We start from the raw sequence: 57671 nt of genomic DNA on the forward strand, positions 1-57671 counted from the left end.
GCTGATGCTCGTCCCGCTGGGCATCGCACTCGCGGTCAATGCCAAACTGCCCCGTGCTGCCGCGGCCGTCAAGCCCTGGTGGGACCGGCTGTCCAGTCTCGGTCTGGTGGCCGTGATCGTGCTGTTGGTGGTGGTCAACTTCCACAACGTGCTGTCGGTGTTCGGAACCCGCGCCATCTTGGCCGGACTGCTGTTCATCGCGATCGGCTATGGGTTGGGCTGGGTCCTGGGCGGCCCCGCCGCAGGCACTCGGCCGGTGCTCGGTTTAGGCACCGCCCAGCGCAACATCGCTGCAGCGCTGGTGGTCGGCGGCCAAAGCTTCACCGATCCCAGCGTGGTAGTCATGGTGGTCGTGGTGGCCATCGTCAGCCTGCTGATTCTGCTGCCGCTGTCGCGGCGGCTGGCCCGCACCGCCGCCGACGGCGGTGACGCGGGCTAGGAGGGCTATTCGGCAAGTGTCTCGGGTCGGTTGCCGGCGGTAAACACCAAGCGACTCACCCGGGGTAATGCGGCTTCAGTTGACCCAGGGCGGGTTGATGACGGTGCCGTCGGACAGCTCACCGCGGAATCCGACCGGGACCGTCACAACGAGCACGGCCGGCTCGGCGGCCGAATTCGTCAGGGCGATCATCGAATTCGCGGGCGCCACCGCGGCGTCACCGGCCACCAGCGCCTCCGCTTGGCCATCGATCGTGATCGTCACTGCCCCTTGGATGACCATGAACGCCTCCTCCCGTAGCACCTTGTGCGGCACACCTTCCGTTCCAGCCGCCACCTGGATCTGCCAGACGCACAGTTCGGCGCTGCCGGTGCCGGGGCGGATGTAGGAGGTGAATCGGGTGCCGTGCATTTCGTGGACTTCAGCATCGGCGGCGCGGGTTACCGGCATGTCTTACTCCTTCATTTGGTCAAGTTGCTTGACCACATAGTCAAGCAGCTTGCCTATCTGTGTCAAGATGTCAGTCATGTCGGATTCGAAACCCGCTTCGCCAGTGCGGCCCGGCCAGGATCTCGCGCTGATATTGCTGGCAGCGGGGGCGGCCGCCACGGATGCCATTCACGCCGGGGTGGTCGCCGCCGGGTTCACCGACGTAAGGCCGACGCACGGGTTCGCATTTGTACGGCTGGCGCCGAACGGAGCAACGGTCGGCGAATTGGCCGAGCACCTGGGCGTGACCAAACAAGCCGCCAGTCAACTGGTGGACGAAATCGTGCACAAGGGCTACGCCGAACGCAACACGCATCCCGACGATGCCCGCGCGCGACTGATCACCCTCACCGATAAGGGGTGGGCATGCACGCGCGCGGCGGATGCCGCGGCGGCGAACTTCGCCGCCCAGTGGGCGTCCATTTTGGGCGATTCTGCGGTGACCGAATTGCGTAACACTTTGACTCGCGTAGTGCCCCCTGGACGCGTCCGTCCCGCCTCATGGTGACCGAATTGAGACAAAGTGACCTGCATTACCGAGATATTTAAGTGACCTACGTCACATGAGGTTTGAGGGCAAACTCCCCGCATAGACAGCGTTTCAGGGAGTGCGACCAGGGCTTTCCAAGATCGGCAACCCCGCCCATTAACTATTCGTTTACCCCGCATTAACCCATCGTGACCAAGCTGAGATCAGGTCACAAACAGACCTGCAGTTTGGTTACACCGAGGAGCAATCCACACACAGTCGGAAAACGACCGCAAACGGCAGATGGGTTTCACCCGCCGCGGTCGCCGGAGATACCAGCGGCACCACAGTCCGCGACCGCATTCTCCCCCGCTCGACAGCGGCACCCGCCGGGAACCGACCCCGGGTGGCTCATACCGCGTCGTGCGCCAGGGCTCGCCTGGCCTTCACAACAAAACCGAAAACAGCATACGAACCGATTCAGGCGGGCTTCCCACCGGGTGCCCGTCGGAGATCCGCGCTGCTCGAACCGGGCCGGATCGCCTCTCTGGACACGATCAAGGAACTGATTTCGAAATGCTCGACAAACGCCTCTCCTCTTTCCGCCGCCCGTCGCTGCGTGACGGTGTCACCCTCGCAGTGGCCGCGGCCGGTGTCATCGCCGTCGGCACCTCCTCCATAATCGCGCTGGCCGACGACAGCGTTCCGTCGCGCATTGCCATGGTCTCCGAGCAGCAGCCCGCCCCTGCGGCCGAACTCGTGGCCGAACCCGTGGCTGCGGCCGCGCCGGTCGATGCCCCGATCATTCCCGCTCTGCCCGCGGTGCCGGAACTGCCGCCGATTCCGGGCCCGACCCCGCCGCCGGCCCCCGTCGCGGCCCCGATCGCGGCCGCGGTCTACTACGAGGACAACCTCGACGGCTGGATCCGCCAGGCCCTGGACATCATGTCCGCGCACGGCATCCCCGGTAGCTACAATGGCATCCACCGCAACATCATGCGCGAATCCAGCGGCAACCCCCATGCCATCAACCTCTGGGACTCCAACGCCGCCGCCGGCATCCCGTCCAAGGGCCTGCTCCAGGTGATCGATCCGACCTTCAACGCCTACCACGTCGAGGGCACCTCCTGGGACATCTGGGATCCGGTGGCCAACATCACCGCCGCCTGCAACTACGCGGCGCACCGCTACGGCTCGATGGACAACGTCAGCTCGGCGTACTGATCCGCGACGTCTCGACAACGCCTCCCCGCCCAACCGCGGGGAGGCGTTGTCGTAGGGTCATCGCAGACCAACCACCATCGATGTGGACTGCGCCATGACCGATTACGCCCACTCCGACCACGCTTCGAAGAGTCGCGCCGAGAAAGCACGCCGCCTCGCGGCCTATATCTGGGATCGCGGCATCACCGGGGCCGAACTGCTGGACATGCCCGCGGCGACGCTCCGGAAGCTGGCGCGCGCCGCAGCGACGAATCCGCCGAGCACCGGCGAAACCTGGACGAATGCGGCCCAGCTGCTCGACGAGAAGGACACCTGGGCCGCGAATCATCCGAATCATCCTGCGGCACAACGCAATCACACCGATGAGAAGCTGCTGTGGGTGAAGCCGCCGATCACACCGTGGTGATTCAGTAGCCGAGTTCCGTGCCGCTTTCCGCCTCGGCGACCACCTTGTCGGCCAGCGACCGCAATGCCCGCGCCTCCGCGGGTGTCATGGGATCGACGAAGATCCGGCGCACCAGTTCGACATGGTTCGGGGCCGCCGTCTCGAGCACCTTGCGCCCCTCCGCGGTGAGTTCGACCAGAATCCCCCTGGCGTCATCCTCGGCCGGGCGACGATCGACGAGTCCGCGAGACGCCATGCGCGCCAGGTGTTTCGAGAGCCTGCTCTTCTCCCAGCAGACCTCGGCGGCCAATTCCTTGGCGCGCAGGCAGCCACCGGGGGCCGTCGACAGCGGCACCAGCAGTTCATAGTCGGCGACGGAGAGGCCGTCTTGGGTCAGCCCCGCCGAGAGCGCCGCGTCCAGCCGCTGGCGCAGCCGGATAAAGGCCTGCCAGGTCTCCTGCTCGTCATCGTTCAGCCATCGAACCACGGGAATGATCCTAGCCAATGTTTGGTTGACATGGACACCAACCATTCAGGAGGCGCCCATGCCAGCCATCACTGTCGCCGACATCATGGTGCTGCCGCGACTGCCCCGCCCTACCGACGCCACGCGCGAGCGGAAGGTCGGCAGTATCACCACGGCGCATAAGCAGCGCGAAGGCGCGGGCTTCGAGGTGAGCCGCCCGTTCCCGAGCATGGATCTGCGCTCGGCCGATCCGTTCATCCTGCTGGACCAGATGGGCCCGGTCGCCTACGAGCCGTACGAGGCCAAGGGTGCGCCGTGGCATCCGCATCGCGGCTTCGAGACCGTCACCTACGTCATCGACGGCACCATGGTGCACCACGATTCCAACGGCGGCGGTGGCGTCATCAGCGAGGGCGACACCCAATGGATGACGGCCGGTTCCGGCATCCTGCACGATGAACTGCCCGCCGAGGAATTGGTCATCGCGGGCGGCTGGTTCCACGGCATCCAGCTATGGGTCAATCTGCCGCGCGCGCAGAAGATGGCCGCACCGCGCTATCAGGATCTGCGCGGCAGTGAATTGACGCTGGTCAGTTCGCACGATGGTGGCGCACTGGTGCGCATTATCGCGGGCGAGATGGGCGGCTTCGCGGGTCCGGGTTCGACCTACACCCCGATCGCCTACGCGCACGCCTCCATCACCCCGGGCGGTCAACTGGAAACCCCATGGCCGCAACGGTTTACCGCGATGGCGTACGTACTGTCCGGCAGCGGAACCGTGGGTGCCGAGCGCCGACCGATCAGTGCAGGCCAACTCGCGGTATTCGGCCCCGGCGACTCGATCACCCTCGCCGCGGATGCCTTGCAACACAACCGAACCGGCGATCTGGAGGTGTTGCTGCTCGGCGGCTTGCCGATCAAAGAGCCTATGGTGCAATATGGCCCGTTCGTCATGAACACCCGAGCCGAAATCATCCAGGCGATGGACGATTACCAGGCCGGACGCATGGGCAATATCCCGGCCGAACATCTGACGGGTAGGCGGTTGGGCGAATAACGGCGGGCGGGGCGTTGTCGCCTAATGCCCTCAATTGTTTTCCTGCGCGGTTGACAAGTACGCGGCCCGTCACAACAGTGGATGCGGCGTCTCCCCTGGACGCTATCCACCGCAGCACACAAACAGAGGAATATATGAACGTTCGCCGGCTCACCGTCAGTATTGCCGCCGCGGGACTGGCTTTCCTAGCCGCACCCGCAGCCCTAGCCATGCCCACCGGTTCTTCGGGAACGGGCTCATCCGCCGTCGATACCGGATCGGCCGCGACCGGTTCGGCGGGCCTGTCCCAGACCGGCTCGGCCGGCGGGGCATTCGCCAACTGCGATGAGGCCCGCGCGGCCGGTCGGGCGCCGCTGTTCCGCGGGGAACCGGGCTACGGCCCGCATTTGGATCCGGACGGCGACGGCTTCGCCTGCCCCACGGTCTGATATACCCCTGAAACGTAGAACACCCGGTGTGGCCGACCACACCGGGTGTTCTACGTTTCGGCTCAGCGGAAAATCTTGACCAGCACCAACCCGACGACCACCGTTGCCGCGCCGATCAGGCTGTACTTCACCTTCGGCTGGTTCAGCTTCGCCAGCACCATATGTTTGGTGTCATCGGCAATGCGCTGTGGATCGGCCCGTACGGCGATTTCGTCGAGCGTGCTCGCGAGCCGTGTCCGCGCGACCTCGATCTCCCGCTCGATTCGCTCGGTATCCCTAGCCACGTATATCCTCCTGTGTTCAATTTGCGGTACTCGCGGGTCTGTCCGTGGTTATGCAGCTGCCGCCTGGCGAGCCCGTCGCTCACACCACCAGTTCAATGTGCCGCGAAGCGCGCTCGCCGACGAGTCTAGCCAGCCGAGTTGTGTCGGTGCGGCCGCGTTGTCGGGGCGCTCGATTACCGTGCAAGACGTGACCGACAATCAACGACTCTCCCTCGGCGATCCCGCCCCCGATTTCACCCTGCCCGATGCGGACGGCGAGAACGTATCGCTGTCCGATTACCGCGACCGCAAGGTGATCGTCTACTTCTACCCCGCCGCGAGCACCCCCGGCTGCACCAAACAGGCCTGCGATTTCCGCGATAACCTCGCCGACCTCGCGGGCGCGGGCATCGAAGTCATCGGCATCTCGCCCGATAAACCCGCCAAATTGGCCAAATTCCGCGATAACGAAAAGCTCACCTTCCCGCTGCTCTCGGATCCGGACAAATCCGTCCTCACCGCATGGGGTGCTTTCGGCGAGAAGACCATGTACGGCAAGACCGTCACCGGCGTTATCCGCTCCACATTCCTGGTCGACGAAAAAGGCAAAATCGAAGTGGCACAGTACAACGTCCGCGCGACCGGCCACGTCGCAAAACTTCGTCGCGACCTGTCGGTGTAGGCCTGCTGCTCGAACCAGCGCACGACCGGTTCGCAGCCGATCCAGACCAAACCAGATCGGCTTGCGCCCAATGGGTTTCGTCCAAGTCGAACGCGCATAAAACGAAAGGTCCGGAGCCGCGGGGGCACCGGACCTCTCGAAGGTCTTCGCCTAAGTGGGCTGCAACTGCTGAGCCACCCACTGCATGAGCATGCGGAAGTGGTTGTCCCACCAGTGGTAGAACTCGGGACTGAAGGCCGGCGGGGGCGGAGCCTCACCCGGGAAAAGCATGGCGGCGTTGGGAGCACCGACCTTGGTGGTCGGCCCCGGGATTCCGGTGCCGGGGAACTGCTGAGGCAATCCGGCCGCCTCGTTTCCATGCTCGTATGCATCCGGAGCGATCAATACGGGTGGCAGCGCACCCCAGTGTTCGTTGTACTGGGGAAGGTTGTCCAGATCGAGGTCGGCCACCATCCAGTCGGAGGTGGATCCAGCAGACGTGGGCTGCCGTGCCTCTGGACGATCGAACGGGTTGATATCCGGATGTACCGAGGAGCCCGCGGTGGAGCCACTCGCCGATCTGGTGCCACCGCCGACCACGTGGGCATCCGCGGTGACCCGCGCGTCCGCGACGACCGCGCCCGTACCTCGCACCGTCACGTACGTGCCACCAGCGACCAGTCCGCCCGCCAATACGCTGGCCGCGGCGAACAGCGCCGTGTGGCCGCGCGTGCTCCGCACCCGCTCGACCGGCTCGCGTACACCCATCACATCGCTCATGGCGAACAGCGCGGCACCGACCGCCGAGGCGGAGGTGGCGATCTTGCACGGCAGCACTGGCGCGCCGAAGCCATCCATCGCCGTGGCCACCACCGGGCCGCCCGCGGCCGAGCCGATCAGTACCACCGCATCCGGCCGGACCATGGCCGCCTCGAATTGATCCCAGGCATTCGACACCGCCTCGTCGAGTGCCTCGGCGGTCGCGACGCCGGTCTGGCTCGTCGCGGCCAGCACCCGGCTGCGCTTGCCGTCGATCAGGGTGAACGCCTGATGCCCCGCGACGACCTCGCAGATGAGCAGGTCGTCGAATTCATCGAGCCAGGTCATGCCCCCCGCCACACTCAGATGTGCCGCCTTGGCCGACACCAGCGAGGCGGTATGCCACGGACCGGATGCCAATTTGGTGACGATGGCGCGCCGCTCGGCGGCATCGCGGTAGGTAACCGCCGCGCCCACGATCTCCCGCTCCGACTCCAACTCTGCGGCCAGTGTGTCCATCGCCGTCTGGACCGCGACCGCCAGGTCTGCCTTCGAGTCGCCACGAGCTTTCACCACCCGCTGCAGCAGCACCCGCTCGGGTAGCTTCTCGCCGTCGGCGAGGGCCACCGCGTGAACGGCGCCGCGTTCGGTGGAAACGCCAAGTGTTACCGCAGATCGAGCTCCCACTGATCACGCCTTCCCAGTGCAATTGCCGTGCTCACGAGCTTGCCGAAACCCCTGAGCCCCTTGGATTCCCCGGCTCGAAACGTGCGCCGAGATGCACGCACGCTCGGTTATGTGTTCGGCGCCGATTCCGCCTTGGATGGGTCATGAAATGTGACAGTTCTTAACACGCATATACCGTGCGCGTGTCGCACCTGTGTCGATACCGCTAGCCTTGATACGTGGATGTACGCACGGAGGCCAGGTCGAAGCGACGACCGGACCCTGCGTTGGACATGCAGGACGACCCGCAGGAGCTCATGCCGCGGCGCAGGCCGACTCAGGAACGCAGTAAACGCAAGTTCGATGCCCTCTTGCAGGCGTCCCGGGAATTGCTCGTCGAGGTCGGGTTCGAATCGTTCACCTGTGAAGAGGTGGCGACACGGGCCGAGGTGCCGATCGGCACGCTGTATCAGTTCTTCGCCAATAAATACGTCATCGTCTGCGAGCTGAATCGCCAAGACCTGGTTGCGGTTTCCCAGGAACTCGCCGATTTCCACGGTGAAATCCCGTCATTGGACTGGTTGCGGCATATGAACCAGTTCGTCGACCACCTGGCGAATCTGTGGATGACCGATCCGTCCCGGCGCGAAGTATGGCTGGCGATGCAGTCGACCCCATCCACCCGAGCCACCGGCGCGATCCATGAAAAGGAATTCGCCGAGCTCGTCTCGCAAATGCTGCGCCCGCTAACTCCCCGCACCCCTCGCGCGCGCCGCACCATGATGGCCGAAGTCCTGGTGCACGTCGTCTACTCGATGCTGAATTTCTCCGTCCAAGACGACCAGTCCAACACCGAAGCTGTCTCCGAACTCAAGCGCCTGATGGTCGCATACCTCATGGTCGCCGAAAAGGAATCCCGAACCGCCAGCCAGCGCTAACCCTCGGCAATCCGTATTCGAGCCGGGCACCCTGTGTCCGAGGTGCCCGCCTCGAACATAGGATGCCCGGTTCGGCTACTACGCTTCGCGACCTTCGATCAGGTCGGCGAGTTCACCCGGATCCTCGAGGACGACCATGGCGGCGGCGGTGTCGCCGTCATGGGTCAGAGATAGGTGAACCCTTACGCGGGGCAGGAATTCGGCCGCGAGGCCGTGCAATTTGATGCTCGGGCGGCCCCAGGCGTCGTTGACCACCTCGATGAGGGGGTACGGGTTGTCGCCGATCTGCGGGCGGCGCGCGAAACGCGAAGACGCCCAGGCCTTCAGCACCGCCTCTTTGGCCGCCCAGCGCGCCGCGTAACTGCGGGCCGGGTCGGTGCCCTTGCTCTGGCAGTACCGCCGCTCACCGGCGGTGAAACTCTCCCGGAGCATGGTGGTTCCGGACCGTTGCAACTGTTCGGCGAACTCGGAGATGGTCACCAAGTCCAAGCCGATACCCAGGATGGTCAATGCGTCGCCGCTCCTCAGCCTTCGAGCCCAATGGAACTCCCGAACAAAAAGTGAGAGTGCGGCCGCCGCAGCGACCGCACTCTGCACGGTAATGGCCGAAGCCGCTATGCCATAGAGCCACCGGCGTCGAGTCGCCCGAGAATCACTGCCCCGGTGCCGCAACCCGCGCCGTCGGCCCGGTAGGTGCCGGTACCGGACAAGCGAGCCTCCGGCGAGAGCAGCACGTCGGCCTCCAGCTGCCGCTTCTGCTCCGACGGCGTGCCATCGGCACCAAGGCGCCGATCCGCGGGCCGCTCGTACAGCGGGGCACCGCCGCACATGGCCTCGGTGAAGCGCTGCCGTCCGGCGAGCTGACGCTCCTGCGCCCGGCGCTGGTACTCCGCGCGCCGTCCCGGCTCGATCGCCTGGATGAACGCCTCCGGATGCACCACCGCGAGCAGACCCGAGACGTGGCCGAAGCCCAGTGAGGTCAGCAGACCAGCCTTGAGCGGGAACCGCTCACCGAAACGCAGCGGTTCGCGCGCCCAGACCAGATGCGGGTAGGCCTGCATCTTGTCATCGACGCAGTCCAGACTCCGATTCGGCGGTACGACACCGTTTTCCAGCACCTGGCACAGACCGATGAGCTGGAAGGCGGCCGCACCGCCCTTGGCATGTCCGGTCAGGCTCTTCTGCGAAACCACGAACAGCGGCGCGCCTTCGGAGCGTCCGATGGCCGTGGCCAATCGTTCGTGCAGTTCGGACTCGTTCGGGTCATTGGCCGCGGTCGAGGTGTCGTGCTTGGAGATGACCGCGATATCGTCCGGCGCCACACCGAGTTTGCTCAGTTCGGCGACGAACTTGGATTCGCGGCCTCCTCGGCCCGCACCGAGCGCGCCGAGGCCGGGCGCCGGAATGGAGGTGTGCACGCCGTCGGCGAAGGACTGCGCGAAGGCGACCACACCGAGCACCGGCAGGCCCATCTCCACCGCCACGTCGCCACGGGCGAGCAGTACGGTGCCGCCACCCTGCGATTCCACGAAGCCGCCGCGACGGCGGTCGTTGGCGCGGGAGAAGTAGCGGTCGCTGATGCCCTTGGCGCTCATGGCCGCCGAATCCGCGGTGGCCGACATGTCACCGAAGCCGACGATGCCCTCGATACCGAGATCGTCGAAGCCACCGGCGACCACCAATTCGGCCTTGCCCAAACGGATCTTGTCGACACCCTCCTCGACCGACACCGCGGCCGTCGCACAGGCCGCCACCGGATGCACCATCGCGCCGTAGCTGCCGACATAGGACTGCACCACGTGCGCGAGCGCGACGTTCGGCAGCGCCTCCTGCAGGATGTCGTTCGGGCGCGACTCGCCGAGCAGGTTGTCGATGTAGAGCGAGCGCATCGAGGACATGCCGCCCATACCGGTGCCCTGGGTGTTGGCGACCAGGCTCGGGTGCACCCAGCTCATCAGCTCGGCCGGGCTGAACCCGGAGCTGATGAACGCGTCGACGGTGCAGACGATATTCCACAGCGCGACCCGGTCCACCGAGGCCACCATATCGGCGGAGATGCCCCAGATGGTGGGATCCCAGCCGGTCGGGATCTGACCGCCGACAGTGCGCGACAGCTTGGCCTTGCGCGGCACCCGGATCTCGGTGCCCGCCTTGCGGATCACCTGCCAGTCACCCGAGTCGACGACCGGCGTGATCACCGTATGCCCCGGATCCGAGGCGTAGAAGGCGCGCGCCTCGGCCTCGCCGCCGACCGTGAAGGTCAGATCCTGGTCCAGGAAGACCGAGGTCATCAGCGGTGCGGCATTGTCGATCATGGCGCCGTCGTCCTCGTAGCGGCGCACACCGCAGCGCGCGACGACCGCATCATGGTACTTCTCGGCCAGTTCGTATTCGGGGACGTAGTCACCGGATTCGGTGTCATACCAGCCGGGCTTGGGATCGTTCTCCCAGGCCACCATGCCGGTGGCCCAGGCGAGTTCGAGCACGCCGGCGGCCGAGAGTTCGTCGGAGACCTCCATCTCGAACCGGGTGCGCGCCGAACCGTACGGGCCGAGCTCGCCGGCACCGACGATGACGACCATATCGGCGAGATCGGCGGTGACCGAACCCCATTCGGGCACCGGCAGTACCGAGCTCATGGTCGGCGGTGCGGGCAGGGCCGAAATCGTCGCCGCCGCAACGGCTTCCTCGGTCTCGGGCGTCGCCTCCTCCTGAGCCTGCTTGGCCAGTGCGGGCAGATCGAGCTTGACCCTGGCGAGTCCGCCGGTCAGGTCGATCTGCTGTGGTCCGGTCGCGGTCACCTGACGAGCCCGCGAGGTGCACCACTTGAGCAGCTCATCGGCCATCTCGGCGGTGGACCAGGTGTGCACACCGGCCTTCTCGACCGCACTCACCATCGGATCGTTGTGGCCCATGAGCCCGGTGCCGCGCACCCAGCCGATCATGGCATGTACCAGGGTGACCCGGCTGGACCACGACTTCTCGGCCCGCCACTTGGCGACCACCGCGTCGAGTGCGGCCTTGGACTCACCGTAGGCGCCGTCGCCGCCGAACATGCCGCGGTTGGGCGACCCCGGAAGCACCACATGCAGTTTCGCGTCGACATCGTGATCGGCGCCGACCCGGGACAGCCCACCGATGAGCCGCTCGACCGACCAGAGCAGCACCCGCATCTCCATTTCGGCGCGGGCGCCGGCATCGGCGAGATCACCGGCTACCCGCGGCGCCGCGAACGGCAGCAGCAGGGTCGGGGTCATCGCGTCCTTGATCTTGACCTTCGCACCGCCCGCATTGTCGACCTGCTCGCTGCCAACCCAGTCGATCAGCGCGTCGACATCCTGGTAGGACGCCATATTCGCGGACACGACCCAGAGCGCGGCGCCGTGGCGCGCATTCTCGCGGTAGAGCTTGCGGTAGAAGCCGAGCCGCTCGTCGTTGAGGCTCGACGTGGTGACCACGACCGTGGCACCGCCGCCGAGCAGACGACCGGCGGCCGCCGCCGCGATGGAACCCTTACTGGCACCGGTGATCACGGCGATATCCGAGGACCACAGGCCGATCTCTTCGGTGTCCAGCGCCGCATCGGCGATGCGCTCGTACCGTCCGGCGAGCACCGAGCGGGCCTCGTGCTTGGCCTTCTCGCGCCACCAGTTGGCCTGTGCCGCAACGGCCGCACCGGCACCGCGGAAGCCCTCCACCGATTCCTCGTCGGAGCCGATGTCATCGACCAGCCAGAGCTTGGCCAGATCCTCGCGTGCGGTCGCCCAGCGGTCGTCGATCAGCACCGCCTTGCGGGCATCGAAGGCGGGCGCGACCAAACGCGGCCAGTCCGAACCCAATTCGGTCGAGACCAGATCGACCAGGCTGTCGTCGGTGGCCTCCGGCGCGGAGGCCTGCTCGGTCAGGCCGAGCTGTTCGAGCACCACACGGGCGGCCGTGGCGAGCACGCCGTCGCGACCGGTGATCTGTTCGGTGAACTCACCCAGCGCCGCAGCGTCCACGGTGGCGCCACCACCGCCGCCCGCGCTGGGCAGCGATACTGCGAGACCGCGACGGGCCGCGACGGCCTGCACGGCTGCGTCGATGGCCGCATCGACCGACGCGGCGTCGCTCACACCGGCGACCAGCCCGCCGAGGTCGCCACCGCGCACGCTGACACCCTCGCGGGTGCCGAGCGAAACCTCGGCGGTGACGTGGTGGGCCCAGCCGTCGCCCAGCTCCCAGACCTTCTTGACCCGCTCAGCGATCGCGGCGGGCCGCTTGCCGGACGGGCCGAAGACCTTGCGCAGGTGATCGCCGATGGCATCGGAGAGCACCGAACCAAAAGGCTTGTAGGTGCGGGCAAGTCTCTCGACCGTGGCCGAGAGCGCGCCCATATCGGCGTCGGCAGCACCGTCGATCGCGCCGAGCGACAGCTCGGAACCGAGGTCGACGAGCAGCTGATTGCGCCGCGACGAGACGCCGTCGCAGAGGCCCTCGATGGTGTCGACCGGGCCGATCTGATCCAGCCGCAGCTTGGTCCACAGCGCGATGAGTATCCGGGTGGCGTCGGCGGCGGTGAACGCGATGTCATCCGGACGCGGACCACTCGAGCTCGCGACCTGGGCCGCTGCCGGCGTCGCCGCGACCGGCGTCGCCGCCGAAGCGGTTTCGACCGGCTCGTCGGCGGGTTCGTCGACCGGCGCGGGATCGGTATCGGTCGAGTAGACGATGGCGGCCTCGCGCTCGACATTCAGCACCTCGACGGTGACCGTGCCGAAAGCGGGCAGCTTCAGCGTCTGGCTGGCCAGATTCGCCACGGTCGGCGTCACGCCCAAACCGATTTCGACGAAACGCTCCACCCCGAGTCCGCCGTTGGCGGCAGCGGTGAACAGCAGGTCCTGGGTCTCGATCCAGCGCACCGGGCTGGCGAATTGCCAGGCCAGCAGTTCGATCAGCACCACTCGGCACAGCTCGGCCGGGCGTGCGGTCCAGTCGTCGAAGTCAGCGAGCACGGCGGCCAGCGGCTCCGAGGGCACCAGATCGGCGATCTCCTGAATGAAGGCGCGCTCCAGCGAGAACGGCTTGGGCACCAAGTTCGGGATGTAGCGTCCGAGCAGGATTTCCGGGTGCAGGTCCATTGGCAGCAGCTGTTCGAGCTTTTCCCGGAACTCCGGCACACCCTGGCGCAGCACGGTGGAGTGGAACGGCACATCGATGCCCGGGACCAGGATGAATGCCCGCTTGCCGCCGAATTCGGCACGGCGGCGGTCGATTTCGATCTCCAGCGCCTCGAGGCCCTTGACCGTGCCCGCGATCGCGTACTGCGAACCGCGCAGGTTCAGGTTGACGACCTCGAGGAATTCCCCGACGCTCGCGCCGACACCGGAGACGAAGTCGATGACCTCGTCATCGGGCAGCCCGATCTGCGACGGCCGGATGGCGGCCATCCGATAATCGCTGCGGCCCTGCGCATCCCGGGGGACCAGCTCGTGCATCGCGGAGCCGCGCTGGAAGACGACCTCCAGCACCGCCTCCAGCGGCAGCACACCGGCGACGGCCGCGAGCGCGTTGTATTCACCGACCGAATGTCCGGCCAGCATGGCGCCCTCGACGTAGGCACCGGCCTCACGCAGCTCGGCGACCTGGGCTACACCGAGCACCGCCATGGCGACCTGGGTGAACTGGGTCAGGTGCAGCACACCGTCCGGATGCCGGTGTTCGACACCACGCGCCTTGAGGTAGGTCGGGTTGTCCCGGACCACGGCCAGGATCGAAAAGCCCAGGGCCGCACGGGTGTGCTTATCGGCGCGATCCCAGATCTCCTTGGCCGCCTTGGAGCGGGCGCGGGCGTCCAGACCCATACCCTTGCGCTGAATGCCCTGGCCCGGGAACGCGTAGACAGTTTTCGGGGCGGCGGTACGACCGGTCGCGGTCATCACCAGATCCCCATCGGTGCGGCAGGAGACCTCCACGATCTCGCTGCCCGCGTCGACCGCGATCCGCTCGACGCGCACGTCGATCTGCGCACCCGGACGAACCATGCCCAGGAAGCGAGTCGTCCAGGCGGTCAAAGTCCGTGCCGGAGCGGAGCTTTCGGGATCCACCGCGGACACCGCGTGCTGCGCGGCGGCCGACAGCCACATGCCGTGCACGATCGGGCTGCCGAGTCCGGCCAACTTAGCGGCCGGATCGCTGGTGTGGATGGGGTTGTAGTCACCGGATACCGCGGCGAAGGCACGCATGGTGCGCGGCGCCAGGATGGTGACATCACGGCGGCGCCGACGCGGGGTGTCGGTGGCCGCATCGGAGACCACACCGGCCGCGCGCGGCGGATCGGTCAGCTCACCCGCGCCGTTGCGGCCGCGGATGGCGAAGCGTTCGGTCAGCGTCGCCAACGGGACAACATCGAGACCCTGATCGCGCATCTCACCGACGGTCACCCGCACCTCGACCACGCGTCCGAGGTCGGTGTCGACAACCTCACCCGATTCGGCGCGAACAACAAGAATGCTGGTGTCCTGCGGCAGATCGCGCTCGAGCGCGATCTGGTGATCGAGATGGACCAAATCCAGCATGCCCTCGATGACACTGTCACCATCGGCGCTGCGCGCGGCGCCGAGCACCGCAAAGACGGCGGGCCAGCATGCGCCGACCAGCACATCGGGCACGGTGCGCCCGAGCGTGCTCAGGGAACCGGGCAGGCCCGAACCGGTGACGCCCGCGTGGTCGGCGATGAGGTCCGGGGTCCAGGCAAGGTTGAGGTGTGCGACGTTGCCCTTCACCTCCGGCAGCGCCTGGCCCGCGGCGACCGCGAGCAGTGCGGACATGGCGGTGTCGGCATCGGTTTCGGTGATGACCGGCGCGCCGCCGTTGTACAGAGAGGTCGGCACGGTGATGCGCAGGCGGATGCGCACTGCGTCACCGCCGAACAGCGGCACCGTGAGCTCGACGTAGGCGTGGTCGGTGTCCGGGCCGGCGGTTTCGGTGATCGTCGCACCGGTCGGCGGATGTACGGCGCCCTTGTCGTCGACGGTCCATTCGGCGACGTCGCCGAGGCGGTGGATCGGGTTGACCGTGGTGCGGCCGGACCATTCGACATCCGGCGCGGCCAGCACCGTATCGATCGGTCCCTCGGTGACACCGGCGCCGCGGCGCGCGTCGACCGCGACCGGTGCCACGCCGGCTCGGACGAGCGAGTGAGCCGTGTCCTGTTCGAAGCGATCGAGCAATTCGCCGACCGGCTCGTCGACGCGGGTGATACCGGCGACCGCGACCGTGCCAGGAATGATGCAGACCTGATCGGCCGAGTAGCGCGGATCATGGGCCTGCCACAGCGAATCCGAACGCCACCAGCGGCGCACATCGCCGTCCACCACGGGCACGAAGTTCACCGGCTTGCCCGGGGTCTTGCACAGGCTGACGAAGAACGGCACATCCGCCGGGTGCAGCAGGGTCTGCTCGGCCGCGGGGTACTGCCGCTTCAGCGTGCACAGCGCGTCGACCGGGTTCTCGAAGGCCTCGTCGGATTCGAACAGCGTCGGGATCTCGCCGCGGTCGGCCGGATGCAGCCGGGATTCGGTACGGCGCATCATCTCCGCGAACCGGTCGCGCCACGTGATATCGAGCCAGACCGAACGGGTGGCATCCAGGATGGCGTCGCCGAGGTCGCTGCCACAGTCGAAGTCCTTGCGGCGGTCCAAGCCGACGGCCAGCTCGACATAGCGTTCCAGCCACTCGAGGTAGGTCATCGTGGCGACATCGCCGAAATACGGCTTGGCCGTGACATTCAGCGCGGCGATGATCTCATCGCGCCGCTCGGCGACCGCGCCGGCGTCACCGGCGACCTCGTCGAGCAGGCGGCCGGTGCGCGAGGCGGCATTGTCGATCTCGTGGATATCGGCGCCCAATTGGCTACGGCCGGAAGCCATTCCGCCGGTCGCGGTGCCGGCGCCGACCCAGTCCGGGGTGCCGGGGGTGTCGACGAGCAGCTGTTTGACCTCGGGTGCGGTGGTGGCCTCGAGTGTCGCCATGGCGGCGGTGCCGACCAGCACGCCATCCAACGGCATCACCGGATAGCCGTGCGGGACAGCCCATTCACCGGTCAGGTATTCGGTGGCGCGCTCCGGGGTGCCGATGCCGCCACCGACGCAGACCACCACATTGGTGCGGTTGCGCAGCTCGGCGTAGGTCTCCAGCAGCAGGTCGTCCAGGTCCTCCCAGGAGTGGTGTCCACCGGCCCGGCCGCCCTCGATGTGCATGATCACCGGGTAGTTCGGCACCTCGTCGGCGATACGCAGCACCGCGCGGATCTGGGCGACGGTACCCGGCTTGAACGCCACATGTGTAATGCCGACCTCGGTCAGCTCCGCGATCAGCGCGACGGCCTCTTCCAGCTCCGGAATGCCCGCGGTGACGACGACACCGTCGAACGGCGCGCCCGCCGCACGGGCCTTCTGCACCAGGCGCTTACCGCCGAGCTGCAGCTTCCACAGGTACGGATCGAGGAACAGCGAGTTGAACTGCACCGCGCGGCCCGGATGCAGCAGCGTCTTCAGCTCGGCCACCCGGTCGGCGAAGATCTGCTCGGTAACCTGACCACCACCGGCCAGCTCCGCCCAGTGGCCCGCATTTGCCGCCGCGGCGACGATCTTCGCATCGACGGTGGTCGGGGTCATCCCCGCAAGCAGGATCGGCGAGCGCCCCGTGAGCTTGGTGAACGCGGTCTCGACCACGACGCGTCCGCTCGGCAGGCGCACCGGTCGGGGCGCGAAGGCCGACCACGGCTTGGCCACCTCAGGCGTGGCACCTGGGGTCAGCAGGCTGCGCTGGCCCGCACGGGTCGCGGCCGCCACGATGCCGACGCCGGTGCCCTTGAGCGAGCCGCTGGTGAGCCGGCTGAGCAGATCGCCCGGGCCCAGATCGAGAATCCACTGCGCGCCGGCGGCGACGACGCCGTCGACCTCCTCCACCCAGTCGATCGGGTCGACGAGGATCTCCTTCGCCAGCGAACCCGCAAGCTCCGCATCCAGACCGCACTGGGACGCCCAACCGCTGACGATGTCGACCGTGTCGGCGAGCGCGGGGTGATGGAAGGCGACATCGACGGCCAGATCCTCGAAGACCGGCGCGAACACCGCACCACCGCGCGACTTCGCATCGCGCTCGCGGGTCTGCGCGTCATGGATCTGGGCGCAACGCCGACGCACCCGCTCCAGCTGGGTCGGCGTGCCGGAAAGCACCACGCGCCGGCGACCGTTGCGAATCGAAACCACCGCGGCCGCGGCCGGGTCGACGCCCGCGGACACCTCGGCCACCACCGTGCGCAGCTGCTCGGGGTCGACATTGGACACCGCAACCATCGACGAATGCTCGCCCACCGGCATCAGACCGCGTCGGCGGGCGACCAAACCGGCTGCGGCGCCGATCATTTGGGCGATGGCGAGCAATTCGGCGTCGCGCTGTCCACCGGCCTGCACCGAGGTCGCGGCGAGACGACCCTGCGAATGCCCGACCACCGCGACCGGCGCATGCTCGTTCGCATCCAGACCCTGTAGCCGCAGTGCGCGCACGGCGGCCACCTGCGTCAGGAATACGCCGGGCATCGAGACCACGGCCGACCGGAGCACCTGCTCCGACGGCGCTGCGGAAACCTCTGCCTCGTCGCCGTCGGCGAGCTCGTTCTCGAGCATCCAGCCGATCGGGTCGAAGCCGACCGGTCGCACGACAAGCAGTTGTGCCGCAACAGGTTCCAGCAGTGTCGCCGCTTCGTTGACCAATGCGGTCAGCTCGGGCTCCAGTGCGGCATCGCGCCCGATCTCCTCCAGCTCACCGAGCCAACGCGCACCCTGCCCACCGAAGGCCAGCGCGTAGGGCGTTTCGCCCAGCAGTCGATCCAGCAGCGGCGCCCTCGAACCCCCCTGCTGTGGCGCCCCAACCACTTTCGGGCTCTGTCCGGTTCCGGCCGCAGTGCTCTCATTGATCGTCAAGACGCTTCGACTTCCTTCTCCTGGCGACATGCCGTCGAGACACGCCGCTCCCTCGGTGCGCAGGTGTTCCTCACCAATGAGCCCTGATGACCGCAAGGATTCCAGAAAATCATGAGGAAATCCTCACGTTTGCGCCCCCGCCTTCGGCTTACCGCCGAGTATTTCCGTACATCTGTACCAGAATGTCCAGAAACATGACCCTCCCTCATATTTAAACCCGCTGGTCTATCCGGTTACCAACGCGTACTAAACATGAGCACTCCTCATGTTGACTGTTACATAATTGTTATAATCCCAGGTGGGGTTACCGGCGAGTACGACATGCCCGGGGTGCGCTTCGCGATCTCGGTCAGGCCCGGTAGAGTTTGGACGGTCGTACCATCAAGCGCGAGTGGCGAAATTGGCAGACGCGCCAGATTTAGGTTCTGGTGTCCACGGACGTAGGGGTTCAAGTCCCCTCTCGCGCACAGATTCCCGGCAGATTTGCCGGATTTGCATGCCGTGTGTTCGAGCGCACTCGAACACACAGAGGTGACCAGGGAAAAATGCGCACCCACCTGCGACAACTTCTGACAGATCCGCCAGGATCGACCATCGATGACCCTGCCCGGCCGGACACGGGAAACGATCGGGGCCGCCGATGATTCCCCCGCTCGTTCTCCCGCAGGCACCACTGGAACAGCTGATCCGCGGTCCGCTGCCGGGCCCGCCGGAACCGGCGTCCATCCCCGACGACGACATCCTGTGCGGCATATCAACGCTCGGCGAGGCCGGCAGAGTCCTCGACCAGTGACAGCTGCATTCCAGTGACAGCTGTAGGTGCCGGGCGGGGTGTGAACAAGCGGTAAGTGTCGGCAGCGGTGCGCACGATCCCGGCCGCAGGGATCTGCACGCCTTGCGGGCCTACCCCCGTTCCTGGCGCGTCGCGCGGCGCACCACGACGACGTGCACCCGAACTGTGGCACCCGACTGCTCCCGCACTCGCGATGGTTGCGGCTCATGCGCGACGTGCGACGGCTGCTACTACGGCGAAGCCGAGGACGAACCACGTCAGCTGATCGCTAGGTCGCCGTTGCGGCGGTGTACCGGCATGTCGAGGCGCTGGCCGCGGGCGGAGCCGCCGCGTCGACATCGCCGATGGCCGACTGCAGCACCTCCGCAATGTTACTGCAGACCGTCCGCTCTGGAACTTCCTGCACCACTGGAATTTTCACTTACTCGTCGGTCAGTCGCGAGCCAACGAAGTTGATAGGTGGGTTATCCACGACACGGCCATGCCGCATCTTCTAGATCGCCTATGGCGGCATTCGAGAGTTCACCGTTTGGCGTGGATCTCGAGCTCACCGCGGGCGAGAACCGGGTAGCCAGATTATGTTCACAGCAACGCATCTTCAGCGTGTTCGCCAAGAAACGCGGGTTGAACCGCAACCCTGGCCCACCGGTCCACGACGACCTCGTCGGACGCAGATTCACCGCACAAGCCCCGGACACCGTATGGCTGACCGACATCACCGAACACCACACCAGCGAGGGCAAGCTCTATCTGTGCGCGATCAAAGACGTGTTCTCCAACCGCATCGTCGGATACTCGATCGACTCCCGGATGAAAGCGTCGCTAGCGGTGTCAGCCTTGCACAACGCGGTCGCGGTCGGCTCACCAACCGCGACGGTCGTCCACTCGGACAGGGGCAGCCAATTTCGATCCCGAAAGTTCGTGAACGCGGCGTCCAACGGTTTACGTGGCTCCATAGGCCGGGTAGGGGCATGCGGTGACAACGCTGCAATGGAATCGTTCTTCGCGCTACTACAACGCAACGTCCTCGACCGCCAACGATGGAACACCCGCATCGAACTCCGATTAGCGATCGTGATCTGGATCGAGAAAACCTACCACCGCACCCGACGGAAACGCCGACTCGGCCGACTCACCCCGATCGAGTTTGAGACAATAAACCAGCCCGCGCTCGCGGCCTGAAACACCACACCCGCGAGTCAACCAAACTCAGGGCAGTCCCATTGGAGGTCGTTATGACGCTGACCATCGGAGACACCGCCCCGGAGTTCGACCGCCGCAACGTCAAGATCATCGGATTGTCGGTCGACCCGCTCGACAACCACACCCGGTGGGCACACGACATTGCTGACACTCGGGGTGCGGCACCCAACTACCCGTTGATCGCCGACACCGATTTTGCCGTGTCGAAGGCGTACAGAATGTTACCGGCCGAAACTGCCGGGGACCCGTGTGCACGCACCGCGGCCGACAACGCCACGCTGCGCAATGTGTTCGTGATCGGGCCGGACAAGAAGATCCAACTGGTGCTCGTATACCCGATGACCACGGGCCGCAACTTCGACGAGTTGCTCCGGGTGATCGACTCGCTGCAACTGACCGCTGCCCACCGCCTTGCGGCCCAATGGCAGCCAGGCGAGGAGGTGATCATCGCTGGTTCGGTCACCGACGAGGAGGCTCGCCGGATATACCCCGACGGCTGGCGAGCGCCGCGCCCGTATCTGCGTATCGTCGCGGGCCCACCGCCGACCCCCAGCCCGGCGGATCCGCACGACGGATCGGAGTGACGATGACTCGGATACTGATCTTGGGTGCCGGGTTCGGCGGCCTCGAGGTTGCCGCCCGGCTGTCCGAATTGCTCTCCGGTGGTGTCGAGGCGACCTTGATCGACGCCAATGACGCATTCGTCTTCGGCTTCTCCAAAATTGATGTGCTGCGGGGAGTTCGCACCGTCGAGGATGTGCGGCTGTCCTATGCCGGGCTGGGGATACCCGGTGTCGAGTTCCGTCAGGAGGTGATCACCGAGATCGACCCGCAGCATCGCCGAGTCCGCACCGACAACGGATACTATGAGGCCGATTTCCTCGTCGTCGCGCTCGGCGCGCAGTACGACCCGGCGGCCACCCCGGGATTCACCGAGCAGGGCTACGAGTACTACACCCTCGACGGCGCCAAACGGCTCCACGATGCCCTGCCAAGGCTCGACGGCGGCAACATCGTCATCAGTGTGCTCGGCGAACCGTACAAGTGTCCACCGGCGCCCTTCGAAGGCGCCTTCCTGCTCGAGGACTACTTTGCGGGTCGCGGCCTGCGCGACCGGGTAACGATCACCGTGACCGGCTACATGGGTGCCCCGGTGCCTGTCGCGAAGGAGGTGTCCGAGCCCCTGCTCGCACACTTGACCGAGCGCGGGATCACCTTCGTCCCGAAGCGGACAGTGTGCCGATTGGACACCGAGGGGGCAGGCGCCGAGTTCGCCGAAGGCGGCAGCATCCCGTACGACCTGTTCATCGGGATCCCGGTGCATCGGGTACCGGCGGTGGTCGCCGTGTCCGGACTCGCGCCGGACGGCTGGATTCCGGTGCAGAAGACCAATCTGGCGACCCGGTTCGACGGCGTGTACGCCATCGGAGACGTCGCTGCGGCCTACACCGCGAAGGCCGGGGTGTTCGCCGAGCGCGCCGCGCGGGTGGTCGCCGACGACATCACCGCTCACCTGCGCGGCACCCCGCCGCCGCCGCCATACGACGGGGCCGGCGACTGCTTCATCGAATTCGGTCGCGGCGAAGTCGGCAAAGTGCACGCCAACTTCCTCAGTGGACCGAAACCGACCGGCGAACTGATCGGCCCGACCACAGCGTTGGCCGCCGAGAAGGCCGAATTCGCGCGCAGCCGTCGTAGGCGCTGGTTCTGCAGCCTCGATTGACTGCGCTGCGCCCACCGTTGCCCCTCATGTGGATGCGGGCATTCCCCGCATCCACCTCTGACCGATGGACATCGGTCCCGACCGGTGCATACGCCGTTCGAGTTCGCCGCGTCAGGCCGTCCGTAGGCAACGAGGCGGCAGGTGGAACCAGCGCAGCGCCTCGAAATCGGCGCCCAGACCGGTAAGGCCATCGGCGATGGGTGTGGCTCCTCTCCAGTGACTGTTGATCATGTCTTGTGGGTGAAGGAGTCTGCGGTCGCGGCTGCTGTACCGATCGGTGATTCGGGTCTACCGGTGTTCGTTGCGGGTCGACCAGTCCGGTCGATTCATTCGGATATGTGGATGCGGGAATAGCGTTGCGATCGACCACGAGGACGGCGATGATGGCCAGATGAGTAAGGTTACCCTAACTACCGAGCTTCCGATCGCGGCGGAGGTGGCGTGCGCTCTGGCGCGCACTCCGAAGTTGTTCGCTTACGTTGTCGCGCCGATCTTTACGGTGCGGAACATCGAGATGCCGGACCGGGTGGAGCCCGGTGTCGAAGGCTCGGCTCGGATCTGGTGGTTCGGCATTGTGCCCGCGTGGAGACATCATCTACGGCTAGTGGAGCTCGAGCCGCGCCACATCTTCACCAATGAATGGGGCGGGCCGGTGCGCACGTGGAACCACAGTTTGACGTTCGAGCCGATCGGCGAGTCCCGCTGTCGTTACACCGACGAGATCGAAATCGACGGCGGCCTGCACGGTCTCGGCACCCGCGTGTTCGCGCGGCTGATGTTTCGCCACCGCCACCGCCGGTGGCGACAACTTGCGGGGATACTGGCCGCCGGTGAGTTGGACATCCGATTGTCGCAGCCGACCTGAGCGGGGTGTAGCTCGATCGTATAGCTGATCATACGTTGAGCTGGTGAAACACGGTGGGGGCTGTTGTTGGGGGTGGCGGGCTTTTGTCGTCGAGTGTGGGGGTGCGGTGGTTGGAGGCGGCGATGGCATCGTGGCTCGAGGAGCTCGAACGCAGGGAGGCGTCGGCCCGGGAACGGGCCGAGGAATTGCGCCGGCGGATCGGCGAGTTGAGCGAGGAGCTGGCGGCCGAGGAGCAGCAGCTGTCGCGGTTGCAGGTCACGCGGGAGACGATGCTCGAGATCCTGTCCGGGGCACCAGATCTCGCCGGGGATGTGCGGGGTGTGGTGGGTGTCGCGGGAGACGGTGATCGAGACGCCGGTGGTGGGCAGGAGCTGCCCGGTGACGGTGGTGGATCGCGGATCGGTGTGATGCTGGTGCCGTCGCGTGAGTCGGGGACCGATGGCGTGGCGTTGCCGCAGTCCTATCGCGACATTCTGGAGATCGTCGGTGATGCGGGGCGTCCGTTGCGGGCCGGGCATGTCGCTGCCGCGCTGGGGATTTCGCAGGATCGGTCGGCGGTGGAGGCGTTACGGGCGAAGCTGAAGCGGCTGACCGCGCGGGGCTGGCTGGACGAGGCGACTCCGGGCTTGTTCACCATCGCCGGTGACAACTGAGAGAGGAGGGTCGGCGGGCTCTTCCTTCTGGGTTCAACGGTTGGGGAAGCCGTTGGACAAGCAAGTAAGTGAAGGAAGAGCCCGGTGGAACTGTATGACGCGGACTGCGATGTTGGCCCCTTTGCGGCATCGCGGGATTCGTTCGAGGCGCTGGTCGCCGAGATGGAATCGCCACAGGCGATGGGGTTCACGCATGATCGGCTCGAAGAGCTGATCGAGGTGTCGGGCCGGGAGGTGTTGCGGTGCATGCCTGCTGCAGGACCACCTCGATCTGCGGGCCGCCCGCGAGGAAGCCGACCTGGCCGCCCGGTTGCAGGCCGGACAGCGTCCCGCGGGACGAAACCGCCTCGAGCGCGGGCATACCCGAGACCTGGCGACAGTGGTGGGCACGGTGACCGTGCGTCGCTGCGCATTACGCGCACCGGGCGAGGCGAACATTTACCCGGCCGACGCCGCGCTTTCGCTGCCGACCGGCCGCCACAGCCACGGCCTGCGCCGTCGAGCTGCGCTCGAGGCGGTGCGGTCTTCCTACGACACGACGAAATCCGCGATCGAGGCCCGTTGCGGCCCGGTGGCCGGGAAACGGCAGCTCGAAGGGCTCGTGGCTGCCGCGGCGGTCGATATCGACGACTTCTACGCCGCGAAGATCCCGGTCCCGGCGTCCGCGGACACGTTGCTGGTGCTGTCGGCGGACGCCAAGGGCATCGTCATGCGCCCCGAGGGGCTGCGCGAGGCCACCCGCGCCGCGGCCGCGAGCGCCACCGCGGTATTCCGGACCCGGCTCGCTTCGGGTGAGAAACCCAACCGCAAGCGGATGGCCACCCTCGCGGCGGTCTACGACGCCGAACCCGCACCGCGGCGCCCGCACGACGTGATCGCCGTCCCGGGCGGGCCCCGCCGCGGTGACCGTCCACCCCGCCGGGGCCCACGCGCTACCGGCAAATGGCTGACCGGATCGGTCACCCAGACCCCGGCCCAGGTCATCGCCGCTGCGTTCGACCACGCCGAAGCCCGTGACCCCGTCCACGCACGGACCTGGATCGTGCTCGTCGACGGCGCCTGGCACCAGATCGACACCATCCAAGCCGAAGCCGCCCGCCGCCACATCGGCATTCACATCGTGTGCGACCTGATCCACACGATCGAATACACATGGCGCGCCGCGTGGTGCTTCTACACCGCCGGCGACTCGGCCGCCGAGGACTGGGTCGCCACACAAGTGCTCGGGCTGCTCGCCGGCCGTGTCCATGCCGTCGCCGACGTGATCGAAACCCAAGCCGACGCAACAGGACTCGCCGACGATCAGCGGCGAGGCGCCGACGACGCGGTCCGCTACCTCCGCGGTCACGCCGACTACCTGCGCTACGACTACGCCCTCGAGCACGGCTGGCCGATCGCCACAGGAGTCATCGAAGGAGCAATCCGGCACACCATCGGCGACCGCCTCGAAATCAGCGGTGCCAGATGGGGATTGGACGGAGCCGAGGCCGTTCTCACCCTCAGAGCACTGATCCAGAACGGCGACTTCCCCAGCTACTGGGCATTTCACCTCGCCCGCGAACACCAACGCGTCCACCCCGACGACCACCAGCTCGCAGCGTGATCAACAAGTCACTGGAGAAGAGCTGCACCCATCGGCGATCCCATCGTCGCGGCCGGCGAGAATTGCACGCGCATCGGCGAGATGCTCGGCCAGCGCCGCCTCGCCCCCGCCGCGAGCCACCCACAGCACGCCGAGATCCTTCGCAAGGTCAGGTCTGCACTGCTCGAAGTAGAACTCGCCGGCCAACCACACGTTATCGAGCGCGCTGTGGGCGAAGCCTCGACCGCCGCCTACGTCCGGCCAGGGCGTCTTGGCGAAATCGAAACCCCCCCAACGGAAAAGCGAGTGATCAGACAGTAGGGGACCTAGTGTGTTGTACCTCGGTCGCATCGCCCCACACACCGGGACCGGGCAGCTGCATGGTGAACCAGCCGACGGTCCTGGACAGATCCGCGCCGGGGACGAGGCGGCTCGACGAGCTCGCCCGCGACCAGAACGGTGCCTGGCAACGCAGTGCCCGTCGGCGACGATCAACAGCCAGAAGTCATTTATCACCGCGGCCGGTATGAAAGACGCTCAGCCGCAGCCGATTACGGCTGACGGCTTCGTTAGTGGCCGCGTCGACTACTCGCGCGAGTTCATACTGGCTGGGTGTCTTGTCGCGACCAATGACTACCGCACCGGCTCCGATCGACCGTCGGCGATCGACGCGGCACGAACCCTACTGACGCACATGGGCATCACGACTCCGACCTCCTCGACGTGCCCAGCACCAGCCGCCTGCTTCAGGCACCACGCACCAGATGTCGGTGTCCGATTACGGCAACGACAAGTGTCAGCGCGGACGCCAGCCCCAGGGGCACCGCGATATCGAGCCTTAGAAGGAACGAGCCGACCACTGCACCAAGGAATATGAGTGCTATCGCTCCGGCTCGCCGATTCCACACCGCCTGCCAACCTCCCTGCACGAACGATTCACCTGCCAGCGAAGTAAGGGTGGATGTCACGACGACCGTCGTCATGTCCCTGATCGCGAGGCGCCGAGCGACGGCTGCTTGCTCTCCCATCACGGCAGCTATGCACGCCGCGACAATGACCTGCACATGCTCTGATACATGCTCACCGACGGTAACGAGCACAGCGACCAACACCGCCAGAACTACTCCGCCGACGCCGAGCAGTGCGGTAGTGCGTGGTTGCCACACCGGCGGCGATTTTCGGAGTAGTAGGCCGGACGCGAATGCTCCGGCGGCGAAGGCTACGAGCGCAATTCCTGGTCCGAGCACTGGCAACTCATCGGCCCCGGCGACCCCCATGCCCAGAATCACTATGTTGCCCGTCATGTTTCCGGTGAACACCCGATCGAGTCCGAGGTAGCCGACAGCGTCGACGACACCCGTGACGAACGTGAGAGTCATCATCAACCACAGGCCGACCGAGTCGGTTCGGGCCGCCCTGAGTGACCGCGTCATCTGATGCGTCTGCTGTCCTACCATGTCGATCTGCTTTCTTTGGAGAGATTCGTCGTTCGCCAGACCGACCCACAGAAATCCATCTCGCTAGGACAGTCCGGCCACTGCAGCAGTCAGCTCGATCTCGACGGGAGAACCGGATGGCAGCGATGTCACACCGACGGCGCTACGTGCCGGTAGGTATTCGTCTCCGAACAGGTCGGCCAGAGCTGCCGATGCACCGTCGGCGACGTCGGTGTGCTGGGTGAAATCGGTTGTACTGGCGACGAATACAGTCATCTTCAAGCACCGGATGATTGGACCCCCTGGGCTGGCGTTGATGGCAAGCACGGCGTTGCGAGCTGCAAGCGCGGCAGCGGATTGCGCTTGCTCAACTGTCACATCCAGCCCGACGGTGCCGGTGATGGTCAACTCGCCGTCGATACGCGGAGTCATCCCGGCACTGTAGGCAATACCCTCGTGCACGGTTGCGGCCACGTATCTTCCCTGCGGCTTGGGGGTGGGAAATTTCGGCGACTCAGGCACTGAGAGCGATCCCTTCCTGGCGAGGGTCGGCAGCCCCGATCATCAGGCCGCGATCGTTGTCCATCGAGATCACTTGAGCACTACCGCCGCCGCCCCATGAACTTTGCCTTCGGACTCGGTGGCCCAAACGCTCGAGTTCGTCTATCGTGCGGGGATCGATCCGATCTTCGCATCGCAATTCCGATTCGAGTCCGACGACATCCGAGTCGCTTCCAGGGAACACCGTGAAACGAGGCGCTGCAACGGCTTCCGCCGGGTCCAGGCCGTGATCGATGAGGTGGGACAACAATTGCATGTTCCATTGCACCTGCCCGTCCCCACCTGGGGTGTTCCCGACGTGCAGCAGGTTGTTCTCCGAGTCGGTGACAATCCACGCGTTCAGGGTGTGCAGAGGTCGTCGTCTAGGCTGCACGGAATTGGGATGTCCTGGAATCAGATACGCGCCGCGGCCTAATCGGTTGTTGAGCACTACGCCGGTGCCGGGAACCGAGATCTTGGCACCGAACGTGAACGCCAGCGAGTGGATGAAGCTGACCGCTCGTCCGTCGGAGTCGACGACAACCGTGGAGGTGGTGTCACCGTCATGTACGTCGAATGCACTGGGCGCCAACATCCCTGAGTCCAGTTTTTTCCGTGCGGACGCTATGGATTCTTCGGTCAGCAGGCTGCGCCACGCATCGCTATCGCTTCCGCATCGGGCAAATCGATCTTCGAACGACATCCGTGCGGCACGGGCCATGCGGTCGATCGCTGTCGTCGACATCCATGGTGTGAACCCGACACTACGATCGCACAGTGCCGCTTGTTGTAGGACCATCCAGCCTGGAGTCGGCAGCGGCGTTTGATGGACGACGGCTCCGCCATAGTTCATGGTGATCGACGGCGCCACAAGGGCATCGGCAGTCGCAGCCCACTCTTCACCACTGAAGGGGGCGCCGCCGCGCGCCAAGGCCGCGACGGCCTGTTCGGCGAACGACCCGGTGTAGAACCAGCCCGGGTCGGTCGCCATCGTGCGAATCGTGCGCGCAAGGTCGGCCTGCGGAAGCTGTTGCCCGGCATGCGGAAGGGATCCACCCGGCAGGTACACCGCTCTCAGACCCGGGTCCCTGGCGATCGCGTCGACCGCCTCTGCGATGTCGGATCGAGTTTTGGCAGAACAGGGTAGTCCCTTCTCTGCTGCGCGAGCCGCGGGTTCCCACAGTTCGACGAGTGAACGCGTCGCTCCGCTTCGGTGCAGCGCCGCCAGAGCGGCCGGGGCTCCGGGCACGGCGACCCCGAGTGCTCCGTCCAGAGGAATGCTCGTATGCCCTCGATCCCGGTAGAAGTCGACGTCGGCGCCGTCGGGGCCGAATCCGCTGCCACCGATGGTCTGAACGTGCCCGTCGGGATCACGTATCACGGCGAACGCGTCGCCGCCGATACCGCACTGGCCAGGTAATGTCAGCCAGGTCATCGCGGCCATCGCGAGGGTTGCATCGATTGCGTTGCCGCCGTCGGCGAGGACCCGTGCCCCGACAACGCTGGCTGCCGGGTGACTCGAGGAGACCATGCCGTCTGTGGACAATGTCGAAGGGCGCGTATTCATCTCACACGCCCCTGTTGGCTCGTCGACGCGGAATCGAGTCGGTATCGTCGAGGTCGACGCCGACATAGATCTCGCCGTCGCGTTCCTCGACGGGGTATGTCTTGATCGGTTCGGTCGCGGGTGGGCAGATCGGTTCGCCGGTTTCGAGGTCGAACACGCTTCCGTGGCAGGAGCACCCGATTCCGTCGTCGACGAGTTTGCCGGATGACAACAAGCAGTCCAAGTGCGTGCAGTAGTTCGAGGTTGCATATGCCTTGCCGTTCAGCCGGGCCACCGCGAATTCACGGTCACCGCTGAAGAATCGGCGGACAACACCTTCAGGAACCTGTCCGGAGCGGGCAACTCGGTTGAACTCCATCGTGTTCTCTTCTCAATTAGGGAGGGACTGTTCAGGATGCGGCGAGGTACACGGTCTTTTCGGATTGGTAGAAGGCCATCATCGATTCGCCAGCCTGTTCCTTGTTCGTCTGTGTGCTCGAGGCTTTGTATCCACCGAACGGTACGTTCATGTTCATGCCGGTCGTCGGCTGATTGATCTTGACGAGACCTGTTCGGGAGCGCCGCGCGAACGCCAGAGCGCGACCGATGTCGGACGTCACAATGGCTGCGCTGAGCCCGAATTCGGTGTGGTTGGCGAGCTCGAGTGCATGTTCGAAATCATCAGCACGCATGAACAGCAGCACCGGACCGAAGATTTCTTCGGCGGCGATGCGCATGTGGGCAGTGCCGCCGGAGAATACAGTGGGGGCGACGAAGTATCCCGTGCCACCGTCGTCGAGGGCTTTGCCGCCGGTGACCAGTTCCGCGCCTTCGTCGATTCCGATTCGGATGTAGTCGAGTACTTTGCGGTATTGGTCGCCACTTGCGAGAGCGCCCATGTCACTTGATTTCTCCATGCCCGGTCCGACGACGATATCCGCGGCCAACATGACAACTCTGTCGAGCAACGCATCGTGCACCGCGTCGACGGCCAGTACGCGGCTGGTGCCGGTGCACGCTTGCCCTGAGAGTCCGAATGCGCCCTTGACGATCAGCGCGGCTGCCTTGTCGAGGTCGGCGTCTTCAAGCACCACTACCGGGTTCTTGCCGCCCATCTCGAGTTGACTGCGACGTGCCGGCCCGACCGCTGCGTGAATCACTCGCCCTACCTGGGTGGACCCAGTGAACGTGACGGCGTCGACGCGTTCGTCTGCGGTGATGGCTGCTCCTGCGGCGCCGTCTCCTTGAACGAGCGCGATTGCGTTGCCGGGCAACCCTGCTGCCAGTAAGGCTTCCACCAGGCGTTGTCCCATCAAGGGGGTTAGCTCCGATGGTTTGAATACGACGACGTTGCCGGCGGCGAGTGCAGGCCCGAGCTTGCGGGAGGGAATGTTGAGAGGGAAGTTCCACGGCGTGATTGCTCCGACGATCCCAACGGGTTCGCGTAGTGTCATCACCAGCCCGTCACCGGGCGAGGGATAGGTGGCCCCGGTGGTGCGGAGAGCCTCGGCTGCGTAGTAACGGAAATTCATCGGAGTACGGCTGACCTCCATTGTGGCCTCGGCAACCGTCTTGCCTTCTTCCCTGACGAGCTCTTCGACCAGACTCTCGGCGTGCTGCTCGAGGTGCGTGGCCGCGCCCTCGAGAATGGCGGCGCGCCGCTCTGGTGGGGTCGCTGCCCAACCCTGTGCTGCCTTCGCGAGTGCGGACACGGCTGCCTTGACGTCCGAGGCGTCCGATCGGGGAAAGACGCCGATGACATCCGACCGATCGGCAGGGTTGCGCCTCTCGAACGTTGCGCCGGAATGCGCCGGGACCCAGTGCCCATCGATGTAGTTTTGTCCGTGGATCATCAGCTTGTCACCATCTCTTCGTCGTCGGCCAGCAGGTCGAACAACTCGACATCGGGATCTGCCAGGATTTTCGGGTCGAGTGCGCGCCCGACCAGTTCGCGGGCGGCACCGATGTCTTCTCCACGGTCGAATGCACAGGCGCCGCGCAGAATGCCGTCGTCGAGGTAGAACGCGGTGAATACGCCTGCGTTGATGTCGCCCCTGACGACGAGGTCGGTGTGTTGCGCAGATCCGGTGAACTGCACGTTGACACCGAACTGGTCGGACCAGAACCAATGAGCTGGATCGACGACACCGATACGGCCCAGCATCAGGTTTGCGGTGGCGGCGCCCTGTTTGCTGGCATTGTCGAAATGTTCAACGCGTATGTGCCGTCCTGCTCGGTCGGAGAACCGTGCTGCCACATCGCCCGCGGCGTACACGGATGGGATCGATGTGCGCCCTTGGGCATCGACGAGGATGCCGTGCTGAACAGTGATTCCGGATGCTTCCGCCACCGCGGTGTTGGGCTCGATTCCGATGCCGAGGACCGCCAGGTCGGACGAAATGAGTTCGCCTCCGGTGAGCCGCACTCGAACCCCGGAGCTATCGCTCGAGATATTCTCGACAGTTGCCGATGTTCGTACTTCGATTCCGTTGCTGCGCTGTAGATCAGCGCATGCTCGAGCGATACGGTCGCCGAGAAGTCGCGACAGTGGCAGTGGGCCGGCTTCGAGAACCGTCACCTGAACGCCGAGTTGGGCAGCAGTAGAAGCAATTTCGAGCCCGATAAAGCCGCCACCGATAAGAGTGAGCCGAGCGCCCGGCCGGAGCACGTCGGCGAGGCGCTGCGCATCGTCGATGGTTCGGAGGTAGTGAACACGTTCGGGTTCTGAGCCCTCGACTGCCATGGTGCGAGGGCGGCCACCCGTGGCGATCAGTACCGAGTCGGCCGTGAGTGTGCGGCCGTCCGCGAGTTCGACAGCGCCTGCTGCGGAATCGATTCTCACTGCGGAAGAACCGGACAGCAGTTCGATGTCGTTCTTTTCGCGCCATGCTTCGGGGAGGAGCATCAGCGATTCCGAATCGCACTGGCCGGCGAGAAACTCCTTCGACAACGGCGGTCGCTGATACGGCGCATGGCATTCGTCGCCGATCAGGACTATTCGACCGTCGAATCCTCGTCGCCGAAGCGTGCGTGCCGCGACGGCGGCGGTCTGGCCGGCGCCGATAGTGACGATGGTGTTGGACGGCATGGCGCTCACTCGCTCTCTTCGGTGATGCTTCAGGTGGCCGGTGTGTATGTGGGGCGCCGCGTCAGATCGACGTAGATCTCGTCATTTTCGATCTTCACCGGGTATGTCGGCTGGCAAAGGTCTTGGTCTTCCTCGTAACCGGTCTCGAGGTCGAATGCCCATTGATGCCCAGGGCAGATCACTCGACCGTGCAACAGAGTGCCTTTGGTCAGCGAGCGATCCTGATGCACGCACATGTCTTGGAAGGCATAGATGCGGCCACCCGCTTGGAAGAGCGCGACAGCGACGTCGCCGATCTCGACGCGCAGCTTCTTTCGGCTGCCGAGCGCACCCATCGTGGTTGCCAGCGTCCAGGTCGTCTCCACTGTCGATCCTTAGGTTGTCGGCGGATTTAACTACAGGACTTGCGCCGCGGCGCAGCCCGGACGGAAGATGTCCGGGCTTGCCCCGACATGCTGTAAAAATCAGGCGTCGGCCAGTTCCAGGTCCGGTGCGACGTAGGTGTCGTACAGCCCTTTGGTGTAGGAGAACCGCATCTCAGCACCCCACTGGACCAGCTGCAGGCAACGCTGCTGCAGCGCGGGTGTATCGGCGTGATCGAGCACGATCTGATATCCGCGCTCGCCGTGCACCACATCGGAAGTGATGTGGAGCTCGAAGAACTCGATCTCGTCCTCGGTGAAGCCGTAGACCTCGCGAAGCGGGATGATCTGCTTCTTGTAGATGCTCGGTACCTGCGATTCGAGACCGACGACCAACGCTGCCGTTGCGACGACGAAGTGCTCGCGCTGAGACACTGCGTAGCACCACGACTGAAGTCCGCGGGTGATCGCACTCATGTTGGACGGGTCCTCGACCCGCTCCTTGGTGGTGCCGCACGCCTCGGCAAACTTGATGAGCAGGTCGGTGTGCCGAATGTCGGCCAGCTCTTCCTCGTACATGTTCTGCAGCGTGAAGTCCTTGGCGCCGGTGAACTCGTCCGGGGTGTTCGAGTAGATGTTCGCGAGGTAGTCGGCGAATGGTCCCACGTAGTGGTAGTGGTTCTCGGCCCAGCGTGCGAAGTGCTTCTTCTCGAGCTTGCCATCGGCCCATGCCTTGCTGAACGAGGCGTTGGATGCCTCGCGGCCCTTGATGGCATTCTCGAGTGCGGCACGGAAGTCGTCGCGGTTCAAAAGTTCGGTCATGAGATGCCTCATTTTCTGATGCGATGTGTGGGTGATGGCTCTTCGTTGTCGAGCCTTGTTTCAACGCTATCGAGGCCGCCGGGCTGGAGCCACGGTCAAAGTGACTCGATATCAACGGGTTTCGTGTGCGTTGTATTCAGCCTCAGGCGTGGGCGGCGGTCAGCGCCTCGAACTTTGCGAGCATTGCTGCACCAACAGCTTTGTCCTGCTCGCCATTTCCTCCACTGATTCCCACTCCTCCGACGATCTGTCCCTCGAACGAAAGCGGGAACCCGCCGACGAAGATCGCGAACTTGCCCGGCAGCATGTGTGAGATGCCGAAGGCCTCGTTACCCGGGAGCGCGGGACCGTCGGGCGCCTCGTTGAACAGGTGCGTTGCCCGCTCGTGTCCGGCAGCCGTGAAAGCCTTCGCGATGGCTATGTCCACCCCGGTGATGCGGGCTCCGGGCAATCGATGCAGGGCAATGACGTTGGCACCGTCATCGACGACGCACAACGTCTGTTTGACACCGATCTCGTCGGCTTTGGCTCGTCCTGCGGCGAGGATCGGGAGTGCGTCGTCGAGGGTGATGCGGTGAATTCGATGCATCAGCGTGTCCTTGGATTCGTGTCGGCTGGAGGTTGTATTACGGATTTCTATCAGCGCCGACGACGGATTGCTCTAGGCAAAATAGCTATATTTCTGAAGCTTTTCGGGTCATAGTGCACATATTGCATGGCTATTGTGTCGGTCATACTGTTCTGAATTGGCATATTCGAGCCATGGCCGAGAGTGAGCGAACGTTGAACGATTCTGGCGATGCCGAAACCGAGCGGTTGTCAATCCGAGGGCTACTCGAAGAACCGGTCTTTGCGAACGGGCGGATACTCTCCGGCGAAGGTCACCTCGACCGACCGGTAACCTGGTGCCTGCCCTGGGATGAGGTGCTGAGTCGCCCCGACTCGCTTGTCGAGGTAGCGGTGTATGTGCGGTCGGACGCACTCGCGAACTACCGTGGGAACTTGAGTTCGCTTGCCGCGCGAGGCGCAGCAGTACTGATCATCGACGGTGTCGCGCCGGAGAACAGCAGGTGGTCGGACGAAGTACCGGTGTTCGAGATCGGTTCTCCGGTCGGCTTCACCGCGATGAACAGACTTCTTGCCGAACGAGCGTTGACGCAAGAGGCTCACGTGATGCGGTACGGGGTGATGGTTCACCAAGCCTTGGTGACCCTGCTACACCGCGGCGCAGGTCTGCCGACGCTCATTCGCGAAGTATCGAAGCTCACGTCCAACCCTGCAGTGGCGCTCGATGTCCGCGGCGACCTCATCGCCGCGTCCGGCCTGAAAGACAGTACGTCACAAAGTTCTGTTGTATTACTGAATCATCTGGCGGAGGCGCTACCGACGCGAAGCGAACGACCGGTTGGTCACGGTCAAGATGTAAGAGTTCTCGAGTTGGGCGGATCGCCCTATCCACTAGCCGTTGCTGGAGCAATGCAACTCGCCGGTCGTCACGAAGGGTGGATCGTCGTCCTCGTCGGAGAAGGCAAGGCGCGCAGGCACGATATCGCTCAGTATTCGGTGGTAGCCGAACAGGCAGGCACCATTATCGGGACGGAGATGCTGCGCCAGCGAAGCGTCGACGAAGCAGAGGAACGCGCACGTGGCGACTTCGTCCAAGCCCTAGTGCACCACAATTTTGCCAACCAACTCGATCTGCGGACAAGGGCGGCGTTGCACGAGATCGACCTGGACCTGGACTACATGGTGTTCGTGGCACCAGGCCTGACGCCACGCTCGCACGACGGTCCGAGTCCGAGCCTGATGCGTCTGGCGCGATACGCCGCGGGTGTGCTCCCCCATCCTGACGTCCGATCGCACGTCACCGTCATCGGCGATGTACTGGTGGTGATTCGCCCAATTCGGTCCGATCGTGACCTGGAGATATCGGAGTATGCCGAGGAAATCGCACGTGATCTCGAAGCACGTCTGGGCCAACCGATTCCCATTGCTCACGGACGCTTGGCGCACGGTGCGGTGAACATCAGCGAGAGCTACCGTGAGGCCAGGATCGCGCTCGGTATAGCCACACGGCTCAACCTCTCCGGGTCGGTCGCATATCGAGACCTCCGCGGCTTCAGCGTCCTGGAAGCTGCGTCGGGTACCGAGGAAAGCCGCCGATTGATCGCTGACGTGCTCGAACCACTTCGTGCAGGCAACGGGGCCAACGACGTCGAGGAGTTCCTCTTCGCCTATCTCGAAGTGGGCGGGAATCTGAACGCAGCAGCCAGACGATTGCAGATCCATCGCAATACCGTCATCTCCAAACTCAACCGCGCATCGAAGGTCATCGGCATGGACATTCGCCGACCCGAGAATCAGTTCATCGTCTGGTTGGCACTCCGACTCGACCTTCTGTCCACGGTTCGAGATAACGTTGTCCGCGAGGTATCGCCGCGCGGGTGAACTACCCGTCTACCGGGTTTCGACCTGCGAACGAGATGCCGAAGCCTGCCGAAACCATCACGGCAGCAACACCGAACAGCAATGCATAGGATGCAGCACCGGCATGCAAAGCGATGCCGACCCACGCTGCGCCGACGGCGGTTCCCCCGAAGCGGATCAGATTGAACACGCCCAGACCAGTTCCCATCGCTCCCGCCGGTGATCGCGTCGACCCGGCGGCGGCCGGCGTTTGCACCATCGCGATGCCGAGCCCTGCCGCCACCAGAATCGCCACCAGCACCGCAGGAGAAAGCTGCAACGACGGCCGTAGTAGTGCAGCCAATCCGATTTGACTGCAGGCCAACATGATCAGTCCGGCACGCATGACGATGCGAGGCCCGACCCGGTCGATGATACGTCCGACAACAGTCGCCGCGAATGTCATCGTGACGGGCAGAACGAACAGCAACAATCCTGCCTGCGATGTGGAACTACCCGCGTCGGTCAGGTAGAGCGGTACCGCCAGCAGCGTCGACCCTAACGCGAACATCTGCACGAATGCAGCGAAAGCACTTCTGAGAAAACGAGTTTCGAGTACCAATTCGATCGGAACGAAAGGGTTCGCGCTCCGCCGAGTGCGACGTACGAAAAGCACAAGGAGGGCAAGTCCGAGTCCGAGTGCAATCAACTTCAGCCACGCCGGAAAACCCTCTTCGGAGATTACCGTGATGCTGAGAATCATCAGCGCCGCACCGCCGGTGAGTGACGCAGCAGACCAACCGTCGAGCGTCATCCTTCGACCCGGGTACTTCGGTACGCACTTCATCGTCGCCAGGTAGCCGATGATGGCAATGGGTATCAGCGGCACGAAAGTCCAACGCCATCCCCACCAGTCACTGATCACGCCGCCCATCGACGGGCCCACCGCTTGACCGAGACCGTTAACAGCAGCCCAGGCTCCGACGGCACGCGCTCGGCGAGCGGGACCGAACAGCCAAGCGATAAGGCCCATCACGGCGGGCGCGAAGGCAGCCGCAGCCAAACCGCCCAACGAACGCCATGCGACCAGAACCGGCAACGTGGGGGCCAACGCAGCACCGAGCGAGCACACCGCTGAACCCAGCAGGGCCCCGCAGTACACACGCCGTCGACCGAATCGATCTCCGATCCAACCTGCCAACGGCATTGCTGCTGCGAAGGTCAGCAAGAAACCGACTACTACGAAGATCCCACTGCCGAGGGATGCGTCGTACTCATCCAGGATCGCATTGAGCGGGACGTTGACGATGTTGTTGCTGACGGTGCCGACAAACGTTCCGATCAGGAGCGCAGCGAGCGCCGGACTGGTCCCGATGCCGCGGTCGGTCGCCGAATGAGTTGTCCCATCAGCCGAATCGAGCTTCGAACGCATTATGTCTTTTCCGTTTCTATAACGCTGGGAGATCGCCCCGATATGCCGTGCCGACAGGAACCGAATAACTATGTAGGTGAGGCTAACCATATATCAAATACTTCGATATGGTCCAATCCAGATCCTCAACATATTCGCCACGGTAGCGCTCCGAATGAAATATCCGACACATTGCACGCTTGGCCTCATCGGAGCGTGTGCAGACTGGCCGTTGACCCCTTGATACGACCCGCGCACCATCGAACCAGGTCGTGAACGCACTCTGAACTCAGTCCTCGAGGGGCACAACGTGGAAGTACATCTGACCGCCGCACACTGGGTCTACCTCGCAGGAATCATCATCATTCTCGCCACAATGCTGATGCGAAAGAACATCGTTGTCCCCGCAGTGCTCGGCGCTTTTTCACCGCATTCGTATTTTCCGGAAGTCTCGTCACGGGTCCGGCGGCGCTCTTCAACGGCAGCCTGATCGCCGCCAGAGAGCCCTTCAACATCTTCCTGATCATCTCGTTCGCGACAGCCATGCTCGGTGCATTGCGACAGATGGGCGCCGATCGATTGATGGTGGCGCCGTTCCGCAAAAGTCATGCGCGGGGCACCAGCAGCTTTTCAGCTTGAATCCACTGACGCGATCTGGAGGTAGGGGCAGGGGGCCGTCAATCTTGAAGTGGTGATGCGAATTGGATTGACGACTCGGTGATCTGACAGGACTTGCCGAAACGTTTGCCGGTGACGATCCCATCTCGTCTCGTCTCGCTTAACGTCCGGCGCCGACGAAGTTTGAGGCACTTCGGGTTTCGCACGGGCATGACGCTTCTTCGACCCGGCTCGGGAAAGGATCTCGAGTCGGGTCGAAGAGGGGTCAGCGAAGCGTGGGCGCAGCCTTCAGACAGTCTGTGTAATCGAGACAGGAGACGGATCGATGGGAGCCACAGATCCGATTTCCCGCTCAAGGATTCCGGCGATCTTCAGACAACGGTAATCGTGCCAAAGTGGAGCCACAATTTGAATACCGAGAGGACCGGCAGCTGTTCGCATCACCGGAGCGGACACGACAGGAGAGCCTGTCGCTGAAATAGCCGTAACGAAGCGCATCGAGTCTATGACCTGATGCGCACGAGATTCACCGGCTGTATCCATCTCGACCTCGAACGGTGGTTCGATGCTGACCGGCCCGACGATAGCGTCGTATTCGGATGCAAACTCATGCCAGCGCGTGGTGAGCTCTGTCAGTCGATTCAGTGCGCTCAGATAGTCGGTGAGGAGTCCGGAGGTCGAGAAGTAGCTCTCCATGTATTCCAGTGAACGCAATGTCGTATCCGGATCGGCCAAGAGACGCTTCGCTTTCCATTGCGTCTTGGTCTCGTGGTAGACGATGGATCCGCGGGTCTGTTCCAAGTCGCGAATCCACGCCGGGTCGACATACTCCACCTCTGCGCCGGACCTCTCGAACACGGCGCAGGCTTTCTCGAGCGCTGCCGTCACTTCTGATGACACTGCGCCGCCCGGCTCCGCGATCACGCCGATACGTAGCCGCTTCGAATCCGGAGTAGCCTCGGGAAGTTCCGGCGCCGGAAACCCACGGGGGCGCGCGGAGATCATCGAACGTAAGCCGAGTTCGGCATCTTTGGCGTTGCGCGAGATCACGCCCTCGGCACCGAAGAGTTTCGCACCGAAACTATTTCGAGCCCCATCTGTAGGAGTGAGCCCGATAGTCGGCCGCAGTCCGACAACTCCGCAGCAAGAAGCTGGATGCCGTAATGATCCACCCTGATCGTTGCCGTGGGCCAAAGGCACCATGCCGGTTGCGACTGCGGCGGCAGAACCACCACTTGATCCGCCGGCGACTCGGTCCGGTACATGAGGGTTGACGGTGGCACCGTACAGCGGATTCGAGGTATGCCACCGAAGCGAGAATTCCGGCGCATTCGCCATGCCGACGACGACGGCACCTTGACGGCGAAGTGACGCAACAACCCAGGAATCTTCTTCCTCAACCTTCCCGGTTAAGCCTGGACACCCGTTTGTATTTGGTTGTCCGGCTACCGCAGTGTTGATTTTGACCACTACCGGCACCCCGGCCAAAAGTCCTGAGCGTTTCGCGGCGTCTGCATCGATTGCGTTTGCTGCAGCGCGAGCCTCGTCGAGCAACAGAACGGGCAGAGCGTTGACAGCGCTGTCTACGCTCTCGATACGATCGATGTGAGATTCCAAGACTTCACTGGCACTGAGATCCCGTCGACGGACGGAATTGGCGATTTCGTTTGCGGACAAAGTCCATACAGCGTTGGCATTCACCTCTGTAGCACCTCTCCGGCTTGAAGGTCATCCGTATTGATTGTCAGTGAAGCTGTTCCACCGAGATCGGTGCCTACCGAATCCAAGTCAACATCTCGTGTTTCCGGCCCCATCCAAGCGCCGTAGGTCGTCAAACAGCCGGCAATAACGACGAGAATCACCGGGGTGTACGAATAGGGAACCAAGAATTCGAGGCCGAGCATGTAGAAGCTGTACAGAGCGGGAAGCATGGTCGCCACGGAATAACCAACAGCGAATCCGGTAGCTCGCACGCTTGTCGGAAAGCGCTCGGTGATGTACGTCACCGATACCGGAAAGATGCCTGCTGCCAAGATGATACAGATACCGATCAAGGCCATCGTGACTACACCGGAACCGCCATTCGAGGCATTTAACAGGGCAACCGCATAGAGGGATGCCCCTAACGTCGTCACTGATACTCCGGCCCACATGAGTACTTTTCTACGGCCGATGCGTTGACCAAGTGCGCCGTAACCGAAGTAGCAGAAGGCGAGAATAATGTTGGCCGCGACCAGTCCTTGGCTTACTGTCGAGGCCGATTGGCCAAGATAGTTGACCAGAACGCCGGGGACAGCAGACGAGATGGCATGGAAGCCGAGCCACACCCCCGACATCATTATGAAGATATGAATCAGCGATCTGCGGTTCTGCCCTCGAGTGAGTTCCATGAGTGGTCGGCGCCGGGGAGTAGTGCCCTTCTCTTGCGACTCAGCAGGCAGTGATTCCGTGACAACTTTTCGGAAGTAGATCAGGAAGCCCAGCGTTGCGACGGCACCGAGTACAAAGGGCATCCGCCAGCCCCACTGTACATAGGAAGAGCCAATTCCGTTGGCCGGCAGGTAATGAAGCACAATCGCGGCGGCAACAGAGATCGTCGCCGCACCGAGCGGATATCCGATGTTCGTGTATGCGCCGACGACTCCACGCAAATTTTTGGGTGACGACTCCATTGCCAGTGCCGGGAGACCAGCCGTTGCACCTCCCATGAAGAAACCGCCCATGAATCGGACGGCTAGCATCAGGACGTAAGCGACTATTCCGATGCTGGAATATCCCGGAAGTGCTGCCATCGCTAATGTCAGTGCAGCCACGCAGGGAATCGCAATCGACACTGAGCGTCGACGACCCACCGTGTCGGCGATGTGACCGAATACAACTGCGCCGAACGGACGTGCCAACAAGGTGGCGGCGAAAATGATGTAGAACATCGTGGTGCTCGTCGCCAAACTGCTGTCGGGTGGGGCAAAAAAGATGATGGCGGGTGCGAGAACCACAGTGGGAAGGTAGATATCGATGACGTCGACGTAGAATCCGAGTGCTGCGGCATTCATGACTCGTCGGGTCTTCCTCGGCAGGGACCTCAGCGTGGGAGGGTTTTCATTCCCAGTTCGTGATGCACGGCGGGTGTCTGCCTGCATAACTATCTCCGCTCTGAAAAGGGTCAATCCTAAGATTGGAAAGATGCTGGAGTCCGCCCCTTCCTCGAAGGTCATTACCTTCGGGCGGGTGAACGGATTGAGGATGTGTGGATTTGTTCCGGTTCGGAGGCTTTAGCAGGCCTTAGCTTCTCGGACATCGGCTGGGCCGTCAACAACGAAAGTGCACAATACCGAGAGCGGAATCTGTGCATAGTGACTTGGATCACAGTCATAGGGGTCGTCGAAGGAGCCCTTCCGGTGGTCAGCAGGAGCGTGACGGGCCGGTCGAAGTCGTAGGCGTGATGTCTCAGGGCAGCGGCGATGTTGGTGTGGCTCGCCATCAAGTCTTCGAGGAACCTCTACCGCTGCGCCATGCGCCTGTGCTCTGCGCGCCCCGAGGATCAACTGATTCGGCAGGAATCTCTGGAAATCGGCGACAGGGCCTCCGATGTGATCGCTGACGAACGCACCGGTCAGCAACAGTGCACAACGATCATCCCAATCTGGATGTTGGCGTGCGTTGAGCAGCTTCGACGCCTCGGCGACAAACAAGGTTCGTTGCCACACCAACTGGTAGTCGGGCTCAGCCAATCGCACGTTCACGACGACGATTATCGGTGAGCAACCCAGATACACCGAAGACAAAGATCGCGGCATCGCGGATGCGTGCGCGCGTACTCAAATCCTCGGAGGTCGTTTCCATACGGCTGCTCCCTTAAACGCACGTCAATGGTTAAACACGTGTTCAACGGCGGGTAAGAGCCTTTCGACCAGGACTTTCAGGGACCTTCGAACCCTCATCTTCCGCACTTTTCAGCGCGTATCAACCGTCAGGGTGCTGACCGACGACGCAGTCGGGCCGGGCTACGCCGGCACTGCGGGCGGGAACTTCGGTACTTGGCCGATTGGCAGAATTACACCAGTTCGAGGCACCGGGACTGGGCGCATCGGATGTAATGCCGACCGAAAGCGAGGCCGCGGTTCTATAGCACGGGGAAGACGGCTGCCGGTCCGGCTCCCTGGGCCTGCATTCGTTCTGTACATGGAAGTTCCGATCGACTGTGGACTTCCTGCACGGGTCGCGGGTAGTTCGGCCCTGTCTGACGAGGCGATGGTTGTGGTGCGCTGAGGGGCATGCCAAATCGCAAGATCTATCGGGATCGGCGAACTCTCACCCGCGGCCAGCTCGCGATCGAGCTGCGCCGGCTCGCCGACCAATTGGAATCCGGCCGGGATCTCAGCTATGGCGGCCGCGCGGCCGAAGGCCGTATTGCCGTACCCGACCGAGTCGACCGCGAGCTGAATATCGAGTGGTCGCCGAGAGATGCCGGATTCACCATGGGTGTCGAGATCATGTGGCCCATTTGCTCTTTTTCTGCGGCGACGGCCGTCCCGGCAACGCACGGCCTGAGCGATGGATGACCAGTGACGAGCTCAGGGCAGGACGGGGCCCTGCTGCTGGCTATTTGCTGTCGGTAATCGTTCTGCCGCCGCAGGTCGCGCGGCGGTGGCGTCGGGGCCGATGACTGGTTCGCGGATCACGTTGGTGATGAGTTCGCCGAAGGCGTGTGGGTCGTATATGAGCCAGGTATGCCCGCCGGGCACGGTGATGGTGCTTGGGTCACCAAGGGCGGTCTGCAGCGACATCGAGGTGGATTCGGGTATGACCGTGTCCACCTTGCTCCACACCACGAAGATCGGGAGCCGACATTCAGACACCCTGAGCGAGCTTCTCGGCGCGCACTATCTGAGCACCGCTGAGCAGCATCGAGAGTCCGTACGCGGCAAGGTGTTCGGCCTGCACAGCGAGGTGGGATCGGTTCACCGGACTGATGCAGCTGCTGCACACACCCTGCGGGCTCCCGATGTCGGCAATCGCATCGATGAGGGCCGACTCCCGCAGATTCTGTCCGAGGCGTTGCCGCCGCTGAGCGAACAGACCCTCGAAAGGCCGGGGAGCGGCTCGACGGCCTTACCGAGACTCGGCTCGCACAGGACAGGCCGGGCCACCACGCTGGAGCATGTGCGACAGTTCCACTCGGCCTACCGCGCCTATGCCACAACGGTTCTCGTCACCACAGCCACTGCCCTGGACAGCACACTCGGCAACCCGCTCGACGCTCGCGACAAGCATGGCGAACTATCGCGGCGACTTCGCGGCCCGACCTAACAGCGCACGACAACCGAGGCAGGTCCGGGCGAGCTTAGGAGGTCCGCGAACTCTGGCCATGTCGTCGAAGGCACGGTCAGAATCGAGTTGGACGACCACGCGGCGGGACAACTGTCGGGCTACTGGGCATCGCATCGCCACCGGACTGCCCCAGCAATTCCCGCGTGCGAGCGACTGCCGAGATCCTCGATGTCAAGGATGTCCACAGCGGGGCACAGCTTGCCTTGCGATATGTCATCGAGGGCGACGGCGCACCCAAGCCCGTCTGCGTAGCAGAACAGATCTCCCTGAGACTACGGTGACTTTCACCAGCCCCAAGGGCTGAGCGTGTCCCCCTGGACGAACGAGGGACCGCTCATCTGTGGCGCGCGGCCGCTGATGCCGATTCTCGGCACGCAGGCCACGAAGTCAGGGCACTGGGCCGACGGCGCCGGCCATCGGAGGTTGCACCTCGATGACCGGCGCCGCGGCATGAGTGGTGGTGCGCAGGGTCAAGATTGGTGCGCAAGTTCGGCGGACCTCAGGTCGAAGCCCTCGTAGCCGTTGCGGGCGACTTCTGCGAGCTTGGCGCGGTAGTTGCCGAGTCCCGCGAGATAGAACATCACGGTATTGGTCTTGCCGGGAATGTTCGCCCCGAAGATCCAGGACTCCGCCCTGGGGAACAGCGTCATGTCGGCGATCTCTTGGCAAGCACCCGTCCAGGACGTTTCTGCTTCCTCGACAGGCTCGACCGTCGCGACCGCCGAGCGTTCGGCGCTGCCGATCAGATCGGAGATCCACTCGACCTGGGCCTCGATGCTCGGCGGCAGGTTGGTGAACGGACCGTTGGGCCCCAGAATCATGAACATGTTGGGGAAGCCCGTGGTGGAAACTCCGAGATAGCTGGTGGGTCCGGCCTGCCAGTGTGCGTTGATCGACTTCCCCGCTCGTCCCCGGATGTCCATGCGAGTGTAGTTGCCGTCGACGGCGTCGAAACCGGTGGCGAACACCAGAACATCGAGTTCATGTTCGACGCCGTTCTCGGTGCGAACTCCTCGTGGAGTCATTTCTGCGATCGGCGTTTCCTTGATGGACACGAGCGAAACATTGTCGCGATTGAATGTCGCGTAATACCCGGAGTCGCAGATAGGACGCTTGGCATACAGGTCGGTGGGTGTGAGCTTCCGTGCGGTCTCCGGATCGTCCACGATCTCTGCGATCTTGCTGCGGATGAAGGAGGCTGCTGCCTCGTTCGCTTGGGGATCGGTCGCAATATCGCTGAAGGTTCCGAACATGAATCGGAAGCCGCCTCCGATGTCCCACGCTTCCTGGAAGACTCTCCTCCTTTCCGCCTCGGGCACGCTCATCGCGGGGATATCGCTTTCTTTGAATCCGAAGGCCACCGCGGAAGACCGGACGTTATCCCAGATCTTGTCGTAGTTGGCCTTGAAAGCTTCGACAACCTCGCCTCCGAGCGCTCCGTTCCCGGCCGGCACACTGTACTGCGGTGAACGCTGGAAGACCGTCAGGTGCTCGACATACGGGGCGATAGCGGTGATGATCTGAATTCCTGTGGAGCCGGTGCCGATCACACCGACGCGCTTTCCGCTGAAATCATGGTAATCAGGCCAGGCGCCAGAATGGTACACGTCGCCTTCGAACAACTCCCTACCCTTGATGTTCGGCAGGTTTGTTGCCGACAGCAGCCCGAGCGCGGTGACGAGATATTTCGCGGTGAAGGTCTCGCCGGTATCGGTGCCTATACGCCACTTTCCGGATGACTCGTCGAAGTGGGCAGATTCGACACCTGTGTTCAGCTGGATGTCCTGGGCCAGGTTGTTCCGGTCTACCACGCCCTCCAGATATGCCAAGATATCTGGTTGCTTCAGGTACCTGGTCTTCCACTGCGACTCCTGCAACAGGTCCTTGTCGAAGGAATAGCGATACACGAATCCTTCGGTGTCGGACAGCGCCCCTGGGTATCGATTCCAATACCAGGTCCCGCCGACTCCTCCGGCGCGGTCGAACGCCCTGACCGATAGGCCGAGTTCGTTGCGGAGCTTGTGCAGCATATAGATTCCACCGAATCCGGTACCGATCACGATGGCGTCGTATTCAGTCCTGGCGTCCGGGCTGGTCATGGGTGTAACTCCTTGTGGTGCTCGGAATATGAATATCAGCTTGGTCGGAACATCAGACGTGGTACCACTGGGCAATGCGCCGGATTTCTTCATCCGCCTCGGGCGCACGGCCGGCCAAGAATGGATAAACGTGCTGCATCCCCTCGGCGATCGACAGAGTCACATCGACACCTGCTGCTTTGGCTCGGTCGGCCAGCCGAGTGGCGTTGTCCAGCAGCGATTCAACGGAGCCAGCAGCAATGTACAGCCGGGGAAACCCGGTGAACTCAGCATGCAATGGATTGGCCAGGGGATTATCGGGTCGAACAACGTCGCCGAGAACACCGGCGATCATTCCTTCGAGCAACGGCACCGTGATGAGAGCATCGGTATCGTTGTTGGTAACAAGGGTTTCGCCCTTGTTTTCCATATCCAGCCATGGCGACAAGGCGATTACCTGCCCCGGCATGGGGCGGCCCTTTTGCCGGAGCGCGAGGGGGATACCAACGGCGAGGTTTCCGCCGGCCGAGTCGCCGATCGTCGTGATATCGCTCGGAGCGATTCCCGCGGTGATGAGGGCTTCGAAGACCGCAACGCCGTCCTCGAGTTGAGCCGGGTGCGGATGCTCCGGTGCGCGCCGGTAGTCGAGGACGAATGCGGTAGCACCGAGGGCTTTGGCGACATGACCGGCCAGCTTGCGATGGCTCGCGGCTGAACCCACAGCGAACCCGCCACCGTGGGTATACAGCAGGACTTTGGACCTATCGGCTCCTATCGGTAGTGCCCAGATACCGGGAACGCCTCCGACGACGTCTTCTTTGTAGGCGACCTCTTCGGGCTCTCTGGTCGGCTGGTGCCATTCGTCGAAAATGCTCCGAAGGAGCCGCGTCGTCAATTCGGGAGTGCTGTTGAGGATCCGATCCCAGTCGGCATAGAGGTCCCGAAGAAAGTCGGACTCCGGCGAAGTCGCGCTCTGCGGGAAGGCGGAACCGGTAGACATATCGATACTCCTATTCGTTACCCGTGTATTCTTGGCCCGGAATCGAGGAATTCGTACTCGAGTGCACTCACTCTGCGCCTGCGAGCGTGCGCACGGTTGTTCCGATTTGGAACGCTTGCCGGGGTCACAAGGTGCAGTCCCATCCCAGCGGGCAAAGGCCCAGCGTGACGGGCACTTTGCAGGGCCGCTGATCTCGGAGCGGCTCTCGTCGAACATCACGCTCCACCGCTCCAGGAGCGGGTACCACTGACGTAACATTGGTCTCAGACCACGGGTGGCACTCGATTCGGTGCCGTCCCGAACAGCGGAAGGACACGATGACTCGGGTAACGAGAGGGGGAGTGCGCACCAATGCCGCCATCCGAGAAGCTGCGGTTCGCCTTTTCTATGCCCACGGGTACAAAGCCACGTCGATTCGCGCCATTGCCAACGAGGTCGGCATCCAGGTCAGCAGTATCTATAATCACATCAACAGCAAAGACGAATTGCTGGCCGAGATCATGTTGTCCGTCATGGATGAACTTCTCGACTCGGCGAACGCCGTGCTCGACGGGGTTGTCGGCGGAGCGCCGGAACGCTTGAAGGCGATCATCGACTTCCATATCCGGTATCACGCTGAGCACGCGCGAGAGGTATTCATCGGCAATTCTGAACTACGTTCGCTTAGCGGCGGTGATCTCGAAAAGGTCCTTGCCAGGAGGGTCGAATACGAGCAATTGCTTATTCAGCTCGTCGACGACCTGGCAAAGAATACGGGCGCAGATGTTCTGGACGCCAAAATGCAGGCCTATTCGATTCTTGCGCAAGGCGCACATGTCGCATCGTGGTACAAACCGCAAGGGTCGAAGTCACTCGATGATACAGTCGAGATATATATCACGATGACACTGAGGCAACTCGGCATCGATGGCCGGGCCCTGAGGTAGTCTTCGAAACCTGCATCAAGGCGATCTTCCGGCGGCACATTCTGGCTTGTCGCACGACACCACAAACCACTGCCAATGCACCTTCTGAGGTGCTGGAAAATTTTCGGACAGCGAGATTTTTCTTTCTCGATATTTCTTGTTCCACTCAAATCACTCTGACTCTATCTCATTCGACATCCAGTAGTCGGTTCTGGAATGAAGTCGAATCCGGTGTACCGCAACTCGATATAGGCGGGGTATCCTTCCTCGCGCTTTCGCGTTCAGGATATTAAATGCGGTTGATGCGCTCGTTCTTCAGGGTTCCGTTGAACAACTCCGCCCACGCATTGCCTGGCGGCCACCAGCTCTGTGCGCATGTGATCAGCCGTCGCGTAGCCGCTGACCTTATTCGAGAAAGCAGTCCGACACGGTCGCCAGGCGCAGCCATCCGGGGATTTCACCCATAGTGACGGATGGCCCAAGCCGCCAGTTGTTCCACTTCGGAACAACCAACGTGAACGCCGGTGACCGAATGTAAACGGTCAGCGCGCCGAGACGATGCCGCGGCAGCCGAATGCATAGGAGCATCGAGGAGCTGATGCAACTACATCACCACGAATCCGGTAACCAGTGAGCGGCTACGAGAGTTCGCCCGAGCGACCGATGACGAGATCGCCGCCACGATCACCTGATGTCCGACTGGGGTCGCAGAGCTGACCAAGCAACGATCCTCGACACCTTCGTCAAATCCTTCCCTTCACACGAGAGAGAAACCACTGATGTTTCCCACCGAGCCCAGCGTTGACTGGAGTCGGCTCTGGAGTAGTCCAGCGATGCTCCGTCTCCGTCGCGATCGCCGCGACTTCTTCCTCCTAGCCTGGCCGATCTTCGCTCTGTTCTTCTGTGCGTTGTTGGGAGTCACCGCCTTCGCGCCTGGCGTCACCGCGCAGCGACCGGTCCCAGGGCTGAGCGTCGGCCTGATCCTTGCATTGTCATACGTCGTGGTCGTCATGGCGCTCAGCGCCTGGTACGTACGTCGTTCCCGGCGCTGGGACGTACTTGCAGCGGAAGCACTCACGTTCGCCGGCGGCCACGATCCGATCGAGGAGACCCACCATGTCTAATGGTTTCAACACCACGGCTGTCATAGTCACTGCGCTGCTGCTCGGCACCACCCTTGTCGCCACATATTTCGCCTCACGCCGCACTCGCACTTCGGCAGAATTCTGGACCGCAGGCGGCGGAATCTCCGGCCGCAAGAACGGTGTCGCCATCGCCGGTGACTTCCTTTCCTCCTCATCCCTCCTCGGATACGCCGGCCTCGCCTACATGTTCGGGATGGATGGCATCATCTACGCCATCTTCGCTTGTGGCATCTTCCTGATGGTGCTCTTCCTCATTGCGGAGAAGTTGCGCAATTTGGGACGGTTCACCTTCGCTGACGCGCTCGCCACCCGATTGAGATCCGGTCCGGTACGAGTGGTCTCCGCGATCTCCACGCTGTTCATCTGCATCTTCTATCTCCTGGCCCAGCTGGTGACCGGGGGGGTGCTCATGGAGGTGCTCGCTGGAATCGACTTCTCCTGGGGCGTGGTGGTCGCGGCAGTGCTCATGCTCAGCTACGTCTTGTTCGGCGGCATGCTTGCAACCACCTGGTTGCAGGTCATCAAGGCTCTGTCCCTCATGGCCGTCGTCGCGCTACTGGTGATCCTCGTGCTCATTCGGATCGACCCCAACCCGCTCGCGATCGTCGAGCAGGCAGTGCAACAGAGCGGATACGGTGAGCGCTACTTGGCCAGCGGCAACTCGTTCGGTGGCGCCTGGAACATCGTGTCGATGGCTGTAGCTGTCACCCTGTCTGCCGTCGGCTTGCCGCACGTCCTCATGCGGTTTTTCACCGTTCCCGACGCAGTGCAAGCGCGCAAGTCGGCGATCTGGGCTATCAGCCTCATCGGCGGATTCAACGTCCTCATCGCCTTCCTCGGTCTCGCCGCCAGAGCAGCTCTCGGCCGAGAAGGAGAAGCGGTCGCCGGGAAGGGCGGCAACCTCGCTCTGCCTGCGCTCACGGTGTGGCTCGGAGGTGGTGATGGCTTCATGGCGGATCTGCTCCTTGCCCTAGTGGTGGCGGTCTCCATCGCGACCCTGCTCGCGGTATCCGCCGGATTGGTGATCAGCGCGTCAAGCGCAGTCGCGCACGACCTTTGGTCGATGACCTTTCATCGACCCGAACAAGACGAGATGAAAGTCGGACGCATTGCGGCAGTGTCTCTGGTCATCGTCACCGTGGCGATCACACTCATTATCGGTGGCGCCCAGAACGTCACCTTCTTGGCGACACTCGCCACCACCACCGCGGCAAGCGCAAACTTCCCGGTGCTCATCATGACCCTGTTGTGGCGGCGCATGCGTACACTCGGTGCGGTCGTCGGCGCACTGTCAGGACTGAGCACCTCCCTGGCGCTCATCGTCACCGGACCTCTCGTCTGGCCGAGCCTCGCTCCCTTCTTGTCCGATTCACTATCAACCTCCGCACCCTTCCCTCTGGCATTCCCGATCCTATTTTCGGTGCCCGCAGGATTCCTCGGCTGCATCATCGGCAGCCTGATCAGCCGTGAGAAGTCAGAAGACGCGAAGTTCGACGAGCTACAGGTCCGAGCTATCACAGGCGCCGGACTGAACACGAAAGAAACACTTGCACATTGAGACTTTCCTAGTAACGGCGTTGCGGGTGCGATAGCCTGGTGACACGTCGGAAGTTGTTGGGGTGCAACGAGGAAGCGCAGAACCTCGGGTACGCAGGCGATCCTTCCAAAGATCGACTTCATCGAGGTTCTGCGCATCGTGCACATGACATAAGAGGCTGTGCTGCCCATCAGCGAGATCACCGCCGAGTACCTGGCCGGGCTGCTGGAGATCGAACGCCACCGCCGTGGTACCCGCGCCGGCCCCGTGCCCTGGACTGCCTGGTTCAGGCTGTGGCATCGTGGACCGGGCTGTCCGGGTAACCACGAATCCGCGGGCAAGCGAGCGCACGGCCAACGCCGCAAGGGCAATCAGTATCTCGAGCGGTGCTGGTGGAATGCGCGTGGTCGTCAGTGCGGGGTGAAAGCTACCTGCGGTCCTACTACCGCTGGAATGTTTGTAAGTTCGGTGGTTTCCGCAGCACCGCAGCGCTGTGGTGGCCGAGACCTGGAATCGTTCGGCGGCTCGTCGCAACGGCCACTTGTCATCGACGACACAACGAGCAAGACGCAAACGACCCAACTCCGTCAGCGGGGTACGGTGGACACGAATACCTCCAGGTGAGTGCGTTCCTAGACAGCTCGCATCTCACCTGGAGGCATTCGTCATGTCAGCTCGCCACGCCGTCACCAACGTCCAGCAGGTCTTCGGATGGCTGCGGCGCAAACACCCCCGCATCGATTGGAATGAACTGCGCCGCCGTTACTGTGACGGCGCATGGTTGCCCAGGGATGAAGAGGTCGTGCTGTTCAACCCCGGGGCGGTGACGACAACTCGTTATCGACCCCGCGGATCGATGATCCCTTCGCCCTGGCCCGTGGCCAACTGAGGAATCGAAATACCCAGTGGGACTTGTGGAGAGCCGGATGCGGGGCCAACTCGCACATCCGGTTCGGGAGGCGGCACGAAGAAAAAGGACCAGGTGAAATCCCGGAACCGCGCTCGCGTCGACCCCACCGAGGTGAAGGCGTGTTTTGGCCGGCACCCGGACGTTGAGATCTACCTCAGCCTGCCTGGCGTGGGGCCGATCACCGGCGCCTGGGTGCTCGCCGAGTTCGGGGACGCTCCGAGGCGCACGCGACGCCAAGTCCCGCAAGAACTATGCCGAGACCTCCCCGATCACCCGCCAGTCCGGCAAGGTGAAGACCATGCACACACGGTTCGTACACAACGACCGCCTCGTCGACGCCGTGCACATGCGGGCCGAACGTTTGCCTCGGTCCGCGAAGCCGATCGGTTCTGCCGGGCATTCTTCACCTATTACAACACCGTCCACCGGCATTCCGGGATCGGATTGCACACTCCCGCAACGGTTCGCAATGGCACCGCCGTCGCGATCCGCGCCGAAGGCCGCAGAGTACTGATCACCGCCTACACGGCAAACCCAATCAGGTTCCGGCAGCCACCAACCCCCGCCCCGGGTGCCGAAGACTCCTTGCAAGAACCCGACGACGAGGCGAGCTTGGAATGAAGAAAGCCCAAAGACATTTCACAACGCGCGGTTGCGCGTTCAATTGGTGCCGTTTCCGTTCTTCATCATCTCGACGAGGCGGAACTTCTGGATCTTTCCCGTCGGAGTGGCCGGTAGTTCCTCTGCCTTCATGAAAACAACTCGTTTGGGCACCTTGAATCTTGCGAGTCCGACACGGCAGAAGTCCAAGATTTTATCCTCCGACAGCTCGGCTCCCGGCTCGGTCACGATTACCGCACAACCGGCCTCACCCCAGTACTCGTCAGGTATGCCTATTGCGTATGCTTGACTCACCCCTGGAATCTTGGTGAGAAATTCCTCGATCTCTTTCGGCATGATCAACTCACCGCCGCTCTTGTAGAGTTCCTTCGCGCGCCCGGTGAGTACCATTCGCCCATTGGGATCGATATATCCGATATCGCCGGTGCGCAACCAGCCATCTCGCAGAACCGCTGCCGTCTCGTCCGGATTCCGCCAATAACCCACCATCACGGATGGCGACGAGACGATCACCTCGCCGGTGACACCGGCGGGGAGGTGCTCACCAGTGTCCGGATCCGCTGTGGCGATGCGAAAGAGCTGCCCCTCGGTGGCCGCCGCCGATCCAGCGATCTTCGGGCTGCCCACGGTAGTCGAATGGACCTGGATGGGGTCCTCTGGGAGCGTCATGGTGCAGCTCGCACTCGTCTCAGTCATTCCCCAGGCGGTGACGATATTTGGGTCGCCGAGGAGCTCCTTCGTTTTCTCCCACACCCAGACCGGCGCCACTGCTGATGCCGACATCACCGATTTCAGCGAAGACAGATCGTAAGCGCGCTTTCGGGCAGCATCCAGAATTGCCACCATCATTGTGGGCACTGCCAAGATCTCTGTGGCTTTCAGCCGTTCGATCCCGGACAAGTAGTCCTCTGCCGAGAACTTGGCACGTGGGAGGACCGAGCCGCCCACCCATATGGGCGCGAGAACACCTTCGGTATAACCGAACGTGTGGTAGAGCGGAAGGGAGAACAAGGTCCGCCACTGTTCGCCCATGCCGCGGGTAATTGCCGAAGCGAATGAGCTACGCAGCAGCCCGTCGTGAGTATTGAGCACACCCTTTGGATTTCCCGTGGTACCGGATGTATAGAACATGTCACTTACGGCTTCCGGCGACACCTCGGGAAACAGCATCAGCGAACGCGCACGCTCTCCACTGGCCGCAAGCTGCTCGAGCGTCCTCATCCCGGAACGACACGGTCGGCCGGTCACATGGAACACAACCTCACGCAGGTCCGGCAATGCCGTCTGCCGATGATCGGCCCAGCCGGGCGCGATGGTATCGAGCATCGACAGGTAATCGAGTCCGGAGAACTCGTCCATGGTGATCAAAACACTGGTTCCCGATTGCCTGAGAACATATTCAAGCTCGGTTTCGCGGTACAGAAAGTTCAGGGGAACGGCAATCGCACCCACACGCGAGAGGGCGATTTTCAGCGGAAGATACCCGATATAATTCGCCAGCAACAGAGCAACACGATCGCCGGGCGATACTCCCAATTCGAGTAGTCCCCGAGCCAGATCCTCGGACTGCTCCTTCACCTGATCGTAGGACAGCACCACGTCGTCGTCGATCACAACAGGACGGCTGCCGAACTCTCGGCTCAGCAGGTCGAACCATCGGTGCAAGGTCATGGGCTCCCACGATGGAAACCTGTTCATCAGCGCCGAGCGCCGTTCTTGTGGTGAGCTGACCACAATCATTCTCCTGGTACTAAATGGATGAAGATTTGAATGCTGTGCGCACAGTTGTGGGGTTCACTCATCGATGCGTCGCCAGGCAATGGATCCGCTGTCGATTCCGAGATCATCGAAGACGGCCGTCATACGCTGCCCACACTCGAGGCTATCGGGATCCGGCCCCACATATCGTCCGATTATCCTGACCCCTGGTGCCGGTTCAACAACAACGACGCCGTACGGAACAGCATCCTTGAATGCCGGATGAAACGCTCGATACATTACCGAGTAGGTGTACGTCTCACCTTCGGTCGGCACATCGGCGGGAACGAACCGAGAGTTTTGGCACACGCCGCAGATTTCTCGCGGCGGCCATTGCACGATTTCGCAACCGGTGCACATCCGAACAATGATCCGACGCTGTCGCAGCCCCTGGAAGTACTCTGCATAAAGCGGACTTTCCGAGAGCAAAGGACGAGCTGATTCGGCGTCGATCAGGGAATCCAGCATATAACCCACCTTCTGAAGACAAACCTTAGAGCTAGTTGTGCAGGATCACAATCGATCCGTCGCTGAAATCTCCGTAGCCGGTGACGAGTCCGATATGCGCGCCGTCGACCTGGGCTTCCCCCGCTTCGCCGCGCAGTTGCCGCACGGCCTCGACAACATGGTTCATCCCCAAGACATGCGCCTGCGAATGCAGCCCGCCATGTGTATTGATCGGCAGATCCCCACCCAGCGCGATTCGTCCGCCGCTGACGAAATCCGGGGACTCCCCCCGGCCGCAGAAACCCATCTCCTCGATTTGCCGCAGGACGATGAAGGTGAAGCAGTCGTATATCTCGGCGAAGTCGATCTCGTCGTGACGGACCCCGGCCATCTCGAAGGCTCGTCGGGCCGCCTTGGTAATCCCCATGTTCAGGATGTCCGCACGGCTCGACAGGTCGTCCGGCGAGTCGGCGTGCCCTTCCGCCCCGCCCGCGATCGCGATCGCCCGGGAACCCAGGTCCCGGGCCTCTTCCGCGCCGACGACCAACACGGCTGCTGCGCCGTCGGTCTCCAAGCAGATATCGAAGAGATGGAATGGCTGGACCAGCATCGGAGACGCCCAGTACTGCTCGCTGGTCAATTCGCGACCACGCATGTACGCCTTCGGGTTGAGATGCGCGTGCTGTCGGGCCGTCAACGCCACGGTCTCCATCCCGCGGCGGTCGGCCTTGGTCTCATAGAACCATCGATTGGCGTGCAGGCTGTACCACTGCATCGGAGCGAGCAGGCCGACAGGGTTTTCGAGATTGTTCCGGATCTCCGGTCCGGGGATGTTTCCGATTCCCCCAGGCGTCTGTTCCGTAGAGCCCAGCCTGTTGGACGAAGAGTAGAAGTTGTGCCCTGTCGCCACGATCACCCGGCGTGCCAGTCCCGCGGATATCGCTCCCGCGGCCTGAACGATCCCCGCTGCCGGAGACGCGCCGCCCATGTGCACATGCGAATGGAATCGCAGGTCCTTGATTCCGAGTGCGGCGATGAAATCCTCGTTCGTTGGCGTGTCTTTCCATGCCATGACCAATCCGTCGACAGCCGATGTGTCCACGCCGGCATCCCGGCAGGCAGCGATGGATGCCTCCAGAATCAGTTGCCGTTCGGTCTTCGCTGTCCCCCGGACGTAGTCGGTCTCACCGACACCCGCGAGGTATGCCCGGTCGGTTATCGAGCGAATCATGTGGCCAAATTCCCTTCGTCTCGGCCCGGAATCAGGCTGCCGCCACAGCCGGGCGCCGCCGGATCAGCAAGCTGCTCCGGAATGCCATGACCGATTCGCTGCGCTGATTGAACATCGTGTAGGCGAAGGTCCAGATGCCTTGGTCCGGATTCTTCGTTGGCCGGGTCTCGATGAGTTCGGCCTCGGGGTGCACCGTGTCGCCGACCAACACAGGGCGTTGCGCGCGCAACTCGTCGAGACCCAGCCAGGCCACAACGTTGTTGAAGTACCCACTTTGGGTAGCCAAGCCGAGAGTGAGTGCGAGCGTGAGCGGTCCGTGCACGATACGCTCACCGAACCTTGTCGTGGACGCATATTCTTTGTCCAGGTGCAGTGGCACGATGTCACCGGTCAGCCCGGCCCATTGGATGAGATGAGCATCGGTGATGGTCATTCCGGTACCACGGATCACATCTCCTCGGTCCAGGTCTTCCCACCAGAATTGCGCACACTTGATCGACGCGGTGGACGATGCGTGTTCGGTCGTTGTCATCGAAATGTCCCTTCGAATTCTCTAGTAAGACCTCGGCAGGCCGAGACTCGTCTGCGCGACGAAATTCAGTACCATTTCTCGGCTGACCGGTGCGGTGCGCATGAGCCGGGCGGTGAACCAGAATTCGGCAAGCCCGTATTCCTTGGATAGCCCGTTTCCGCCGTGCACCTGGATGGCTTGATCGAGCGCTTTCAACGATGCCTCCGCTGCGGCGAACTTCGCGATGTTCGCGGATTCACCGGCTTCTTCGCCGGCATCGAACAGCGCGGCGCTACGGTAGGTGGCGAGACGCGCGAGTTCCACGGCGATGTGCGCTTCGGCGAGCGGATGCGAAATACCCTGGTGCGCGCCGATCGGGACCGACCACACCTGCCGCTCCTTGGCGTATCGCTGCGCCTTGGAAATCGCGTAACGCCCGATTCCCGAACTCAGCGCCGCCGCCGTAATGCGTTCGGGATTGAGGCCCGAGAAAACATGCCGAAGCCCCTGGCCCGCAGCACCGATCAGCGCTCCGCGCTCGACTCGGACATTGTCGAAGAAGATAGTGAACTGCTTGTCCGTCGATGTCAGTACCGTTTCGAGCGGCTGGAGAACCAGCCCCGGCGAGTCGGTAGGCACGATGAACAGCGACAAGCGGGGCCGGTTGTCCACGGTCATTTCGGCGTCCCGCGCTACGACCAGGATGGCTTCGGATTCGTCCGCAGCCGATATGTAGTACTTGGTTCCGGAGATCACCCAGCCATCGCCGTCGCGTCGCGCAGTAGTAGCGACATTGTGGCTGTTCGAGCCAGAGTTCGGTTCGGTCAGGCCGAACGCCATCCGTCGACTGCCGGATGCCAGCCCGGGGAGCCATTCCGACTTCTGTTCGGCCGAGCTGTGGGTGCGGATAATGCAGGCGCAAATCGCCGACGAAATGATGGGAAGGAGCATCGGTACACCGTTGGCCGCCAGCTCTTCGATCACCACGACCAATTCGCTGAGACCCGCACCGCCGCCTCCGAACTCCTCCGGGATGTGCGCCCCGAGGAGTCCGGCCGCGCCGAGCTCATGCCACAGCTCCTCGGGTTTACCGCCGGAGCGCGCCAGGCCGAGGTAGTAGTCGCTGCCGAATTTGCCGGCAACCTTTGCGACCGACTCGCGAATGAGCTGATGCTCCACGGAATCAGAGACCAGACCGGTCATATCGGAATTCCTCCATGGTTTGTCGATTGTCCTGCAGATTTCTCGCGGAAGGCCGCTATACGCTGCCCGGTTCCCGAAGCACGATCCGCCCGGGTACTCCCCCGTGCGCGAGCCGCTCCAGTGCCGAGTTGACCGAATCCGCATCGAGGTCGTATTCGAGGATCGGAATACGAGGAAGCGCATTGCTTTTCGCGAGAGCGACGACCGCGCGAAGCTCGTCGAGAGTTCCGACGAAGCTCCCGTTCAGCTCCAGCATCTTCAGCGTCATCAGTGCGGTGGGCACGACGAGTTCGCCGCCGAAAAGGCCGACCTGCACCAGCTTTCCGCCCTTGCGCAGTGCCTCGAAGGCCGCCGCGGCAGTGATGCCGTTGTTCACGAAATCGATGATCGCGGCGACCGGGCCGCCGCATGTTCGGATGATTTGCTTCGCCGTGCCATCGGTTGATCGAACGGTCCTGGTGGCTCCGATCTCCAGTGCGAGCCGCAGATTCTCCTCAGAAACGTCGACGGCGCAAATTTCGTCATGACCGAGCGCTTTCAACGTGGCGATGGCGGTCAGGCCGACGCCACCGGCGCCGATGACCACAATGGGTTCCGCCGCGGGCAGTGGTAGAACTTTGTTGACCGCGCTATAAGCCGTCACACCGGAACATGCGAGGGTAGCCGCCCAGGACGGGTCGATTCCGGCGATATCTACCAGGTATTTCGCATCGGGGACGACGATATGGTCGGCGTAGCCGCCGGGCCGCGCCACGCCGAGATTCTGTCCATTCGAACAGTAATTGTCTCGGCCGGCCTGACACTGATGACATTGTCCGCAACCGATCCATGGATAGACGAGCCGAATATCACCGATATCGACACCGTGGACATCATCGCCGATCTGCTCGACCACACCGACCACTTCGTGGCCGAGTACAAGCGGATAATTGATCCCGCGGTCGGTCAATCGCATTTTGCCTCGACTGCCCAGATCGTATCCACCTTCACGCAGATGTGTATCGGTGTGGCAGACCCCGGCTCGAATCACCCTCAGCAATATCTCCCGGCCCGTCGGCCGGGTGGCCGCTAGGACGAGTTCCGTTGCGGCGGAACCCTCTTCGGCAATAGCGAATGCACGCATGTCTCGCTCCTTCAGGTGTGCGCCCCGGACATACCGCGCTGCGGCGAGGTCGCGCGCCGCGCGCTCGAGCGGCCGGGTGCATCACTTTTCGATATGCCACTCAGCGTGATGGACGACACGTGTCCGGTGTTGTTCCACTTCGGAACAACCAGCGGGTGCGGCGGTGACCGAATATGTGAGACGCCAGCACGCCGAGACGATGCCAACGGTGGCCGATGTACGAATGAATCGAGGAGCTGATGAGTTTCTATGTCACGACGAACCCCGTGACCGGTGAGCGAGTACGTGAATTCGCCCGAGCCACCGACGACGACATCGCCGCCGCGATCGCTCGTTCGACCCAGGCATATCGGCAATGGCGGGCAACCGCGACGCCGCGGCGTGCCGACGCCCTGCGGGCCGTGGCCGACCTGTGGCGCCGCCGTGCCGATGAGCTCGCATCGATCTTGACCATGGAAATGGGAAAGCCGATCACGCAAGCCAAGGGCGAAGTGGCGTTGTGCGCCAAGATTTTCGAGTACTACGCCGACAATGGCCCGGTCTTCCTGGAAGACGAGGTGTTGGACGTCGCCGGCGGGGGTACGGCGGTCGTCCGGACCGAACCGATCGGT

The 57671-nt window shown here is 63.3% G+C and carries 50 protein-coding genes, 1 tRNA gene and 5 pseudogenes (1 of these 56 running past the window's edge); 27 read left to right on the forward strand and 29 right to left on the reverse strand.

Going from position 1 to position 57671, the window contains the following annotated elements:
• Positions 1-439 (forward strand): annotated as a pseudogene (locus AB0L63_RS28960) (bile acid:sodium symporter family protein); the annotation flags it as partial.
• Positions 440-514: 75 nt separating this feature from the next.
• Here AB0L63_RS28960 and AB0L63_RS28965 read toward each other — a convergent pair.
• A complete protein-coding gene (locus AB0L63_RS28965; RefSeq protein WP_364507077.1) occupies positions 515-889 on the reverse strand; it encodes a cupin domain-containing protein in 375 nt (124 codons plus the stop codon).
• A 76-nt stretch (positions 890-965) separates the two neighbouring features.
• Between AB0L63_RS28965 and AB0L63_RS28970 the strand changes: the two genes are divergently transcribed.
• The 3 genes from AB0L63_RS28970 (at position 966) to AB0L63_RS28980 (ending at position 3027) form a co-directional block, all read left to right on the forward strand.
• Positions 966-1436, forward strand: a complete 471-nt coding sequence (locus AB0L63_RS28970; protein ID WP_364507080.1) for a MarR family winged helix-turn-helix transcriptional regulator — start codon at positions 966-968, stop codon at positions 1434-1436.
• Between the two features lie 537 nt (positions 1437-1973).
• The gene (locus tag AB0L63_RS28975) at positions 1974-2621 is read left to right on the forward strand and encodes a transglycosylase SLT domain-containing protein (RefSeq protein ID WP_364507083.1); all 648 of its coding nucleotides are present in this window, start codon (positions 1974-1976) and stop codon (positions 2619-2621) included.
• A gap of 94 nt (positions 2622-2715) precedes the next feature.
• Positions 2716-3027 carry a hypothetical protein gene (locus AB0L63_RS28980; RefSeq protein ID WP_364507086.1) on the forward strand — a complete coding sequence of 104 codons (312 nt, stop codon included), beginning with the start codon at positions 2716-2718 and terminating at the stop codon, positions 3025-3027.
• A gap of 1 nt (position 3028) precedes the next feature.
• Here the strand turns inward: AB0L63_RS28980 and AB0L63_RS28985 are convergent, their stop codons facing one another.
• Positions 3029-3493: a MarR family transcriptional regulator gene (locus AB0L63_RS28985; protein WP_364507089.1), complete on the reverse strand. Its 465-nt coding sequence runs from the start codon at positions 3491-3493 to the stop codon at positions 3029-3031.
• A 58-nt stretch (positions 3494-3551) separates the two neighbouring features.
• On the opposite strand from AB0L63_RS28985, the gene AB0L63_RS28990 reads away from it, so the two are divergent.
• Entirely contained in the window at positions 3552-4529 is a 978-nt protein-coding gene (locus AB0L63_RS28990) for a pirin family protein (protein ID WP_364507092.1), read from the forward strand.
• 134 nt (positions 4530-4663) lie between these two features.
• Positions 4664-4957 carry an excalibur calcium-binding domain-containing protein gene (locus AB0L63_RS28995; RefSeq protein ID WP_364507095.1) on the forward strand — a complete coding sequence of 98 codons (294 nt, stop codon included), beginning with the start codon at positions 4664-4666 and terminating at the stop codon, positions 4955-4957.
• A 62-nt stretch (positions 4958-5019) separates the two neighbouring features.
• Here AB0L63_RS28995 and AB0L63_RS29000 read toward each other — a convergent pair whose 3' ends face one another.
• Entirely contained in the window at positions 5020-5241 is a 222-nt protein-coding gene (locus tag AB0L63_RS29000) for a DUF3618 domain-containing protein (protein ID WP_364507098.1), read from the reverse strand.
• Between the two features lie 187 nt (positions 5242-5428).
• Between AB0L63_RS29000 and bcp the strand changes: the two genes are divergently transcribed.
• The gene (bcp, locus tag AB0L63_RS29005) at positions 5429-5902 is read left to right on the forward strand and encodes a thioredoxin-dependent thiol peroxidase (protein WP_364507101.1); all 474 of its coding nucleotides are present in this window, start codon (positions 5429-5431) and stop codon (positions 5900-5902) included.
• 150 nt (positions 5903-6052) lie between these two features.
• Here bcp and AB0L63_RS29010 read toward each other — a convergent pair whose 3' ends face one another.
• Entirely contained in the window at positions 6053-7327 is a 1275-nt protein-coding gene (locus tag AB0L63_RS29010) for a hypothetical protein (protein WP_364507104.1), read from the reverse strand.
• 272 nt (positions 7328-7599) lie between these two features.
• On the opposite strand from AB0L63_RS29010, the gene AB0L63_RS29015 reads away from it, so the two are divergent.
• A complete protein-coding gene (locus AB0L63_RS29015; RefSeq protein WP_364507220.1) occupies positions 7600-8244 on the forward strand; it encodes a TetR/AcrR family transcriptional regulator in 645 nt (214 codons plus the stop codon).
• Positions 8245-8322: 78 nt separating this feature from the next.
• Here AB0L63_RS29015 and AB0L63_RS29020 read toward each other — a convergent pair whose 3' ends face one another.
• Positions 8323-8754 carry a holo-ACP synthase gene (locus tag AB0L63_RS29020; protein WP_364507106.1) on the reverse strand — a complete coding sequence of 144 codons (432 nt, stop codon included), beginning with the start codon at positions 8752-8754 and terminating at the stop codon, positions 8323-8325.
• 104 nt (positions 8755-8858) lie between these two features.
• Positions 8859-18212 (reverse strand): fatty acid synthase subunit beta domain-containing protein, encoded by a 9354-nt coding sequence (locus AB0L63_RS29025; RefSeq protein ID WP_364507109.1) that lies wholly within the window; start codon positions 18210-18212, stop codon positions 8859-8861.
• 385 nt (positions 18213-18597) lie between these two features.
• Between AB0L63_RS29025 and AB0L63_RS29030 the strand changes: the two genes are divergently transcribed.
• From AB0L63_RS29030 to AB0L63_RS29065, 8 genes and pseudogenes are all read left to right on the forward strand, one after another.
• Positions 18598-18679: transfer RNA gene (locus tag AB0L63_RS29030), tRNA-Leu, on the forward strand.
• Positions 18680-18852: 173 nt separating this feature from the next.
• On the forward strand, positions 18853-19005 hold the full coding sequence (locus tag AB0L63_RS29035; RefSeq protein WP_364507111.1) for a hypothetical protein: 153 nt from the start codon (positions 18853-18855) through the stop codon (positions 19003-19005).
• Positions 19006-19554: 549 nt separating this feature from the next.
• Positions 19555-20187: pseudogene (locus tag AB0L63_RS29040) on the forward strand (IS3 family transposase); the annotation flags it as partial.
• Positions 20188-20240: 53 nt separating this feature from the next.
• Complete coding sequence (locus AB0L63_RS29045; RefSeq protein WP_364507114.1) at positions 20241-20792, forward strand: redoxin domain-containing protein; 552 nt, start codon at positions 20241-20243, stop codon at positions 20790-20792.
• A 2-nt stretch (positions 20793-20794) separates the two neighbouring features.
• A complete protein-coding gene (locus AB0L63_RS29050) occupies positions 20795-21931 on the forward strand; it encodes an FAD/NAD(P)-binding oxidoreductase (RefSeq protein WP_364507117.1) in 1137 nt (378 codons plus the stop codon).
• A 391-nt stretch (positions 21932-22322) separates the two neighbouring features.
• Entirely contained in the window at positions 22323-22796 is a 474-nt protein-coding gene (locus AB0L63_RS29055; RefSeq protein WP_364507119.1) for a hypothetical protein, read from the forward strand.
• A 122-nt stretch (positions 22797-22918) separates the two neighbouring features.
• Complete coding sequence (locus AB0L63_RS29060) at positions 22919-23449, forward strand: hypothetical protein (protein WP_364507122.1); 531 nt, start codon at positions 22919-22921, stop codon at positions 23447-23449.
• Between the two features lie 84 nt (positions 23450-23533).
• Positions 23534-25052 (forward strand): annotated as a pseudogene (locus AB0L63_RS29065) (ISKra4 family transposase).
• On the opposite strand, the gene AB0L63_RS29070 reads toward AB0L63_RS29065, so the two are convergent.
• The 10 genes from AB0L63_RS29070 to AB0L63_RS29115 all read right to left on the reverse strand — a co-directional run bounded on the left by AB0L63_RS29070 (position 25053) and on the right by AB0L63_RS29115 (position 33414).
• Positions 25053-25238 (reverse strand): hypothetical protein, encoded by a 186-nt coding sequence (locus AB0L63_RS29070; protein WP_364507125.1) that lies wholly within the window; start codon positions 25236-25238, stop codon positions 25053-25055. It lies immediately after the preceding pseudogene.
• 539 nt (positions 25239-25777) lie between these two features.
• Positions 25778-26464 carry a YoaK family protein gene (locus tag AB0L63_RS29075; RefSeq protein ID WP_364507128.1) on the reverse strand — a complete coding sequence of 229 codons (687 nt, stop codon included), beginning with the start codon at positions 26462-26464 and terminating at the stop codon, positions 25778-25780.
• Positions 26465-26551: 87 nt separating this feature from the next.
• Positions 26552-26989 (reverse strand): RidA family protein, encoded by a 438-nt coding sequence (locus AB0L63_RS29080; RefSeq protein ID WP_364507130.1) that lies wholly within the window; start codon positions 26987-26989, stop codon positions 26552-26554.
• Complete coding sequence (locus AB0L63_RS29085) at positions 26982-28574, reverse strand: gamma-glutamyltransferase (RefSeq protein WP_364507133.1); 1593 nt, start codon at positions 28572-28574, stop codon at positions 26982-26984. Before AB0L63_RS29085 ends, AB0L63_RS29080 begins: the two co-directional genes overlap by 8 nt.
• Before the next feature lies 1 nt (position 28575).
• The gene (locus tag AB0L63_RS29090; protein ID WP_364507135.1) at positions 28576-28932 is read right to left on the reverse strand and encodes a non-heme iron oxygenase ferredoxin subunit; all 357 of its coding nucleotides are present in this window, start codon (positions 28930-28932) and stop codon (positions 28576-28578) included.
• Between the two features lie 31 nt (positions 28933-28963).
• Positions 28964-30406, reverse strand: coding sequence for an aldehyde dehydrogenase family protein (locus AB0L63_RS29095; protein WP_364507137.1), 1443 nt, complete (start codon positions 30404-30406; stop codon positions 28964-28966).
• Complete coding sequence (locus AB0L63_RS29100; RefSeq protein ID WP_364507223.1) at positions 30406-31641, reverse strand: FAD-dependent oxidoreductase; 1236 nt, start codon at positions 31639-31641, stop codon at positions 30406-30408. The genes AB0L63_RS29095 and AB0L63_RS29100 overlap by 1 nt, the downstream gene beginning before the upstream one ends.
• 29 nt (positions 31642-31670) lie before the next feature.
• Positions 31671-32006 carry a Rieske 2Fe-2S domain-containing protein gene (locus AB0L63_RS29105; protein ID WP_364507140.1) on the reverse strand — a complete coding sequence of 112 codons (336 nt, stop codon included), beginning with the start codon at positions 32004-32006 and terminating at the stop codon, positions 31671-31673.
• A 99-nt stretch (positions 32007-32105) separates the two neighbouring features.
• The gene (locus tag AB0L63_RS29110) at positions 32106-32825 is read right to left on the reverse strand and encodes an iron-containing redox enzyme family protein (RefSeq protein WP_364507143.1); all 720 of its coding nucleotides are present in this window, start codon (positions 32823-32825) and stop codon (positions 32106-32108) included.
• 142 nt (positions 32826-32967) lie between these two features.
• Positions 32968-33414, reverse strand: a complete 447-nt coding sequence (locus tag AB0L63_RS29115; RefSeq protein ID WP_364507145.1) for a heme-binding protein — start codon at positions 33412-33414, stop codon at positions 32968-32970.
• A 194-nt stretch (positions 33415-33608) separates the two neighbouring features.
• Here AB0L63_RS29115 and AB0L63_RS29120 point away from each other — a divergent pair, with 194 nt between their 5' ends.
• On the forward strand, positions 33609-35273 hold the full coding sequence (locus AB0L63_RS29120) for a helix-turn-helix domain-containing protein (RefSeq protein ID WP_364507226.1): 1665 nt from the start codon (positions 33609-33611) through the stop codon (positions 35271-35273).
• Between the two features lies 1 nt (position 35274).
• Here AB0L63_RS29120 and AB0L63_RS29125 read toward each other — a convergent pair whose 3' ends face one another.
• The gene (locus AB0L63_RS29125; protein ID WP_364507228.1) at positions 35275-36663 is read right to left on the reverse strand and encodes an MFS transporter; all 1389 of its coding nucleotides are present in this window, start codon (positions 36661-36663) and stop codon (positions 35275-35277) included.
• Between the two features lie 289 nt (positions 36664-36952).
• On the opposite strand from AB0L63_RS29125, the pseudogene AB0L63_RS29130 reads away from it, so the two are divergent.
• A pseudogene (locus AB0L63_RS29130) lies at positions 36953-37272 on the forward strand (hypothetical protein); the annotation flags it as partial.
• Positions 37273-37548: 276 nt separating this feature from the next.
• Here AB0L63_RS29130 and AB0L63_RS29135 read toward each other — a convergent pair.
• Complete coding sequence (locus AB0L63_RS29135) at positions 37549-38961, reverse strand: amidase family protein (protein WP_364507147.1); 1413 nt, start codon at positions 38959-38961, stop codon at positions 37549-37551.
• Positions 38958-40313, reverse strand: coding sequence for an MFS transporter (locus tag AB0L63_RS29140; protein ID WP_364507150.1), 1356 nt, complete (start codon positions 40311-40313; stop codon positions 38958-38960). Before AB0L63_RS29140 ends, AB0L63_RS29135 begins: the two co-directional genes overlap by 4 nt.
• A gap of 408 nt (positions 40314-40721) precedes the next feature.
• On the opposite strand from AB0L63_RS29140, the gene AB0L63_RS29145 reads away from it, so the two are divergent.
• Complete coding sequence (locus tag AB0L63_RS29145; RefSeq protein WP_364507153.1) at positions 40722-41021, forward strand: hypothetical protein; 300 nt, start codon at positions 40722-40724, stop codon at positions 41019-41021.
• Between the two features lie 513 nt (positions 41022-41534).
• A complete protein-coding gene (locus AB0L63_RS29150) occupies positions 41535-41822 on the forward strand; it encodes a hypothetical protein (RefSeq protein WP_364507156.1) in 288 nt (95 codons plus the stop codon).
• 12 nt (positions 41823-41834) lie between these two features.
• On the opposite strand, the gene AB0L63_RS29155 is transcribed toward AB0L63_RS29150, so the two are convergent.
• On the reverse strand, positions 41835-42047 hold the full coding sequence (locus AB0L63_RS29155; protein WP_364507158.1) for a hypothetical protein: 213 nt from the start codon (positions 42045-42047) through the stop codon (positions 41835-41837).
• A gap of 16 nt (positions 42048-42063) precedes the next feature.
• On the opposite strand from AB0L63_RS29155, the gene AB0L63_RS29160 reads away from it, so the two are divergent.
• Positions 42064-42570 carry a hypothetical protein gene (locus AB0L63_RS29160; protein ID WP_364507161.1) on the forward strand — a complete coding sequence of 169 codons (507 nt, stop codon included), beginning with the start codon at positions 42064-42066 and terminating at the stop codon, positions 42568-42570.
• Positions 42571-43061: 491 nt separating this feature from the next.
• Here AB0L63_RS29160 and AB0L63_RS29165 read toward each other — a convergent pair whose 3' ends face one another.
• Together AB0L63_RS29165 and AB0L63_RS29170 are read right to left on the reverse strand one after the other, a co-directional pair.
• The gene (locus AB0L63_RS29165) at positions 43062-44690 is read right to left on the reverse strand and encodes an NAD(P)/FAD-dependent oxidoreductase (RefSeq protein ID WP_364507163.1); all 1629 of its coding nucleotides are present in this window, start codon (positions 44688-44690) and stop codon (positions 43062-43064) included.
• A gap of 52 nt (positions 44691-44742) precedes the next feature.
• On the reverse strand, positions 44743-45885 hold the full coding sequence (locus tag AB0L63_RS29170; protein ID WP_364507231.1) for an alpha/beta hydrolase: 1143 nt from the start codon (positions 45883-45885) through the stop codon (positions 44743-44745).
• A gap of 125 nt (positions 45886-46010) precedes the next feature.
• Here AB0L63_RS29170 and AB0L63_RS29175 point away from each other — a divergent pair, with 125 nt between their 5' ends.
• From AB0L63_RS29175 to AB0L63_RS29185, 3 genes are all read left to right on the forward strand, one after another.
• On the forward strand, positions 46011-46595 hold the full coding sequence (locus tag AB0L63_RS29175; protein ID WP_364507166.1) for a TetR/AcrR family transcriptional regulator: 585 nt from the start codon (positions 46011-46013) through the stop codon (positions 46593-46595).
• An 812-nt stretch (positions 46596-47407) separates the two neighbouring features.
• On the forward strand, positions 47408-47698 hold the full coding sequence (locus tag AB0L63_RS29180; protein ID WP_364507169.1) for a DUF485 domain-containing protein: 291 nt from the start codon (positions 47408-47410) through the stop codon (positions 47696-47698).
• Positions 47691-49277, forward strand: coding sequence for a cation acetate symporter (locus AB0L63_RS29185; RefSeq protein WP_364507171.1), 1587 nt, complete (start codon positions 47691-47693; stop codon positions 49275-49277). Before AB0L63_RS29180 ends, AB0L63_RS29185 begins: the two co-directional genes overlap by 8 nt.
• Positions 49278-49739: 462 nt before the next feature.
• Here AB0L63_RS29185 and AB0L63_RS29190 read toward each other — a convergent pair.
• A pseudogene (locus tag AB0L63_RS29190) lies at positions 49740-49868 on the reverse strand (leucine zipper domain-containing protein); the annotation flags it as partial.
• A gap of 55 nt (positions 49869-49923) precedes the next feature.
• Between AB0L63_RS29190 and AB0L63_RS29195 the strand changes: the two are divergent.
• Entirely contained in the window at positions 49924-50145 is a 222-nt protein-coding gene (locus tag AB0L63_RS29195; RefSeq protein ID WP_364507175.1) for a hypothetical protein, read from the forward strand.
• Between the two features lie 213 nt (positions 50146-50358).
• On the forward strand, positions 50359-50787 hold the full coding sequence (locus AB0L63_RS29200; RefSeq protein WP_364507234.1) for an integrase core domain-containing protein: 429 nt from the start codon (positions 50359-50361) through the stop codon (positions 50785-50787).
• Positions 50788-50826: 39 nt separating this feature from the next.
• Here AB0L63_RS29200 and AB0L63_RS29205 read toward each other — a convergent pair whose 3' ends face one another.
• Genes AB0L63_RS29205 through AB0L63_RS29230 form a run of 6 tightly spaced genes read right to left on the reverse strand, consistent with a single transcriptional unit; the run spans position 50827 to position 57060 of the window.
• Positions 50827-52527: a class I adenylate-forming enzyme family protein gene (locus AB0L63_RS29205; RefSeq protein WP_364507178.1), complete on the reverse strand. Its 1701-nt coding sequence runs from the start codon at positions 52525-52527 to the stop codon at positions 50827-50829.
• 54 nt (positions 52528-52581) lie between these two features.
• Positions 52582-53013 carry an OB-fold domain-containing protein gene (locus AB0L63_RS29210; protein ID WP_364507181.1) on the reverse strand — a complete coding sequence of 144 codons (432 nt, stop codon included), beginning with the start codon at positions 53011-53013 and terminating at the stop codon, positions 52582-52584.
• 31 nt (positions 53014-53044) lie between these two features.
• Positions 53045-54223: a transporter gene (locus tag AB0L63_RS29215; protein ID WP_364507184.1), complete on the reverse strand. Its 1179-nt coding sequence runs from the start codon at positions 54221-54223 to the stop codon at positions 53045-53047.
• A 31-nt stretch (positions 54224-54254) separates the two neighbouring features.
• Positions 54255-54755 carry a MaoC/PaaZ C-terminal domain-containing protein gene (locus AB0L63_RS29220; RefSeq protein ID WP_364507186.1) on the reverse strand — a complete coding sequence of 167 codons (501 nt, stop codon included), beginning with the start codon at positions 54753-54755 and terminating at the stop codon, positions 54255-54257.
• Positions 54756-54776: 21 nt separating this feature from the next.
• Complete coding sequence (locus AB0L63_RS29225; RefSeq protein WP_364507189.1) at positions 54777-55937, reverse strand: acyl-CoA dehydrogenase family protein; 1161 nt, start codon at positions 55935-55937, stop codon at positions 54777-54779.
• A gap of 55 nt (positions 55938-55992) precedes the next feature.
• Positions 55993-57060 (reverse strand): alcohol dehydrogenase, encoded by a 1068-nt coding sequence (locus AB0L63_RS29230; RefSeq protein ID WP_364507192.1) that lies wholly within the window; start codon positions 57058-57060, stop codon positions 55993-55995.
• Between the two features lie 239 nt (positions 57061-57299).
• Here AB0L63_RS29230 and AB0L63_RS29235 point away from each other — a divergent pair, with 239 nt between their 5' ends.
• Positions 57300-57671: the start of an NAD-dependent succinate-semialdehyde dehydrogenase gene (locus AB0L63_RS29235; protein ID WP_364507195.1), read on the forward strand. Its footprint extends 1002 nt past the window's final position; only the first 372 of its 1374 coding nucleotides appear in the window; the start codon lies at positions 57300-57302; its stop codon lies off the right edge, out of view.

The sequence above is a fragment of the Nocardia sp. NPDC051990 genome (assembly GCF_040680755.1).
Taxonomy (GTDB): domain Bacteria; phylum Actinomycetota; class Actinomycetes; order Mycobacteriales; family Mycobacteriaceae; genus Nocardia.

Excerpts from the sequence above, each read along its gene's own strand:
- AB0L63_RS29220 (WP_364507186.1), bottom strand. The coding sequence starts at position 54,755 with ATGACAACGACCGAACACGCATCGTCCACCGCGTCGATCAAGTGTGCG.
- AB0L63_RS29180 (WP_364507169.1), top strand. The coding sequence starts at position 47,408 with ATGCTCCGTCTCCGTCGCGATCGCCGCGACTTCTTCCTCCTAGCCTGG.
- AB0L63_RS29170 (WP_364507231.1), bottom strand. The coding sequence starts at position 45,885 with ATGTTCGACGAGAGCCGCTCCGAGATCAGCGGCCCTGCAAAGTGCCCG.
- AB0L63_RS28975 (WP_364507083.1), top strand. The coding sequence starts at position 1,974 with ATGCTCGACAAACGCCTCTCCTCTTTCCGCCGCCCGTCGCTGCGTGAC.
- AB0L63_RS29195 (WP_364507175.1), top strand. The coding sequence starts at position 49,924 with ATGTCAGCTCGCCACGCCGTCACCAACGTCCAGCAGGTCTTCGGATGG.
- AB0L63_RS29075 (WP_364507128.1), bottom strand. The coding sequence starts at position 26,464 with ATGACGCGGTCACTCAGGGCGGCCCGAACCGACTCGGTCGGCCTGTGG.
- AB0L63_RS29205 (WP_364507178.1), bottom strand. The coding sequence starts at position 52,527 with ATGATTGTGGTCAGCTCACCACAAGAACGGCGCTCGGCGCTGATGAAC.
- AB0L63_RS29125 (WP_364507228.1), bottom strand. The coding sequence starts at position 36,663 with ATGCGTTCGAAGCTCGATTCGGCTGATGGGACAACTCATTCGGCGACC.
- AB0L63_RS28990 (WP_364507092.1), top strand. The coding sequence starts at position 3,552 with ATGCCAGCCATCACTGTCGCCGACATCATGGTGCTGCCGCGACTGCCC.
- AB0L63_RS29110 (WP_364507143.1), bottom strand. The coding sequence starts at position 32,825 with ATGACCGAACTTTTGAACCGCGACGACTTCCGTGCCGCACTCGAGAAT.
- AB0L63_RS29035 (WP_364507111.1), top strand. The coding sequence starts at position 18,853 with ATGATTCCCCCGCTCGTTCTCCCGCAGGCACCACTGGAACAGCTGATC.
- AB0L63_RS29015 (WP_364507220.1), top strand. The coding sequence starts at position 7,600 with ATGCAGGACGACCCGCAGGAGCTCATGCCGCGGCGCAGGCCGACTCAG.
- AB0L63_RS29165 (WP_364507163.1), bottom strand. The coding sequence starts at position 44,690 with ATGACCAGCCCGGACGCCAGGACTGAATACGACGCCATCGTGATCGGT.
- AB0L63_RS29150 (WP_364507156.1), top strand. The coding sequence starts at position 41,535 with ATGCCAAATCGCAAGATCTATCGGGATCGGCGAACTCTCACCCGCGGC.
- AB0L63_RS29100 (WP_364507223.1), bottom strand. The coding sequence starts at position 31,641 with ATGCCGTCCAACACCATCGTCACTATCGGCGCCGGCCAGACCGCCGCC.
- AB0L63_RS29185 (WP_364507171.1), top strand. The coding sequence starts at position 47,691 with ATGTCTAATGGTTTCAACACCACGGCTGTCATAGTCACTGCGCTGCTG.
- AB0L63_RS28980 (WP_364507086.1), top strand. The coding sequence starts at position 2,716 with ATGACCGATTACGCCCACTCCGACCACGCTTCGAAGAGTCGCGCCGAG.
- AB0L63_RS29145 (WP_364507153.1), top strand. The coding sequence starts at position 40,722 with ATGTTGGTGTGGCTCGCCATCAAGTCTTCGAGGAACCTCTACCGCTGC.
- AB0L63_RS29155 (WP_364507158.1), bottom strand. The coding sequence starts at position 42,047 with ATGTCGCTGCAGACCGCCCTTGGTGACCCAAGCACCATCACCGTGCCC.
- AB0L63_RS29090 (WP_364507135.1), bottom strand. The coding sequence starts at position 28,932 with ATGGAGTTCAACCGAGTTGCCCGCTCCGGACAGGTTCCTGAAGGTGTT.
- AB0L63_RS29210 (WP_364507181.1), bottom strand. The coding sequence starts at position 53,013 with ATGCTGGATTCCCTGATCGACGCCGAATCAGCTCGTCCTTTGCTCTCG.
- AB0L63_RS28995 (WP_364507095.1), top strand. The coding sequence starts at position 4,664 with ATGAACGTTCGCCGGCTCACCGTCAGTATTGCCGCCGCGGGACTGGCT.
- AB0L63_RS29140 (WP_364507150.1), bottom strand. The coding sequence starts at position 40,313 with ATGAATGCCGCAGCACTCGGATTCTACGTCGACGTCATCGATATCTAC.
- AB0L63_RS29055 (WP_364507119.1), top strand. The coding sequence starts at position 22,323 with ATGAGTAAGGTTACCCTAACTACCGAGCTTCCGATCGCGGCGGAGGTG.
- AB0L63_RS28965 (WP_364507077.1), bottom strand. The coding sequence starts at position 889 with ATGCCGGTAACCCGCGCCGCCGATGCTGAAGTCCACGAAATGCACGGC.
- AB0L63_RS29115 (WP_364507145.1), bottom strand. The coding sequence starts at position 33,414 with ATGCATCGAATTCACCGCATCACCCTCGACGACGCACTCCCGATCCTC.
- AB0L63_RS29215 (WP_364507184.1), bottom strand. The coding sequence starts at position 54,223 with ATGATTCGCTCGATAACCGACCGGGCATACCTCGCGGGTGTCGGTGAG.
- AB0L63_RS29230 (WP_364507192.1), bottom strand. The coding sequence starts at position 57,060 with ATGCGTGCATTCGCTATTGCCGAAGAGGGTTCCGCCGCAACGGAACTC.
- AB0L63_RS29060 (WP_364507122.1), top strand. The coding sequence starts at position 22,919 with ATGGCATCGTGGCTCGAGGAGCTCGAACGCAGGGAGGCGTCGGCCCGG.
- AB0L63_RS29160 (WP_364507161.1), top strand. The coding sequence starts at position 42,064 with ATGACCGTGTCCACCTTGCTCCACACCACGAAGATCGGGAGCCGACAT.
- AB0L63_RS29050 (WP_364507117.1), top strand. The coding sequence starts at position 20,795 with ATGACTCGGATACTGATCTTGGGTGCCGGGTTCGGCGGCCTCGAGGTT.
- AB0L63_RS29095 (WP_364507137.1), bottom strand. The coding sequence starts at position 30,406 with ATGATCCACGGACAAAACTACATCGATGGGCACTGGGTCCCGGCGCAT.
- AB0L63_RS29225 (WP_364507189.1), bottom strand. The coding sequence starts at position 55,937 with ATGACCGGTCTGGTCTCTGATTCCGTGGAGCATCAGCTCATTCGCGAG.
- AB0L63_RS29085 (WP_364507133.1), bottom strand. The coding sequence starts at position 28,574 with ATGAATACGCGCCCTTCGACATTGTCCACAGACGGCATGGTCTCCTCG.
- AB0L63_RS28970 (WP_364507080.1), top strand. The coding sequence starts at position 966 with ATGTCGGATTCGAAACCCGCTTCGCCAGTGCGGCCCGGCCAGGATCTC.
- AB0L63_RS29045 (WP_364507114.1), top strand. The coding sequence starts at position 20,241 with ATGACGCTGACCATCGGAGACACCGCCCCGGAGTTCGACCGCCGCAAC.